Origin of the sequence: Streptomyces sp. NPDC051921, from assembly GCF_040680975.1 — a bacterium.
GTDB lineage: Bacteria > Actinomycetota > Actinomycetes > Streptomycetales > Streptomycetaceae > Streptomyces.
This window is the reverse complement of sequence record NZ_JBFAXU010000027.1, coordinates 1-55,874: the sequence shown is the minus strand read 5'-3', so window position 1 is coordinate 55,874 and position 55,874 is coordinate 1. Positions and strand designations below refer to the sequence as shown.

Annotated in this window: 56 protein-coding genes and 1 pseudogene (1 of these 57 running past the window's edge); 24 read left to right on the top strand and 33 right to left on the bottom strand. The window is 72.1% G+C overall.

From position 1 onward, the window contains the following. From AB0M16_RS30340 to AB0M16_RS30325, 4 genes are all read left to right on the top strand, one after another. A protein-coding gene (locus AB0M16_RS30340) for a nucleoside deaminase (protein ID WP_365348579.1) crosses the window boundary here: on the top strand, positions 1-102 show its end. Its footprint begins 351 nt before the window's first position; the window shows 102 of its 453 coding nt (coding positions 352-453); the start codon falls outside the window, past its left edge; its stop codon occupies positions 100-102. Continuing rightward, a complete protein-coding gene (locus tag AB0M16_RS30335; protein ID WP_365348577.1) occupies positions 95-1,003 on the top strand; it encodes a 2-oxoglutarate and iron-dependent oxygenase domain-containing protein in 909 nt (302 codons plus the stop codon). The genes AB0M16_RS30340 and AB0M16_RS30335 overlap by 8 nt, the downstream gene beginning before the upstream one ends. 109 nt (positions 1,004-1,112) lie before the next feature. After that, complete coding sequence (locus AB0M16_RS30330; protein ID WP_365348575.1) at positions 1,113-3,179, top strand: hypothetical protein; 2,067 nt, start codon at positions 1,113-1,115, stop codon at positions 3,177-3,179. Positions 3,180-3,183: 4 nt separating this feature from the next. Next, complete coding sequence (locus AB0M16_RS30325) at positions 3,184-4,725, top strand: hypothetical protein (protein WP_365348573.1); 1,542 nt, start codon at positions 3,184-3,186, stop codon at positions 4,723-4,725. Positions 4,726-4,806: 81 nt separating this feature from the next. On the opposite strand, the gene AB0M16_RS30320 is transcribed toward AB0M16_RS30325, so the two are convergent. The 8 genes from AB0M16_RS30320 to hemL form a co-directional block, all read right to left on the bottom strand. Beyond that, positions 4,807-5,337 (bottom strand): SRPBCC domain-containing protein, encoded by a 531-nt coding sequence (locus tag AB0M16_RS30320; protein ID WP_365348571.1) that lies wholly within the window; start codon positions 5,335-5,337, stop codon positions 4,807-4,809. Between the two features lie 58 nt (positions 5,338-5,395). After that, on the bottom strand, positions 5,396-6,475 hold the full coding sequence (ccsB, locus tag AB0M16_RS30315; RefSeq protein WP_365348569.1) for a c-type cytochrome biogenesis protein CcsB: 1,080 nt from the start codon (positions 6,473-6,475) through the stop codon (positions 5,396-5,398). Beyond that, positions 6,472-8,181, bottom strand: coding sequence for a cytochrome c biogenesis protein ResB (locus AB0M16_RS30310; RefSeq protein ID WP_365348567.1), 1,710 nt, complete (start codon positions 8,179-8,181; stop codon positions 6,472-6,474). The genes ccsB and AB0M16_RS30310 overlap by 4 nt, the downstream gene beginning before the upstream one ends. Before the next feature lie 3 nt (positions 8,182-8,184). Next, positions 8,185-8,922 carry a cytochrome c biogenesis protein CcdA gene (locus AB0M16_RS30305; protein WP_365348565.1) on the bottom strand — a complete coding sequence of 246 codons (738 nt, stop codon included), beginning with the start codon at positions 8,920-8,922 and terminating at the stop codon, positions 8,185-8,187. A 1-nt stretch (position 8,923) separates the two neighbouring features. Beyond that, positions 8,924-9,532 (bottom strand): TlpA disulfide reductase family protein, encoded by a 609-nt coding sequence (locus tag AB0M16_RS30300; RefSeq protein WP_365348563.1) that lies wholly within the window; start codon positions 9,530-9,532, stop codon positions 8,924-8,926. Positions 9,533-9,610: 78 nt separating this feature from the next. Continuing rightward, the gene (locus AB0M16_RS30295) at positions 9,611-10,879 is read right to left on the bottom strand and encodes a hypothetical protein (protein ID WP_365348561.1); all 1,269 of its coding nucleotides are present in this window, start codon (positions 10,877-10,879) and stop codon (positions 9,611-9,613) included. A 164-nt stretch (positions 10,880-11,043) separates the two neighbouring features. After that, positions 11,044-11,730, bottom strand: a complete 687-nt coding sequence (locus AB0M16_RS30290; RefSeq protein WP_365348559.1) for a histidine phosphatase family protein — start codon at positions 11,728-11,730, stop codon at positions 11,044-11,046. Further along, positions 11,727-13,034 (bottom strand): glutamate-1-semialdehyde 2,1-aminomutase, encoded by a 1,308-nt coding sequence (hemL, locus tag AB0M16_RS30285; RefSeq protein ID WP_365348557.1) that lies wholly within the window; start codon positions 13,032-13,034, stop codon positions 11,727-11,729. The genes AB0M16_RS30290 and hemL overlap by 4 nt, the downstream gene beginning before the upstream one ends. An 864-nt stretch (positions 13,035-13,898) precedes the next feature. On the opposite strand from hemL, the gene AB0M16_RS30280 reads away from it, so the two are divergent. From AB0M16_RS30280 to AB0M16_RS30260, 5 genes are all read left to right on the top strand, one after another. Further along, positions 13,899-14,402 (top strand): hypothetical protein, encoded by a 504-nt coding sequence (locus tag AB0M16_RS30280; protein ID WP_365348707.1) that lies wholly within the window; start codon positions 13,899-13,901, stop codon positions 14,400-14,402. Between the two features lie 203 nt (positions 14,403-14,605). After that, the gene (locus AB0M16_RS30275; RefSeq protein ID WP_365348555.1) at positions 14,606-14,734 is read left to right on the top strand and encodes a hypothetical protein; all 129 of its coding nucleotides are present in this window, start codon (positions 14,606-14,608) and stop codon (positions 14,732-14,734) included. Further along, entirely contained in the window at positions 14,731-15,048 is a 318-nt protein-coding gene (locus AB0M16_RS30270; protein WP_365348553.1) for a hypothetical protein, read from the top strand. Before AB0M16_RS30275 ends, AB0M16_RS30270 begins: the two co-directional genes overlap by 4 nt. Then, complete coding sequence (locus tag AB0M16_RS30265; protein ID WP_365348551.1) at positions 15,045-15,728, top strand: hypothetical protein; 684 nt, start codon at positions 15,045-15,047, stop codon at positions 15,726-15,728. Before AB0M16_RS30270 ends, AB0M16_RS30265 begins: the two co-directional genes overlap by 4 nt. A 314-nt stretch (positions 15,729-16,042) precedes the next feature. Continuing rightward, positions 16,043-16,432, top strand: a complete 390-nt coding sequence (locus AB0M16_RS30260) for a MerR family transcriptional regulator (protein ID WP_365348705.1) — start codon at positions 16,043-16,045, stop codon at positions 16,430-16,432. 347 nt (positions 16,433-16,779) lie between these two features. Here AB0M16_RS30260 and AB0M16_RS30255 read toward each other — a convergent pair whose 3' ends face one another. Further along, positions 16,780-17,670: an ABC transporter substrate-binding protein gene (locus tag AB0M16_RS30255; RefSeq protein ID WP_365348703.1), complete on the bottom strand. Its 891-nt coding sequence runs from the start codon at positions 17,668-17,670 to the stop codon at positions 16,780-16,782. A 394-nt stretch (positions 17,671-18,064) separates the two neighbouring features. On the opposite strand from AB0M16_RS30255, the gene AB0M16_RS30250 reads away from it, so the two are divergent. Beyond that, complete coding sequence (locus AB0M16_RS30250; protein WP_365348549.1) at positions 18,065-18,307, top strand: hypothetical protein; 243 nt, start codon at positions 18,065-18,067, stop codon at positions 18,305-18,307. Between the two features lie 175 nt (positions 18,308-18,482). On the opposite strand, the gene AB0M16_RS30245 is transcribed toward AB0M16_RS30250, so the two are convergent. Continuing rightward, positions 18,483-19,058 (bottom strand): TIGR03086 family metal-binding protein, encoded by a 576-nt coding sequence (locus AB0M16_RS30245; protein ID WP_365348547.1) that lies wholly within the window; start codon positions 19,056-19,058, stop codon positions 18,483-18,485. A gap of 71 nt (positions 19,059-19,129) precedes the next feature. Here AB0M16_RS30245 and AB0M16_RS30240 point away from each other — a divergent pair, with 71 nt between their 5' ends. Together AB0M16_RS30240 and AB0M16_RS30235 are read left to right on the top strand one after the other, a co-directional pair. Beyond that, positions 19,130-20,116 carry a helix-turn-helix domain-containing protein gene (locus AB0M16_RS30240; RefSeq protein ID WP_365348545.1) on the top strand — a complete coding sequence of 329 codons (987 nt, stop codon included), beginning with the start codon at positions 19,130-19,132 and terminating at the stop codon, positions 20,114-20,116. Between the two features lie 36 nt (positions 20,117-20,152). After that, entirely contained in the window at positions 20,153-20,701 is a 549-nt protein-coding gene (locus AB0M16_RS30235) for a GNAT family N-acetyltransferase (RefSeq protein ID WP_365348543.1), read from the top strand. 102 nt (positions 20,702-20,803) lie between these two features. On the opposite strand, the gene AB0M16_RS30230 is transcribed toward AB0M16_RS30235, so the two are convergent. Further along, positions 20,804-21,307, bottom strand: coding sequence for a GNAT family N-acetyltransferase (locus AB0M16_RS30230; protein WP_365348541.1), 504 nt, complete (start codon positions 21,305-21,307; stop codon positions 20,804-20,806). 95 nt (positions 21,308-21,402) lie between these two features. Between AB0M16_RS30230 and AB0M16_RS30225 the strand changes: the two genes are divergently transcribed. After that, the gene (locus AB0M16_RS30225; RefSeq protein WP_365348539.1) at positions 21,403-22,140 is read left to right on the top strand and encodes a Mut7-C RNAse domain-containing protein; all 738 of its coding nucleotides are present in this window, start codon (positions 21,403-21,405) and stop codon (positions 22,138-22,140) included. Positions 22,141-22,270: 130 nt separating this feature from the next. Here AB0M16_RS30225 and AB0M16_RS30220 read toward each other — a convergent pair whose 3' ends face one another. After that, positions 22,271-22,831: a TetR family transcriptional regulator gene (locus AB0M16_RS30220; protein ID WP_365348537.1), complete on the bottom strand. Its 561-nt coding sequence runs from the start codon at positions 22,829-22,831 to the stop codon at positions 22,271-22,273. Positions 22,832-22,948: 117 nt separating this feature from the next. On the opposite strand from AB0M16_RS30220, the gene AB0M16_RS30215 reads away from it, so the two are divergent. Continuing rightward, positions 22,949-24,463, top strand: coding sequence for an FAD-dependent oxidoreductase (locus tag AB0M16_RS30215; protein ID WP_365348535.1), 1,515 nt, complete (start codon positions 22,949-22,951; stop codon positions 24,461-24,463). Positions 24,464-24,465: 2 nt separating this feature from the next. On the opposite strand, the pseudogene AB0M16_RS30210 reads toward AB0M16_RS30215, so the two are convergent. Further along, positions 24,466-24,606, bottom strand: a pseudogene (locus AB0M16_RS30210) (ABC transporter); the annotation flags it as partial. Between the two features lie 33 nt (positions 24,607-24,639). Further along, entirely contained in the window at positions 24,640-25,113 is a 474-nt protein-coding gene (locus AB0M16_RS30205; RefSeq protein WP_365348533.1) for a hypothetical protein, read from the bottom strand. Positions 25,114-25,226: 113 nt separating this feature from the next. Here AB0M16_RS30205 and AB0M16_RS30200 point away from each other — a divergent pair, with 113 nt between their 5' ends. Both AB0M16_RS30200 and AB0M16_RS30195 read left to right on the top strand, forming a co-directional pair. Continuing rightward, positions 25,227-25,562, top strand: coding sequence for a YnfA family protein (locus AB0M16_RS30200; RefSeq protein ID WP_365348531.1), 336 nt, complete (start codon positions 25,227-25,229; stop codon positions 25,560-25,562). 70 nt (positions 25,563-25,632) lie between these two features. Beyond that, positions 25,633-26,397 carry an SDR family NAD(P)-dependent oxidoreductase gene (locus tag AB0M16_RS30195; protein ID WP_365348529.1) on the top strand — a complete coding sequence of 255 codons (765 nt, stop codon included), beginning with the start codon at positions 25,633-25,635 and terminating at the stop codon, positions 26,395-26,397. Positions 26,398-26,585: 188 nt separating this feature from the next. Here AB0M16_RS30195 and AB0M16_RS30190 read toward each other — a convergent pair whose 3' ends face one another. Further along, complete coding sequence (locus AB0M16_RS30190) at positions 26,586-27,779, bottom strand: RtcB family protein (protein ID WP_365348527.1); 1,194 nt, start codon at positions 27,777-27,779, stop codon at positions 26,586-26,588. 175 nt (positions 27,780-27,954) lie between these two features. Between AB0M16_RS30190 and AB0M16_RS30185 the strand changes: the two genes are divergently transcribed. From AB0M16_RS30185 to AB0M16_RS30175, 3 genes are all read left to right on the top strand, one after another. After that, complete coding sequence (locus AB0M16_RS30185) at positions 27,955-28,929, top strand: DUF3558 domain-containing protein (RefSeq protein ID WP_365348525.1); 975 nt, start codon at positions 27,955-27,957, stop codon at positions 28,927-28,929. A gap of 120 nt (positions 28,930-29,049) precedes the next feature. Then, positions 29,050-29,784 (top strand): DUF3558 family protein, encoded by a 735-nt coding sequence (locus tag AB0M16_RS30180; RefSeq protein ID WP_365348523.1) that lies wholly within the window; start codon positions 29,050-29,052, stop codon positions 29,782-29,784. A gap of 108 nt (positions 29,785-29,892) precedes the next feature. Continuing rightward, positions 29,893-31,239: a DUF2637 domain-containing protein gene (locus AB0M16_RS30175; RefSeq protein ID WP_365348521.1), complete on the top strand. Its 1,347-nt coding sequence runs from the start codon at positions 29,893-29,895 to the stop codon at positions 31,237-31,239. Between the two features lie 54 nt (positions 31,240-31,293). On the opposite strand, the gene AB0M16_RS30170 is transcribed toward AB0M16_RS30175, so the two are convergent. Together AB0M16_RS30170 and lysS are read right to left on the bottom strand one after the other, a co-directional pair. Then, a complete protein-coding gene (locus AB0M16_RS30170; protein WP_365348519.1) occupies positions 31,294-31,500 on the bottom strand; it encodes a hypothetical protein in 207 nt (68 codons plus the stop codon). A 167-nt stretch (positions 31,501-31,667) separates the two neighbouring features. Continuing rightward, positions 31,668-33,389 (bottom strand): lysine--tRNA ligase, encoded by a 1,722-nt coding sequence (gene lysS / locus AB0M16_RS30165; RefSeq protein WP_365348517.1) that lies wholly within the window; start codon positions 33,387-33,389, stop codon positions 31,668-31,670. 254 nt (positions 33,390-33,643) lie between these two features. Between lysS and argS the strand changes: the two genes are divergently transcribed. Beyond that, positions 33,644-35,413: an arginine--tRNA ligase gene (gene argS, locus AB0M16_RS30160; RefSeq protein ID WP_365348515.1), complete on the top strand. Its 1,770-nt coding sequence runs from the start codon at positions 33,644-33,646 to the stop codon at positions 35,411-35,413. 27 nt (positions 35,414-35,440) lie between these two features. Here argS and AB0M16_RS30155 read toward each other — a convergent pair whose 3' ends face one another. Beyond that, positions 35,441-36,610 (bottom strand): helix-turn-helix transcriptional regulator, encoded by a 1,170-nt coding sequence (locus AB0M16_RS30155; protein WP_365348513.1) that lies wholly within the window; start codon positions 36,608-36,610, stop codon positions 35,441-35,443. Positions 36,611-36,958: 348 nt separating this feature from the next. Here AB0M16_RS30155 and AB0M16_RS30150 point away from each other — a divergent pair, with 348 nt between their 5' ends. Continuing rightward, a complete protein-coding gene (locus AB0M16_RS30150; protein ID WP_365348511.1) occupies positions 36,959-37,657 on the top strand; it encodes a DUF4232 domain-containing protein in 699 nt (232 codons plus the stop codon). Between the two features lie 81 nt (positions 37,658-37,738). On the opposite strand, the gene AB0M16_RS30145 is transcribed toward AB0M16_RS30150, so the two are convergent. From AB0M16_RS30145 to AB0M16_RS30115, 7 genes are all read right to left on the bottom strand, one after another. After that, complete coding sequence (locus tag AB0M16_RS30145) at positions 37,739-38,011, bottom strand: DUF1876 domain-containing protein (RefSeq protein WP_365348701.1); 273 nt, start codon at positions 38,009-38,011, stop codon at positions 37,739-37,741. Between the two features lie 176 nt (positions 38,012-38,187). Then, on the bottom strand, positions 38,188-39,189 hold the full coding sequence (gene hemB, locus AB0M16_RS30140; protein WP_365348509.1) for a porphobilinogen synthase: 1,002 nt from the start codon (positions 39,187-39,189) through the stop codon (positions 38,188-38,190). Positions 39,190-39,365: 176 nt separating this feature from the next. Further along, positions 39,366-41,036 carry a uroporphyrinogen-III synthase gene (locus tag AB0M16_RS30135; protein ID WP_365348507.1) on the bottom strand — a complete coding sequence of 557 codons (1,671 nt, stop codon included), beginning with the start codon at positions 41,034-41,036 and terminating at the stop codon, positions 39,366-39,368. Next, positions 41,033-42,019, bottom strand: coding sequence for a hydroxymethylbilane synthase (hemC, locus tag AB0M16_RS30130; protein ID WP_365348505.1), 987 nt, complete (start codon positions 42,017-42,019; stop codon positions 41,033-41,035). The genes AB0M16_RS30135 and hemC overlap by 4 nt, the downstream gene beginning before the upstream one ends. Beyond that, a complete protein-coding gene (locus AB0M16_RS30125) occupies positions 42,016-43,371 on the bottom strand; it encodes a glutamyl-tRNA reductase (protein WP_365348503.1) in 1,356 nt (451 codons plus the stop codon). Before AB0M16_RS30125 ends, hemC begins: the two co-directional genes overlap by 4 nt. After that, the gene (locus AB0M16_RS30120) at positions 43,368-44,147 is read right to left on the bottom strand and encodes a redox-sensing transcriptional repressor Rex (RefSeq protein WP_365348501.1); all 780 of its coding nucleotides are present in this window, start codon (positions 44,145-44,147) and stop codon (positions 43,368-43,370) included. The genes AB0M16_RS30125 and AB0M16_RS30120 overlap by 4 nt, the downstream gene beginning before the upstream one ends. 272 nt (positions 44,148-44,419) lie before the next feature. Further along, positions 44,420-44,695 (bottom strand): glutaredoxin family protein, encoded by a 276-nt coding sequence (locus tag AB0M16_RS30115; protein WP_365348499.1) that lies wholly within the window; start codon positions 44,693-44,695, stop codon positions 44,420-44,422. A gap of 94 nt (positions 44,696-44,789) precedes the next feature. On the opposite strand from AB0M16_RS30115, the gene AB0M16_RS30110 reads away from it, so the two are divergent. The 3 genes from AB0M16_RS30110 (at position 44,790) to AB0M16_RS30100 (ending at position 48,544) form a co-directional block, all read left to right on the top strand. Then, positions 44,790-45,740, top strand: coding sequence for an HAD-IB family hydrolase (locus AB0M16_RS30110; protein ID WP_365348497.1), 951 nt, complete (start codon positions 44,790-44,792; stop codon positions 45,738-45,740). A gap of 496 nt (positions 45,741-46,236) precedes the next feature. Beyond that, the gene (locus tag AB0M16_RS30105) at positions 46,237-47,037 is read left to right on the top strand and encodes an ECF subfamily RNA polymerase sigma factor, BldN family (protein WP_365348495.1); all 801 of its coding nucleotides are present in this window, start codon (positions 46,237-46,239) and stop codon (positions 47,035-47,037) included. A 307-nt stretch (positions 47,038-47,344) separates the two neighbouring features. Further along, a complete protein-coding gene (locus AB0M16_RS30100) occupies positions 47,345-48,544 on the top strand; it encodes a DUF5667 domain-containing protein (protein WP_365348493.1) in 1,200 nt (399 codons plus the stop codon). A 136-nt stretch (positions 48,545-48,680) separates the two neighbouring features. Here AB0M16_RS30100 and AB0M16_RS30095 read toward each other — a convergent pair whose 3' ends face one another. The 8 genes from AB0M16_RS30095 to AB0M16_RS30060 form a co-directional block, all read right to left on the bottom strand. After that, on the bottom strand, positions 48,681-49,670 hold the full coding sequence (locus AB0M16_RS30095; RefSeq protein WP_365348491.1) for a lysophospholipid acyltransferase family protein: 990 nt from the start codon (positions 49,668-49,670) through the stop codon (positions 48,681-48,683). A gap of 26 nt (positions 49,671-49,696) precedes the next feature. Beyond that, entirely contained in the window at positions 49,697-50,776 is a 1,080-nt protein-coding gene (locus tag AB0M16_RS30090) for an NAD-dependent epimerase/dehydratase family protein (RefSeq protein ID WP_365348489.1), read from the bottom strand. A 146-nt stretch (positions 50,777-50,922) separates the two neighbouring features. Further along, a complete protein-coding gene (locus AB0M16_RS30085) occupies positions 50,923-51,021 on the bottom strand; it encodes an AURKAIP1/COX24 domain-containing protein (RefSeq protein WP_003948845.1) in 99 nt (32 codons plus the stop codon). 153 nt (positions 51,022-51,174) lie between these two features. Then, complete coding sequence (locus tag AB0M16_RS30080; protein WP_365348487.1) at positions 51,175-51,384, bottom strand: helix-turn-helix domain-containing protein; 210 nt, start codon at positions 51,382-51,384, stop codon at positions 51,175-51,177. A gap of 127 nt (positions 51,385-51,511) precedes the next feature. After that, a complete protein-coding gene (locus AB0M16_RS30075) occupies positions 51,512-52,327 on the bottom strand; it encodes a phosphatase (protein ID WP_365348485.1) in 816 nt (271 codons plus the stop codon). A 339-nt stretch (positions 52,328-52,666) separates the two neighbouring features. Next, positions 52,667-53,845 (bottom strand): acetoin utilization protein AcuC, encoded by a 1,179-nt coding sequence (locus AB0M16_RS30070; RefSeq protein ID WP_365348483.1) that lies wholly within the window; start codon positions 53,843-53,845, stop codon positions 52,667-52,669. Further along, positions 53,814-55,013 carry an MFS transporter gene (locus AB0M16_RS30065; RefSeq protein WP_365348481.1) on the bottom strand — a complete coding sequence of 400 codons (1,200 nt, stop codon included), beginning with the start codon at positions 55,011-55,013 and terminating at the stop codon, positions 53,814-53,816. The genes AB0M16_RS30070 and AB0M16_RS30065 overlap by 32 nt, the downstream gene beginning before the upstream one ends. Positions 55,014-55,080: 67 nt before the next feature. Next, a complete protein-coding gene (locus AB0M16_RS30060; protein WP_365348479.1) occupies positions 55,081-55,728 on the bottom strand; it encodes an HAD family hydrolase in 648 nt (215 codons plus the stop codon). Positions 55,729-55,874 lie beyond the last annotated feature (146 nt).

Sequence of the window (55,874 nt, the reverse complement as noted above, 5' to 3'; positions counted from 1 at the left end):
GTCGAGGTGCTGGTGCTCGACGACCCCGAATGCGCCGCCCTGATGCGTGGGTTCATCGAGGAGCACCCCGCCCTGTGGAACGAGGACATCGGCGATGACTGAGGCGAGCCTTCCGACGATCGACCTGCGCCGGGACCCGGCCGGGCAGCTGCCCGCCGTGGACCGCGCCCTGCGGCAGGCCGGCTTCCTGCTCGTCAGCGGGCACGGCGTCGAGCGGGAGCTGCGCGCGGCCATCCGGGAGAGCGCCCGGACCTTCTTCCGGCTTCCCGCGGCCGTGAAGGAGCGGTACGCGGTGAAGGTCGGCGGCCGCGGCTGGCTGGGGCCGGGAGCGGAGGCCAACGGGTACGCGGAGGGCACGGCCACCCCGCCCGACCTGAAGGAGTCGCTGTCCTTCGCGGCCGAGGAGCCGACGGGGAACGCGGCCGTGGACGCCGAGTGGTTCCTGCCGAACACCTGGCCCGCCGAGGTGCCCGAGCTCAAGGCCCTGGTGGCGGAGTACCTGCGGCTGATGCGGGAGCTGTCCGACCGGGTCCTGGACCTGCTCGGGCTCGCGCTCGGCGAGCAGGCGGACTTCTTCACGCGGCACACCGGCCACCCCACCTTCGGCTTCAACGTGAACTGGTACCCGGGCCGGGAGCTCGTCGGCGAGCCCGAGCCGGGGCAGTTCCGCATCGGCCCGCACACGGACTTCGGCACGGTCACGATCCTCGACCGGCAGGCCGGGAAGGGCGGGCTGCAGGTGTACACGGAGGCGGCCGGCTGGCAGGACGCGCCCTGGGACCCGGAGGCGTTCACGGTGAACATCGGCGACCTGATGGCCGGGTGGACCGGCGGGCGCTGGCGCTCGGGACGCCACCGGGTGCTGCCGCCGCCGGCGGACGCGCCGGCCGAGGAGCTGATGTCGCTCGTCTACTTCTACGAGTGCGATCCCGGCACCACCATCAACGGCATCGAGTCCCACGCGTACCTGCGCGCACAGCTCGACGCGATCACCGCCGGGTGACGACTCCGCACCACCTGCCGAAAAGCCTGGCCGAAGCACAACTCCCCGTCGATAATTCGGACTTGAGGATGTGACGGGGCACGTCTGGTGGGGATCCAGGGGGTGGCGGGTGGACAGAGTCCTTTACGGCCGCGAGGCGGTGTTCCATCGCACGGGGCTCGCCGCGCGCCTGATCGGGCTCGACGGGGAGTCGCTCGCCCGCGTCCCGTACGAGCACGGCGACGACCCGCCCGTGGTGGTCTTCACCGGCGGGCGCGGCATGGGCAAGACGGCGCTGCTCAAACAGCTGCGCAACGCGTACAAGGGGGCCACTCCGCTCGCGTACCTCGACTGCGCGCACATCGAGCCGCCCGCCGACCACGGGCCCGGCTGGACCGAGCGCACCGGGGCGCTCGCCGAGCTCGCCGTGCAGCTGTCGCCGCGGGTCACCGGGGCGAAGCCGGTCCAGTTCCCCCGGCTCTCGCTGGGGCTGGTCGCCGTCGCCTCGCTCGGCTGGACGCAGGAGGACGAGGAGCGGGCCCAACGCGACCTGCAGCGGCTCGGGCCGGTGCTCTCCACCGTCGACGCCACCAAGGGCGCGGCGACCAACTGGGTCACCAAGGTCCTCACGAAACTCGCCGCCACCTTCGCCGATGCCGCCGCCCCGCTCGCCGGGCTGCTCGCCGAGGCGACGGTCGAGACGGTCCTGGAGGAGGTCTTCGGCCGGGTCCAGCAGAAGTCCGAGAACTGGTACGGGAGTTACCGCAACGCCGGCGGGCGCGGCAAGGCCGGTCTGCAGCAGCTCGCCATCGACTTCGCGCAGGGCGACCGGCGCCGCCAGGAGGCCGAGGACTTCCTGGTCGGCGCGCTCGTCGAGGACCTGGGCCAGGCCTACAAGGGCCTCACCCGGGTCGGCACCCGGCGCGGACGGCCCGTCCTGCTGCTGGACAACGCGCACGGCGAACTGGGCCGCCGGCTGGTCGAACCGATCCTGCGTGCCCGCCACGACGGCCGCCGCGACAAGATCGTCGTCCTCGCCGGCTCCCGGGTCCACGAGCACGAGGGCATGCGCCACGCCCACCGGCTGAGGCTCCCCGAGACCGCCCACCGGGCGCCCGCCCCGCGCGGCGGCGACGTCACCTCCGGCATCCTCGCCGTCGAGCTCACCCCGCTCTCCCCCACCCAGACCCAGTCCGCCTTCGACCGCCTCGACCCCTCCGGGCTCACCCCCGCCGAACTGGCCCGCGGCGTCCACCGGCTCACCGGCGGCCGGCCGCTCGGCGTGATGCTGCTCGGGCAGGCCGCCGCCGAGGCCCCGCGCGCCGAGCGGGCCCGGCTCACCCCCGCCGCCCTGCTCGACCTGACCGTGGAACTGCGCGAGGACGCCCGGCCCGTGCCCGTCGCGCCCGCGCTGCTCGGCGCGCTCCTGCCGCACCCCCGCCTGGAGCCGTTCACCGTGCTCGCCGCCGCCCACGACGAGGAGTCGGCCCGGCTGCTCGCCCGCACCCGGCTGCACACCGAGTCCCGCGACGGCGACATGGCACTGCGGGTCCGCGACCAGCTGCGCGCCGAGGACTGGCCCGAGGGCCCCGAACACTTCGTCGCCGACCCGCTGCTGCGCGCCCTGCTGCTGCACCGGCTGCGCTTCGAGGACGCCGACCACCCGCGCCACGCGGCCTGGCGCGCGGTCCACGAGACGCTGCACCGGCACTACCGGCGCGACGCGGACCTGCCGTACCGGCTGCACCACGAACTCGCCCTGGGCCGCGCCGAGGACGCCGTGGCCCATCTGCGGAGCACGTTCACCGACCCGGACGTGGTGGGCTGGCTGGGCCGGCTCCGCTTCATCGCCTCCGCCCCGTACCCGCGCGACCCGCACGCCGCCGGGCCCGACCCGCGCCGTGCCGCGGCGCTCGGCCGGGACGTGCCCGACCGGCTGCCGGACGGGCTCGACGCCGAGGCGACCGCGCTCCACCTGTCCGTACGGCGCCTGCTGCACGCCGTATGGCTGCTGACCGATCCGCTCGCCCTGCCCGACGGCGAGGTCGCCGAGAAGCTGGCGCACGAGCTGCGCCAGCTGTCCGGCCGCCATCTGACGGGCAACAGCCCCCTGTGGGACGCGGCCACCCACTGGCCGAGGGACATCCACGCCTGGCGTCGGCTCTCGCTGCCGCCCGGCCGCGAGGACGGAGTCTGAGCCGATGCCCGACCGGCTGCGCAACCGCTACCTCTACACCCCACGGCAGAAGTTCTTCGCCGCCCTGCTGGCCCTGATCGTCGTCGGGCTGCCGCTCGGCTGGGCCGTCAAGCGGGCGACGACTCCGGAGGACCGTTCCTGCGCGCCGGGCGTCGCCCGCCCGCAGGGCTCCGACGAATGCGTCGGCGTCAACGGCCAGGACGGCTACGCCTTCGGCGTGCCCGAACTCGCCGAGGTGGCCGGGCTCATCAGCCGCGAGAACGCCACGCTCACGGCCGACGAGTACGCCACCGTCGCCGTCCTGCTGCCACTGACCTCCCCCGACCCCGGCATGCGCGTCAAGGTCCTGCACGAGGTGCAGGGCGCGTACGCCCGCCAGTTCCGGGCCAACCACGAGTCCAACAGCGAGACGCCGAAGATCCGGCTCGTGCTCGCCAACACGGGCCGCAACAACGCCCACTGGCAGACCACCGTCGAGCAGCTGAAGACCATGACCGCCGCCCCGCACCGGCTGCGCGCGGTCACCGGCGTCGCCACCTCCTCCGCCGAGATACGCCAGGCGGTGGCCGCGCTCACCGGCGCGGGCATCGCCGTGGTCGGCACCACCATCACGGCCGACGACATCGCCAACGGCCCCGGACCGGGCCACAACCGCTTCCCGGGCCTCGCCCGCGTCTCCCCCACCAACGGCGACGAGGCCAAGGCCCTCGCCCACTTCGGCAAGGTGGACGCGGCCAAGGCGCTGCTCGTCCAGGACACCCGCACCGGCGACCACTACACCGACACCCTCAAGTCGGCCTTCGCCGGCTCCCTCAAGGGCGCTCCCTACGAACCGCAGCTCTTCACCTCGCCCGCCGACCCCACCGACGAGGGCACCACCGCCAACACCTTCCGGCAGATCACCCACCTCATCTGCGACACCCGCGCCGAGACGGTCTTCTTCGCCGGCCGGCACACCCAGTTGCGCCAGTTCATCAACGCCCTGGGCGCCCGGGGCTGCGCCGAGCGCGCCTTCACCGTCCTCACCGGCGACGAGGGCTCCTACCTGGGCGCCGACAGCAAGCTCAACCGCCAGGCCCTCAGGTCCAGGCTGACCGTCCGCTACGCCTCCCTCGCCCACCCGGACGCCTGGCTCCCGGCGCCCGGCCGGACGGTCCCGGCGACGGGCGGTTCGACGGTCGCGTACAAGACCTTCGTGACGGACATCGCCCGCGCCGCGCAGAAGCCGGTCGCGCTCGCCGACGGACAGGCCATCGTCGCGTACGACGCGATGGCGGCCGCGGTCCACGCGATCCGCCAGGCCACCCCGGACGGTGCCGCCTACCCCGAGCTCGCCGACGTCGCCACCCAGTGGCCGCAGGTCAAGGGTTCGCTGCGGGTGCAGGGCGCGAGCGGCTGGATCTGCCTGGACAACTTCGGCAACCCGTACAACAAGGCCGTCCCCGTCGTGGAGCTGGCCCAGGACGGCTCCCAGCGCTTCGTCGCCATCGCCTGGCCGGAGGGCGGACCGCCCGCGGCGAGCTGCCTGCCGCCGCGGAGGGGCTGAGCCGACGGGCGGGCCGCCGGGGGGTGCCCCGTCGATCAGCCGGGACCGGCCACGAGTCCGGCACGTTCGGCGGACCGCCCCCTACGGTTCCCACTTGGGCCAGGGCGCGTCGTCCCGCTCGTACAGCTCCCGCAGCTCGCGCCAGCGGTCCGGCGTCCAGTCGCGCCAGTCCGTGGGGTGCCCGTCCAGCGCCCGGGCGAGCCGCTCCAGGTGCTCGTGCCACCCGGCCAGCATGTCCAGCTTCGCCCCGCGCGTGCCGCTGAACTCCGCCGTGAAACGCAGCACGGTCGACGCGCCGTGGTCCGGGCCCGGCTCCAGATGGAAACGGATCCGGCCGTGCGGCGGGTCGACCGTGTACTCGGCGACGTACTCGGGGTCCCACGCGGTCACCCGGCCCGAGACGACCGTTTCGCTGTTCAGCCAGCGCAGGGTGACCTGCCCTCCCAGCCGCGGCTCCAGCGGGTCCGCCGCGCAGAGCCAGGCGGGCAGCCCCTCGGGGGTGGCGACGGCGGCCCACACCACGATCGCCGGGTGCGGGAGCTCGACCGTGTACCTCAGCAGGTGCTCGTCGCCGTCGCGGGTCTCGCTCCTGCCCCGGGGTATCTCGCTCATACCTCCAGCGTGGCCCCGGGGCCGTCCGGCCGCGAGCTCAGCTCGCCGGCCCGTCCGGTCACACGCCCGCGTAGGAGTGCTTGCTGCTGACGAAGATGTTGACGCCGTAGTAGTTGAAGAGGAAGCAGCCGAAGGCGATGAGCGCGATGTACGCGGCCTTGCGGCCCTTCCAGCCGGCGGTGGCGCGGGCGTGCAGGTACGCGGCGTAGCCGACCCACGTGATGAAGGACCAGACCTCCTTGGCGTCCCAGCCCCAGTAGCGGCCCCACGCGTCGCCGGCCCAGATGGCGCCCGCGATGATCGTGAAGGTCCACAGCGGGAACACGGCCGCGTTGACCCGGTAGGCGAACTTGTCGAGGCTGGCCGCGGCGGGCAGCCGCTCCAGGACGGAGCGGGCGAAGGACCCCGGGTTGCCGCCGGTCGCCAGCTTGTTCTCGTACGAGTCGCGGAAGAGGTAGAGCAGGGTGGCGACCGCGCCCAGGTAGAACACGGCGCCGCAGAAGATCGCGGTGGAGACGTGGATCCACAGCCAGTACGAGTCGAGCGCCGGGACCAGCTGGTCGCTGGGGGTCTTCAGCCAGGTGACGGCCATGCCCAGGTCGAGCAGGACGGTGGTGACCAGCGGCAGACCGATCCAGCGGACGTTCTTCTTGGCGACCAGGAAGCCGAGGTACGCGCCGACCGCCACCGTGGAGAAGGTGGTGGAGAACTCGTACATGTTGCCCCAGGGGGCCCGCTGCACGGAGAGCGCGCGGCTGACCACGCCGGCCGCCTCGACGAGGAAGGCGAGCGTCGTCAGCGACACCGCGATCCGGCCGTACAGGTCGCCCTTGACCGTGCCTCCGGCGGCGCCGGGACCGTCCGGGACGTCCCGGGCGCCGACCGCGGCGCGGGTGACCACCTTCGGCTTGTCGAGCACGGCGGTGCCGCCGGCGGCCGTCGTGACCTGCACGGTCACGGCCGGAGCGGCGGCAGCCTGCGTGAGGGCGGCGGCGGTGCGGCCGACCTTGCTGCGGCTGCCGAACACCCACTCGGCGATGTGGGCGAAAAAGGCCAGCGTGTAGACGGCCATCGACGAGTAGACGAGCAGGTCGCTCAGCTGCGCCAGGCTCTCGTTGGTCTCGGCGGCGAGGATCACTTCTCAGCCCCTTCGGACTTTGCGGCAGGTGTGTCAGCGGGTTCTTCCGCCGGTTCTTCCGGAGCCGGCGGCGCGGTCGGCGCCTCGGCGTGGAGGGTGACCGCGAGCTCGGCCAGCTCCTCGGGCAGCTTGGCGGACTCGCTCCGGCCGAGGCCCGCCATCTCGACGACGGTCACGCCGTCCTCACCCCGTACGGCCCGGACCCAGACCCGGCGGCGCTGGATGAACAGCGAGCCGGCGAGTCCGGCGATGGCGGCGACCGCGCCGGCGAGGGCGAGGCCGTTGCCCGGCTGCTGGGAGATCTGGAAGCTCGCCCACTCCTTGATCTCCTTCTCGAAGGTGATCGAGCCCGCGCCGTCCGGCAGCGTCATGGTCTCGCCCGGCAGGAGGCGGTTGGCCTTCCCCGTGCCGCCGGTGACGGCGAACTGCTTCATCTTGGAGGTGTCGAGCTGGTACACGTTCTGCGGCAGTCCGGAGTTGACCCGCAGGTCGCCGTGGAAGCCCGTGAGCGCGATGACCGGGAAGTCGAGCGCCGGGAACTGCGAGAGCATCGTGCCCTTGCCGGCGCCCGCGAAGGTCGGCACGAAGAAGGCCTGGAAGCCCAGCTGCTCCTTCTTGCCGTTCTTGTCGCGGTAGCCGTCCATCACCTTGAGCGCGCCCGTCGAGGTGATGTTGTTGTCGATGGGCAGCAGCGGCACGGGGCCCCTGCTGACGACCTTGCCGCGTCCGTCGCGCACGGTGAGGACGGGCGCGTAGCCGTGGGCGATCAGATAGACCTTCGAGCCGCCGACCTTCAGGGGCTCGTTGACGCGGATGACCGTCTTCTTGTCCGGGCCGCCGCCCTCGGAGTACGACACGGCCGCCTCGAAGGTGCGCGGGGTGCCGCGCTGGGGGCCGTTCTTCTCGTACGTGCCGGTGAAACCGTCCAGCCGGAAGCTGAACGGCACCAGGTCGTCGGTGGAGAACTGGGAGCCGGACTTGAAGTCGTCGTACTGCGTGAGGGTGTTGGAGAACCCGTCGCCCTCGATGACCAGCTTGCCGCCCTCGGACTTGAACAGCTGGCCGACGGCGAAGGCGACGAGGATGACGATGAGCGCGACGTGGAAGAGCAGGTTTCCCGCCTCGCGCAGATAACCCTTCTCGGCGGCGACGGCGTCGCCCGCGGTCTCGGCCCGGAAGCGGCGCCGCTCGAGCATCGCGAGCGCGGCCCCCCGGACCTGCTCCGGCTGGGCCTCGGTGCGCCAGGTCGTGTACGCGGGCAGCCGGGTGAGCCGCTTGGGGGCGCCCGGCGGGCGCCCGCGCAGCTGGCCGACGAACTGCCAGGTCCGGGGCACGATGCAGCCGATGAGCGAGACGAACAGCAGGATGTAGATCGCGGAGAACCACACCGAGCTGTACACGTCGAAGAGCTGGAGCTTCTCGTAGACCGGCGTGAGGGTCTCGTGCGCGGCCTTGAACTGCTCCACCTTCAGCTCGTCCGCGCTGGCCTGCGGGATGAGCGAGCCCGGGATCGCGCCGAGGGAGAGCAGGAAGAGCAGGATCAGGGCGACCCGCATGGAGGTCAGCTGCCGCCAGAACCAGCGGATCCAGCCGATCACCCCGAGGGTGGGGCCGCCGATCACCGTCTCCTCGACGGGGGCGGTGGACAGCTGGGCCCCGGCCTCGCCGAGGCCGTCCCGCTGCTCCGTCGTTTCGGTCTTGCTCATGGATCAGATCCCCGGAGTGAAGTCGGCCGCCCAGGACTGCATCGCGGACACGATTCCGTCCCAGGCCCCGGTGACGAGCAGGAGTCCGGTGACGATCAGCATGATGCCGCCGGTGCGCATGACCCACACATAGTGCCGCTTCACCCAGCCGAAGGTGCCGAGCGCCCTCCGGAAGGCGACCGCCGTGAGGATGAAGGGCAGGCCGAGGCCCACGCAGTAGGCGACCGTGAGCAGCGCGCCCCTGCCCGCGCTGGCCTCGTTGGAGGCGAGCGCCAGTACGGCGGCGAGGGTCGGGCCGATGCAGGGCACCCAGCCCAGGCCGAAGAGCACCCCCAGCATGGGGGCGCCGAGCAGGCCGGTCACCGGGCGCTTGTGGAAGCGGAACTCGCGGCGGGTGAGCCAGGGCATCGCGCCCATGAAGAAGGCGCCCAGCAGGATGGTCAGTGCGCCCAGCACCTTGGAGATGATCTCGCGGTGCGTCTGCAGGGCGCTGCCGAAGCCGCCGAACAGGGCGCCGCCGGAGACGAACACGACGGTGAAGCCGAGCACGAACAGCGCGGCCCCGCCCGCCATGCGGCCGCGTCGGGCCTCGGCGAGGTCGGTGCCGGTGACCCCGGTCACGTAACTGAGGTAGCCGGGGACGAGGGGCAGGACGCAGGGGGAGAAGAAGGAGACGAGGCCTCCGAGCACGGCGATGGGCACCGCCAGGAGGAGCGCTCCGTTGAAGACCGTCTCGTTCACGTCACTTCTCCGCGACCAGCGGGTCGATCATGGACTTGAGCTTGGTCTCGTCGAGCGCCATGAGGGAGCGGGCGGCGATCTTGCCGTCCTTGTCGAGGACGATGGTCGAGGGGATGGCCTGCGGGATGAGGGACCCCTGGGGGAAGCCGTTGAGGATGATCTTCCCGGCGGGGTCGTACAGGCTCGGGTACTCGATCCCGAAGTCCTCCTCGAAGTTGACCGCCTCGTCCTTGCCGTCGTTCTCGCGGGTGTTGATCCCGACGAACTCGACGCCCTTGGCCTTGTACTCCTTGGAGACCTTCGCGAAGTGCGGGGCCTCGGCGCGGCACGGGCTGCACCAGGAGCCCCAGACGTTGAGCACCACGACCTTGCCCTTGAGGTCGGCGACGTCGAGCTGCTTGCCGTCGAGGGTCTCCCCGGCGATCGTCTTCGCCGCCTGGCGCTCGCCCTTGGCCACCGTGGCGATGCCGCCCGTGTTGGTCACGAAGTTGGTGCCACCGCCACCCCCCGACTTGCCCTTGGAGTCGGAGCTGCATGCGGTCAGCGCGAGCGCGGCCGCCACGATGGCGACTGCCGACAGGGCGCGACGGGGGGCACGGCTAACGGTCATGTGAAAAGTTTCGCATGGGCGATTCGCCGATCTTGGGCACCCCCACTACGTGCCCGTAACGCCCGTTGTCAAGATCGTCTAAGCCGGTCGGAGGAACGCGTTCCAGCCGCCCGCCGGGGACTGTCCGACCTCCAGCGTACGCAGCTTGGCGAGGATCTTCGGGTCCTGGACGTCCAGCCAGTCGCAGAACTGCCTGAAGGAGACGAGCCGGACGTCCTTCTTGCCGGCCATCCCCTTGAGCGCCTCCTCGACGGCGTCCATGTAGATGCCGCCGTTCCACTGCTCGAAGTGGTTGCCGACGTAGAAGGGGGCGCGGTTGGACTCGTAGGCGCGGGTGAAGCCGGCGAGGTACGCCTCGGTGGCCTGCTTGCGCCAGCCGGGGTAGCGCGAGGGCATGCCCTTGGTCGAGTTCCTCGACTGGTTGGCGAGCATGTTGTAGTCCATCGACAGGACCTCGAAGGAGTGCCCGGGGAACGGCACGGCCTGCAGCGGCAGGTCCCAGAGGCCACCGCGCTTGACCGGCCACATCTGGCGGCCGCCGGGCGAGCTGGCGTCGTAGCGCCAGCCGAGCCGCTTGGCGGTGGGCAGCAGGTTGTCCTGGCCGAGCAGGCAGGGAGTACGGCCGCCGACGAGCTCCTTGGTGTAGTCGAAGGGCAGCGGGTCGAGGTCGGTCCAGCCGCTGTGGGTCTTCCACTTCGTGACGAAGCCGATGGCCTGGTCGATCTCGTTCTGCCAGTCGGCGGGGGTCCAGTTGCCGACGGAGCCGGAGCCGCCGCAGAAGTGCCCGTTGAAGTGGGTGCCGATCTCGTGGCCCTCCAGCCAGGCCTGGCGCACGTACTTCAGGGTCTGCTTGACGTGGTCGTCGGTCAGGTAGCCGATGTCGGAGGCGCCGACGCGGTTGTTCGGCGGGCGGTAGAGGTCCTTCTTCGACTCGGGCAGGAGATAGATCCCGGAGAGGAAGAAGGTCATGGCCGCGTCGTGGTTCTTGGCGAGCTCCAGGAAGCGCGGGAAGAGGCCGTTGCCGACCTCGCCGGCGCCGTCCCAGGAGAAGATCACGAACTGCGGCGGGGTCTGACCGGGTTCGAGCGGCACGGGGGTGTCGGGCTGGTTGGGCTGCTTTCCGGTGTCGGCGGTGGAACCGTCACCGAGGGGACGCCCGTCGTCCTTGGTGGGCGTGGCGGTGACGTCCGCACCACCGGCGTCGCCCCCCCGCCCCGGACCGGAACGCCCCTTCTTGTCCTCTCCGTTGGTGCTGCAGCCCGTGACGCCGGCCACTCCCAGCGCCGCGGCCGCACCAACTCCCGCCCCGAGAAGCCTCCTCCTGCTGATCCGACTGATCTCGCGCATGACATCCCCATTCGCGCTTGACGTATGACCTCAACGTCATCCAAACCGACAATGAGTGAGATGACGGGAGGAACACGGAGGTTCCGGGAAATAGCACAAAAATTTCAGGGCGACCGGATGTTCATCCGATCGCCCTGATGATGGAGCGGGAAGTACGGCGCCCGCTACGCCCCGAACGCCTTCGCCTTGCCCTTGACCGGCTTGGCACCGGCGCGCAGGTGCACCGGCACCAGATCGAGGGCCGGCTCGCTGTACCCGACCGACACGATCCTGTCGCCCTGGTACGTGAACGAGGTCAGCGAGGCCAGCGTGCACTGCCGGCGCCGCGGGTCGTGCCACAGCCGGCGCTTCTCCACGAAGCTGCGCACGATCCAGATCGGCAGCTGGTGGCTCACGCAGACCGCCTCGTGGCCGCGTGCCGCGTCCTTCGCCGCGTCCAGCGCGCCCATCATGCGCACGACCTGCTCGACGTACGGCTCGCCCCAGGACGGCTTGAACGGGTTGGTGAGGTGCTTCCAGTTCCCCGGCTTGCGCAGCGCTCCGTCGCCCACGCCGAAGGTCTTGCCCTCGAAGACGTTCCCGGCCTCGATCAGCCGTCCGTCCGTGGCCAGGTCCAGCCCGTGCGCCTTGGCGATCGGGGTCGCCGTCTCCTGCGCGCGCTCCAGCGGCGAGGCGACGACATGGGTGACGTCCCGGCCGGCCAGGTGCTCGGCGACGCGGTCGGCCATCTGCCGCCCCAGCTCGGACAGGTGGTAGCCGGCCCGGCGCCCGTAGAGCACGCCGTCCGGGTTGTGCACCTCGCCGTGCCGCATCAGGTGGACGACGGTGATGTCGCCGTTGGACCCGCTCATGCCGTGGCCTCCGCGGCGGCGCGGGCGGCGGCCGGCAGGGCGGCGGCGATGCGCTCGACCGCCCGCTCGTCATGGGCCGTGGACACGAACCAGGACTCGAAGGCCGACGGCGGCAGGTAGACGCCGTCCGCGAGCATCGAGTGGAAGAAGGCGTTGAAGCGGAAGGCTTCCTGCTTCTTCGCGTCGTCGTAGTTGCGCACCTCGTCGGCGGTGAAGAAGACGGAGAACATGTTGGACGCGGTCTGCAGCCGGTGCGCCACGCCCTCCTTGGTGAGCGCGTCGGAGACGAGCCCCTGGATCTCCCGGGAGACGCTGTCGACCTTCTCGTACGCGGCGGCGTCGAGCAGCCGCAGCTGCGCGAGCCCGGCCGCGGTGGCGATCGGGTTGCCGGAGAGGGTGCCGGCCTGGTAGACGGGCCCGGCCGGGGCGAGGTGCCCCATGACGTCGGCGCGCCCGCCGAACGCGGCCGCCGGGAAGCCGCCGCCCATGACCTTGCCGAAGGTCATCAGGTCGGGCTTCACGCCGTCGACGCCGTACCAGCCGGCCCGGGAGGTCCGGAACCCGGTCATGACCTCGTCGGAGATGTAGAGCGCCCCGTTCTTCGCACAGGCGTCCTTGAGCCCCTGGTTGAAGCCGGGGAGCGGCGGGACGACGCCCATGTTGCCCGGCGAGGCCTCGGTGATCACACAGGCGATCTCGCCCGGGTAGCGGTGGAAGGCCTCGTGCACGGCCTCCAGGTCGTTGTACGGCAGCACGATCGTGTCCCCGGCCTGCGCGCCGGTCACTCCGGGCGTGTCGGGCAGTCCGAAGGTGGCCACACCGGAGCCGGCGGCGGCGAGCAGCGCGTCCACGTGCCCGTGGTAGCAGCCGGCGAACTTGACGACCTTGGCCCGCCCGGTGAACCCACGGGCCAGCCGGATCGCCGACATGGTCGCCTCGGTACCGCTGGAAACCAGCCGAACCTGCTCGACGGGCTCGATCCGCGAGACGATCTCCTCGGCGAGCGCGACCTCGCCCTCGCCCGGGGTGCCGAACGACGTCCCGCGCGCCACGGCCGCCTGCACGGCCGCGGTCACCTCCGGGTGCGCGTGGCCGAGGATCATCGGCCCCCACGAGCAGACCAGGTCGACGTACTCACGACCGTCCGCGTCGGTGAGGTACGGACCGGTACCGGACACCATGAACCGGGGCGTACCGCCCACGGCTCGAAAGGCTCGCACCGGAGAGTTCACGCCGCCGGGCGTCACGAGGGAGGCGCGGTCGAAAAGCGTCTGTGAGACTGGGGCTTCGTATGAATACGGCACTGTGATCCTGACCTGCGAGAACGACGTCGTGTACGAAGGGGCGGAGGGAGAACGGACGGGGGGACGGTGTGGGCACCCTGTGGATTACGCCGGGGCGTCTGTCCTCCGCGTCTGCGAAACTGGGGCGTCATAGGGATGGCTCACGGAATCCATGGTGTCAGAGGCCACGGCGATCTTGCGGACAGGTGTTTCACCGCACGACCGCGGGGGAGGTCACTGTCACGATGATCGGGCCGCGCGGCGGAGACGCGCGGCCTGGAACAGCAGTCGGGTGGAGATATGCATCGCGGTGGCGGACCGGGCGAGGGGACTGACGACCTGGGTCCCGACCCTGTCCGGCGGGGGCGGCACCGGCGCCGGAGGACGGAAGAGCCGAGGGCCAACGAACCGCGGACGGGCGGGGACGGCCCCAGGGGCGGCGACGCGCCGAGGGGCGCGGAGGCGCCGAGAGGCGGAGACATGTTCCGGCCGGGCGAGTCGCGAGGCGAGCCACGGGGCCCCGAGACACGGCCCGGCGACCCGCGGGGCGAGCAGCGGCCGCACCCGCGGTCCGACGCACGCGGCGACACGCGGCCCGACGCCCGCTTCGAGAGCAGGTCCGACGCACGGCCCGAGCCGCGAGGCGACGTCCGTCCCGAGCCGAGGAGCGACGTGCGTCCCGAGTCGAGAGCCGATGGTCGGCCCGATGCGCGGGCCGAGGCGAAGCCCGCAAACGCGGCCTCCGACGAGCCCGCGCGCCCCGGGGACCAGCCGGGCAACCAGCCGGCGGACGAGTCCCGCCTCGGCCGCGCCCGTGCCCGGCGGGCACGCGCGGCCCGCGAGGCCGGACCGACGGAGGACTCGACAGCGGGCGGGGGGAGCGGGCTGAATGGCCTGAACAGCCTCCGCAGGCTGAGTGGTCCGAGTGGCGGGAGTGGCGGGAGTGGCCGGTTGGGGGTGACGTACAAGTACTTCGGCGCGCCCGACGGCGCGACGGCGGCCCGCGTCCCGATCTCGATGCGCCCCGAGGAACTGGGCGGCGACGAGCTCGGCATGGGCGGCATGTTCACCAAGATCAAGCCGGAGACCATAGCCGCGATGGTCCTCACCGGCATCCAGGGCATGCCCCTGCACAAGGTCCCGCCGCTGGAACTGGTCGTCCTGCACCCCGACTACGCCGTGGTGAAGCTCCCCATGACCGTCGTCGACCCGCTCCGCGGCATCGGCGAGGAGTCGGTCGGCGCCGCCGCCTTCATCTGGTCCACGGTCCCGGACCGCGGCGGCCCCCAGGACGCCTTCAACGTCTACCAGCTGCTGCACGAGTGGCAGGACTTCAGCCACCGGCTGCACGAGGCCGGGCACCAGCCGTACTGCCTGGTGTGGCCGTGACCCCAGCCATGATGCCGCTCTGCTGAAGACGGACCGGGAGACCGGGGCCACGGGACCAGGGGGACTGCTCCACGATGGGGCGCGTTACGGGCACGACTGATGCCTGCCCGGATCCCCAGGACGACGACCACGCGCCCGACCGGCAGGACGTGATCGTCCTCAGCCGGTATCCGACCGGCCGGGAACCGGCAGTCTCGGGACGGGTGACCGAGGACCACATCCACCTGTGCGCGGAGGAGGTCGAACTGACCGCCCCGCAGGTACGGGAACGCCTCGCCCACTGCGGCCCGTTGTTCCACCTGACCTTGCCGCCCCACGAGGAGTCCGTATGAGGTTCAACTCCGGCAACCGGCCGTACCAGGAACAGCGGGTCGACCCGCCGGGCGACCTCGACTGGCGGCAGGAGGGCGACGACTGGGTCGCCACGGCGACCTGCCCCGCCTGCGGCCACCCCACCGAAAAGGAGCTGGTCGACCTCGTACCCGGCACCGTCACCAAGGGCCTGCCCTGGGGGCGGAAGAAGCCCGAGGTGCGCCTGGACCGGACGATGGACTGCCGTTGCAGCATCACCCACCGGGGCGCCGAGGAGCGCCACGGCTGCGGGGCCAACTGGAAGGTGCGGATCCCCGGCGAGGCCACGACGTGACCACGCCTCCGCCGCCGCCCCCTCGTCTGACCCGCCGTGCCGCCAGGGACGCCGCCGAGCAGCGCCTCTTCGACATGCGTCAGTCGCAGCTCGACATCGCCCGGCGCCAGGCCGAGGGCTGGCGGAACTTCCTCGCCACCGCCACCGCCCTGCTCGCCGCCGTCCTCGTCCTCAAGGGCCGGGAGAACGTCGCCGAGCTGCCCACCCTGTACCGGATCGTCGTCGTCTCGTTGATGGCGCTCGGGCTGTCGGCCCTGCTGACCTCCGCGTTCACGGCCGCCTCGGCGGCCCACGGACGGCCCGGTGACTCGCTCAGGCTCGCCGACGGCGAGGAGCTGCTGCACTGGGAGAAGGCGGAGAGCACCCGCGTGGCCGCCGGGGTCGACCGGGCCCGCTGGCTCGCCGTCCTCGGTGTCGTCCTCACCGCCGCCGGCGTGCTGACGACCTGGATGGCGCCCGCCGGCGAGAAGGACGGCGGCGCGTCCGTGTCCGTGCACACCCGCGACGGGGTCATCTGCGGGGAGCTGGTCGAGCTCGACGGCAAGGGCGTCACGGTGAAGGTCAAGGCCGCCGGCGGGAAGGGCGGGGACGGCGGTAAGGATGCGAAGGGCAAGGACGCCTTGCGGCGGCTCGACTGGGGCACGCAGGCCGTGAGCGCCACCCCCACCCGCTCCTGCTGACCCCGTCGGCGCCGTCCCCCGTACGTCACGTCGACCGTGAGGCCGCGGCCTCCGCCTTCGCCCGTTCGCGGGCCGAGACGTTTCGGCACCAGGGTCTCGCCGAGCCGCGTGCTGTCCAACGGACGTCCTACCAGCAGGCGTTTCGCCGCACTTCCCGCTCTCATAAGTGCTGAAGTTAGGACGAATCGGATGTAATGGGCGGATGCCGCGCCCGTCGGCACCCCGGCCGGCCCGGCAGGCCTGGGCGCCGACGGACCGACGGGCCGCACGAGGAAGGACCCGAAGTGCTGAGCACTGTGCACACAGCGCGCCCCATGAAGATCGGCGAGGTCGCGGAACGGACGGAACTGTCCCTGCGCACCATCCGCCAGTACGAGGACAGCGGCCTCGTCGTCCCGTCCGCCGCCTCCGAGGGCGGCTTCCCGCTCTATACGGACGCCGATGTGGCCCGCCTGATGGTGATCCGGCGGATGAAGCCGCTCGGCTTCACCCTCGACGAGACCCGCGAGCTGCTCACCGCCGTGGACCGCCTCGCGGCCGACGCCCCGGACACCCCCGGCGAACTCGACCCCGCCGTCCGCGCCCTCCTCGTCGCGCGCGTCCGCGGCTACGAACAGGCCGCGGCCGAGCGCGTCGCGGAACTCCGCGCCCAACTGGCCCGGGCGGAGGAGTTCGCGAACTCACTGCGGGCACGACTGACGTAGCCGCGGGTGCGGCAGCGGGTCCGCTTCCGCTGCGGCGGCGGCAGCGGCTGCGGCACCGGCCACGGCTGCGGCTGCGGCTGCGCTGTCACCAGGGCTGCGGCTCGGCTGCGGGTGCGGCGCGGCCACGGGTGCGGCAGTCGGCTGCGGCAGCGGCGCCGCTGGCACCACGGCTGCGCTTACGGCTGCGGCACCGCTGACACCTCGGCTACGGCTCGACTGCGGCGCGGCACCGCCGGCACGACCGGTGCGGCTCGGGTGGCGGCCCGGCTGTGACCCGACTGCGGCCGGGGCCGCGGTCGCGGTCACCGTCGGGGCTTCCGCTTCCGCTGCGGCTGCGGCTGCGGGCCTCAGCCCTCCCGGTCCTCCAGGGCCGTCGCCAGGTCCCGGAAGAAGCGGGCGTACGCGGAAGGGCTCGGCGGCGTTTCCGGGTTCCAGGGCGCGAGACGCGCGCCCGGCGGGACCCGGTGCGGCGGCACCGCGTTCGCACGGCTGTCGAAGAGCACCAGGTCGGGACCGAGCCCCACCGTGTACTCCCAGTCCGTCGTCAGCCAGCTCGCCCCGGGACCCGGACCCGGCTCGACGAACCGGATGCCCAGCTCGGCCAGGCGCGCCAGCTCCGGCCAGGCGTGCGGCCGGGCCAGGTGCACCTGCTCCGGCCCCGCACCGGACAACGCGAGCACGGTCAGCTCCGTACGCCCGGCCACGGCCCGCAGCGCGGCCTCGGCATCACCCAACTCCTCCAGCCCCCGCTCCCGCTCCCGCCCCTCGGGGACGTCCGCCGGCCCCAGCGCGTCCGCCAGCTCCACGAAGCGGTCGACGATCGCCGCCAGGGGCAGCTCGCTCCCTACGGACAGGGCGACGACCGGCACCCCGGACTCCTCGCGCGCTCCGCGCAGCTCACTCGCCTGAGGTGCGCCGGCGGCTCCCCGTGCCGCGCCGAGCCGCTCCGTCGACGCCTCGTCCAGCGCGTACGGGCTCTTGCCGTCGTACGTCAGGTCCACGACCAGGTCGACGCCGCCCCGGTCCGCCAGCTCCCGCACCCGGGCCTCGTCCAGGGCCCGCCCTGGCCCCAGGTACGGCACACCGGCCGCCGCGAGGCCGCCCGCCTTGACCGGATCGAGCACGTCGCCGTCGTGCCCGGAACCGTAGACCGCGACCGGCCGAACCCCCAGGTCCAGCAGGGCGGCCCCGGCCCGTACGTACGCCACGACTCGTTCCGGCCGCCGCGCGGCCGTCAGGCCCGTGCCCCGGTCGTCCGTGAACCCCCACGCGTCGGTGGATCCCCCCGTGCCTCCACCGCCCGCACCGCCCGCACCGCCCGTACTCGCTGCGTCCGCGGCCGATCTACCCGTCGTGTCCGAGCCCGTTGCGTCCGACATGGCGGCTGCTCCCTCCCCGGCCGGAAATCTCCGTCCCCGCCACCTTGAAGCGGTTCCCCGGCCCGCACAAGAGGGCCTGTCCCCGGCACGCGCCCCGGGGACTTTGGTCCCGGTCCCCCCTGCCGAAAGGCCCCCAGGGTGGTGTTAACTGAACGGGTCGGGAGGAAGCAGTAGGAATCGTCAGCGCCGTACGCGCGTGCCGCCGTCTGCAGGGCGCGCACCGGTCGTACGCGCCCGCGCCCTGGAGTCAGCCATGACCTTGCCCGGCCAGTTCTCCGACCCCCGCGTCATCACCCTGTTCGGCCTGCTCGCCGTCTCCGCGGCGGTGTGGGTCGCCCTGGGCCTGCGCGCCCGCGCCCGCCGTGAACGGGCGAGCGCGCCGCTGGAGCGCGTCTGGCACCCACAGGAGACGGTCTCGCTCACCCCCGCCGAGGAACGCGCCTTCGGTCAGGTCGTCTCCCGCCTCTCCCTCAGCTCGGCGGGCCGCCTGCGCTGACCCGGCATCGGGTGCGGCGGAAAGGCCCCAGCGGGTCGCAGCGGACAGCGGCGGCGGACAGCGGACCGTCAGCGCCGTGCGCGCCGTCCACGTGCTCTCGTCCGCGCGCGGGCCGTCCGCGCCGTGCGCGCCGCCCCACGCCGCGGGCACGGAGCCGGTCCGCGCCGCCCGCACGTCACGCGGTCGCCCACGCCCGTGGATCGCGCCCCGTCATCGCCAGCAGCCGCTCGAAGGCCGGGGCGTCCACCGGCAGCTCCACCGCCTCACCGAAGACGCCCATCGTCCGGGCCGTGGGCGCCATCCGCTCCACCTCCCCCGTCAGTTCCGCCACGACCACCGGGTCCGGCTCGAAGGGCCGACCGGTGGCCCGGGCCAGGTCCCAGGCGTGCACGGTCAGGTCGAGCAGCACCATCGCGGCGACCGTGCGCGCCGGCAGGTCCATCGCGCCGGTCGTCCCCTCCTCGGCGCCGGGCTCGGCCCATGCGGCGACCAGCTTCGCGGTCTCGTCCTCGAAGCGGGCGCGCCAGTCGGGACCCGCGAGGTAGTCGGGCTCCCCGGTGAAGTCGGAGGGCTGCTTGGCGGCGAGCAGCTGGAAGTTCACGATCACGTGCGTGAGGTGGTTGAGCAGCCCGCGCACGTCGTACGCGGCACAGGGGGTGGGCGCGCCCAGGCCGTCGTCGGGCGTGTCGCGCACCAGGGGGACGGCTCGGGCGGCGGCGGTGTCGAGGAGGTCGGCGATGCGGTGGGTCATGGGGGCGACGCTACGGACGGGCGCCCCGTCCCGTCTTGAAGAAACGCGCCGGAGCGGAAACCATTCGGTGCATGACCGCCCCAGGCCCGCGCCGTGACACCCGGGGCATCGTGGACGCCGCCGAGCTTCTCGCCCGTGTCCGCTTCCGCCGCCGTTCCCCGGCGCCCGAGCTCCGCCCGTATCTGGAGCACTACTGGCTGATCGACTGGGACCTGACCGAGCCGTACGCGTCCCACGTCGTCCCGCACCCGTCCGTGAACCTCGTCTTCGAGCGCTCGGAAGGCGCGCCGGGGGGCGCGGGGGAAGAAGCACGGGAGGGACGGGGTGCGGGGACGGGCGCAGGGGAGGGGACGGGGGACATCGCCGTCGTCTCCGGGATCGGACTCGAACTCTTCACCAAGAAGCTCACGGGGCGTGGCCGGGTCTGCGGTGTGCAGTTCCGCCCGGGCGGCTTCCGCCCCTTCGCGCCGGCGTGGCCGGCCTCGCACTGGACGGGCCGGATCGCGCCGCTCACCGAGGCCTTTCCGGACATGGACCCGAAAGCCCCGGACCGCGTCCTGTCGCCCGACGACGACCACGCGCGCGTGGCGGCCCTCGACGCCTTCCTCCTGGCCCACGGCCCCACCCCTGACCGCGCAGAGGTCGCCGACCCGACCGTCCCGGTCACCCTCTCCGACCCGGCCGTCCCCGCCGTCCCGGCCACACGCGGCGACCCCGCCGTCCTCGCGGCCGCCGAGCAGGCGATGGCCCTGGTCGACCTCGTCCGTACGGACCGGACGATGCGGCGGGTCTCGGCCCTCGCCCGTACCGCCGGGCTGTCGCCGCGTTCGCTGCAGCGCCTGTTCGCCGCCCACGTCGGGGTCGGTCCCAAGTGGGTCATCCTCCGCTACCGCATCCACGAGGCCCTGGAGCGCGCCGAGTCCGGCTCCGCCGCCTCTCCCCCGGACTGGGCCCGGCTCGCCGCCGAGCTGGGCTACAGCGATCAGGCCCATCTCGTACGGGACTTCACGGCCACCGTCGGCGTGCCGCCGACCACGTACGCCCGGTACGCCCAGTAGGCGGGCGTTGTCAGACCGGCGGCCTAGGGTGCGGACATGGACTCCACCAGCATGCCCGTACGGCTCGAACCGTGGGCGGACGAGGACTTCGCACTGCTCCACGCCGTCAACGCACCGGAGTTGATGGACCACCTGGGCGGCCCGGAGACGGAGCAGCAGCTGGTCGCACGCCACCGGCGGTACGTGGAGCTGAGCGCCGACGCCGCCCGCCCGGGCGCCATGTTCCGGATCGTGCTGCTGCCCGAGGAGGCGGCGGCCGGGTCGATCGGCTTCTGGGAGACGTCCTGGGACGGGGAGCCGGTGTACGAGACCGGGTGGACGGTGCTGCCCGGCTTCCAGGGCCGCGGCGTGGCGACGGCCGCCACGCGCGCGGTGGTGGAACGGGCCCTCTCCGAGGGCCGGTTCCGGCACCTGTACGCCTATCCGTCGACGGACAACGGGCCCTCGAACGCGGTGTGCCGCAAAGCCGGCTTCACGCTCCTCGGGGAGCGGGACTTCGAGTACCCGCCGGGCAATCCGATCCGGTGCAACGCCTGGCGGTTCGACCTCAGGGGCGAAGGGACCGCGCCTCCGCGCCCGGCCTGATCAGCCCGATCGGCTGCTCGGCCTGCCCGGCCTGCCCGGCCTGCCCGGCCTGCCCAGCCGGCGCGGCCGGCTCGGGCGGCTCGGGCGCTCGCCCCACTCGCTCTACTCCGCCTGCTCGTCCAGCTTCCTGAGCTCGCGGGTGAAGTGGAAAGCGACGATGTCGAAGCGCTCGCGCAGGTAGAAGCGGTGGGCTCCGGTGCGGTGAGTGCCGGAGTCCAGGTTGAGCTCGTAGCAGCCGGCCTCGCGGGCGTGGCCTTCCAGGTGGGCGATGAGGGCGTGACCGACGCCGGTGGAACGGGCGGTCCCCTTCGTCACCAGGTCGTCCACGTACAGCTTCTTCACCGAGCTGGTGTTGACGACGATCCGCCAACCGGCCACCCCGACACAGCCGCCACGGTCCCCGTCGGTCCCGTCGGGCCGACCGGCCCCGTCGGCTCCGTCGGTCCCTTCCTCGTACGCGGCACTGAAGCGCAGTCCCTGCGCGTGGCCCTGTGCGTAGACGTCGGCGAACAGCTCCGGCGTGAGGTGGGGGCGCAACTCACGCAGGACCGGCAGGAGCTCGCTCTCCAGGCGGGGATCGCCGGGCTCGAGGTCAATGATCTTCATACCGGGACCGTACCGCGCTCGGCTCACCGGGCGGCCGGGGCCGGAGGCCCGAATTTCCCTGGCAGCACTCCCGCGCCCGGTGCCATCCTGTCTGCGTGAACGGACCGGAGATCCAGATCAGCTTCGCCCCCGGCCTGGGACTCTTCGTCTCGGCGGAACGGCGCTCGGGGCACACCGCCGTGGCGACCGACGGCTCGTCCTCGCTCGGCCATGTCGTCGAGTCGCTGGGCGTGCCGCTGACCGAGGCGGGGCGGCTGCTCGTGGACGGGCGCCCGGTGGCACCCTCCCACGTGCCCACGGCAGGCGAGACGGTCGACGTGGAGGGCGTGGTACGCCCCCAACCGGTACCCGGCGCCCCGCTGCGCTTCCTGCTCGACGTGCACCTCGGCACCCTGGCCCGGCGGCTGCGGCTGCTCGGCGTCGACGCCGCGTACGAGAGCGAGGACATCGGCGACCCGGCCCTGGCCGCGCTCTCCGCGAAGGAGCGGCGCGTGATGCTGTCCCGGGACCGCGGGCTGCTGCGCCGCCGCGAGCTGTGGGCGGGCGCCTACGTCTACAGCGACCGGCCCGACGACCAGCTCCGTGACGTACTGGGCCGCTTCGCGCCCCCGCTCGCGCCCTGGACCCGCTGCACCGCCTGCAACGGGCCGCTCACCGAGGCCGACAAGGACGCGGTGCGCGACCAGCTGGAGCAGGGCACGGAGAACACGTACGACGTCTTCGCGCGGTGCACGGAGTGCGACCGCGTGTACTGGCGGGGCGCCCACCACGCCCGGCTGGAGGCGATCGTCATGGACGCGGTGCGCGAGTTCGGCGGCGCTGCCGCCCACTGACCGCGCCCGGCACACCGCCGACACGCGGCTCATCGGGCCTCCAGAGGCCTCGGCCACCCTCGGCCGCCCTCTGGCCCGTCCTCACGTGCACTCCGGCCCGCCCGCCGAGTGCCGCTCAGCTCCGACCTCCTTACGGAACCTCGGCGGTCAGATAGCGCTGCACGGTCGGCCCCAGCCAGGCGACCACGTCCTCCCTGGACATCTCCACGGCGGGCGGCAGCCGCAGCACGTAGCGCGCGAGCGCCATGCCGAGGATCTGCGAGGCGGCGAGGGCCGCCCGGCGCGGCGCCTCGGCGGGAACGGGGCAGACGCCGAGCGCGACCGGGCCCAGCTGCTGGGCGAAGATCGCCTGCATGCGCTCGGCCCCGGCGGCGTTCGTGACGCCGACCCGCAGCAGCCCGGTCAGGACGTCGTCGCGCTCCCAGCGGTCGAGGAAATGGCCGACGAGCGTGGCGCCGACATGCCGGGCGGGCAGCCCCCCGAGCTCCGGAAGCTCCAGCTCGATCGCGGAGGCCGCGGCGAACAGCCCCTCCTTGTTGCCGTAGTAGCGCATGACCATCGACGGGTCGATGCCGGCATCGCGGGCGATGGCGCGGATCGTCGCGCGCTCGTACCCGTCGGCGGCGAAGCGCTCGCGGGCCGCCTCCAGGATCGCGGTCCGGGTGGCGTCGGAGCGGCGTGCTGTCGTCATGCCAACAACTGTAGGCCCACAGGCGTTGACACACCATCACGAGCGGGTCTACATTTGCCAACAAGCGTTGACCAACGGGCGTTGGCCAACGGGCGTAGGCACCCCCTGGAGGCAGCGATGAGCACCCTGGGCACCACGAACAGCACCCCCGACAACACCCCGGCGGACAAGACCCCGGCCGACGGCACCCTGGCCGACGGCACCCTCACCGACAGCACTCCGGCCGACGGCACCGCGGCCGCCGCGCCCCCGGCCGTCGACACCGACGTCCTCGTCGTCGGCGCCGGGCCGACCGGTCTCCTGCTCGCCGGCGACCTCGCCGCCGCGGGCCACCGCGTCACCTTGGTCGAGCGCAGGCCCGCCGGGATCAGCAATCTGACGCGCGCCTTCAGCGTCCACGCCCGCACCCTGGAGCAGCTCGACGCCCGCGGCCTCGCCGACGAGCTCGTCGCGACCGGCACCCGGCTCACCTCCCTCCGCCTCTTCGGGCGCCTCTCCCTGGACCTTTCCCGGCTGGCGTCCCGCTTCCCCTTCCTGCTCATCACCCCCCAGTACGAGGTGGAGCGCCTCCTGGAGCGCCGGGCACTGTCCACAGGTGTGGAATTCCGGTACGGGACGGAGCTGCGCGGCCTGCGCCAGGACGCCGACGGCGTCACCGCGGAGCTGACGGCTCCCGAAGGACCGGTGACCCTGCGCGCCCGCTACACGGTCGGTACCGACGGCCTGCGCAGCGCGGTGCGCGGCGCGCTGGGACTGCCGTTCCCCGGCGTCTCGGTGATCAAGTCCATCGTGCTGGCCGACGTCCGCCTCGAAGAGGAGCCCGGGAAGCTGCTGACCGTCGCCGCCTCAGGGGACGCCTTCGCCTTCATCGCGCCGTTCGGCGACGGCTGGTACCGGGTGATGGGCTGGGACCGCACCCGCCAGGTCCCCGACACCGAGCCGGTGGAGCTCGACGAGCTCCGCACCATCGCTCGCCAGGCCCTGGGCAGCGACTACGGCATGCACGACGCCCGCTGGGTCTCCCGCTTCCACAGCGACGAGCGCCAGGCCCCCGCCTACCGCTCCGGGCGGGTCTTCCTCGCCGGCGACGCCGCCCACGTCCACTCCCCCGCCGGCGGCCAGGGGATGAACACGGGGCTCCAGGACGCCGCCAACCTCTCCTGGAAGCTCTCGGCGGTACTGCGCGGTGAGGCCCCCGACCCCGAGGCCCTGCTCGACAGCTACCAGGCCGAGCGCCACCCGGTCGGCGCCCTGGTGCTGCGCAGCAGCGGCACGCTGGTCCGGCTCGCCATGGCCCGCACCCCGCTCCAGCGAGCCGCCCGGGGCCTGGCCGCCCGACTGCTGGGCACCGTCCGGCCGGCCGCCGCGCGGGCCATGGGCCAGATCAGCGGCATCGGCATCTCCTACGCCGGCGGGGCACACCGCGCCCCCGACCTGGCGCTGCGCGAGGGTCGGCTCTACGAGCTGCTGCGCGCGGGCGAATTCGTCCTGATCGCCCCCGAGGACACCACCCCGGCCGTGCCCCGCTCGGCACCGACCGCCGCCGGCCGGACGATACGGGCCACCTGGGCCGACCCGTCCCGTCGCGACACCCTTCTGGTCCGCCCCGACGGCTACACGGCCGCGCTCTAGAGGCCGTTCTCGCCGACCAGGAAGGTGACGGGCGCGGTGAAGCACAGCCCCTCGGGCATGAGCTGCCGGCCGCGCGGCACCGAGCAGGGCCACGCGCGCTCGTCGCACGAGGCGATACGGGCGTACGCGCGTTCGGCGATCACGGTTCGAGTGTCACAGGACGGACCCGGCAGCCCTCAGAACACGTACGGGTCACCGGTCGCCAGGACGAGGACATGGTGCCGGTCGTTCCGCGGGTTCACGTCGGCGACGCCGTCCCGCCAGACGGTGCGAACGTCCACGGTCAACTCGTCCGGACGCCCCGCCGTCCGCAGGTCCAGGGCCAGCTCGTCGGCCGCGCCCGCCGCCCGCAGGGCACCCGTACGACACGAGACCACCCGGTCGCTGCTCCACAGACAGGCCGGCGGGAGGTCCTGCCCGCCCGCCATGGGCTCCGAGAAGGCGAGCCGGACGGTCGCCTGGGAGACGTCCGACGGCCCGTGGTTCTCGCTCACCAGCCAGACCCCGAGCCGCCCGTCCCACAGGGACAGGTGCCCGTGGTGGGCCAGATCCGCCTCGGGCGGCGCGGCAGCGGCCGGGACCGCGGCCGTGCCGGTCACCAGGGCAGCGGCCAGAGCCGCTCCGAGCAGCGCCTTGCGCATCGCAGTCATGCCCCGAAGATACCGACTGATCCCCATATGTTCTGATCATCCGTCAGCCGCGTGTCCCATGCACCGCCGCCCGCCCGACCACCTCCGGGGACCAGCCGTGACACCCTTCCCCCATGCTCGTCGCCCGGTCCGCCGCCCTGTTCGTCGTCGCCGCCCTCTTCGAGATCGGCGGCGCATGGCTCGTCTGGCAAGGCGTGCGCGAACACCGCGGCTGGATCTGGATCGGCGCGGGCGTCCTCGCCCTCGGCCTCTACGGCTTCGTCGCCACGCTCCAGCCCGACGCCGAGTTCGGCCGCATCCTCGCCGCCTACGGCGGCGTGTTCGTCGCGGGCTCCCTCGCCTGGGGCATGGCCGCCGACGGCTACCGCCCGGACCGCTGGGACGTCACCGGGGCGCTGATCTGCCTCGCCGGCATGGCCGTGATCATGTACGCCCCCCGCGGCCGCTGATCGACACCCCACCGCCGCCTATCCTGACCAGGCCACCGACACGATCGACCACACGCGCGAGGAGCACGTCATGACTGCCGCCGGTACCCCCATCGCCGTCGTCACCGGAGCGAGCAGCGGCATCGGCGCGGCCACCGCCAGGCAGCTCGCCGCGGCGGGCTACCGCGTCGTGCTCACCGCCCGCCGCAAGGACCGCATCGAAACCCTCGCCGCCGAGATCAACGAGGCCGGCCACCAGGCCACCGCCTACGCCCTCGACGTCACCGACCGCGCCGCGGTCGACGAGTTCGCCACCGCCTTCCGCACGCTCGCCGTCCTGGTCAACAACGCCGGCGGCGCGCTCGGCGCCGACCCCGTCGCCACCGCCGACCCGGAGGACTGGCGACGCATGTACGAGGTCAACGTCATCGGCACCCTCAACCTCACCCAGGCCCTGCTGCCCGCCCTCACCGCGAGCGGCGACGGCACGGTCGTCGTCCTCTCCTCGACCGCCGGCCACGCCACGTACGAGGGCGGCGCCGGCTACGTCGCCGCCAAGAACGGCGCCCGCGTCCTCGCCGAGACCCTCCGCCTGGAGATCGTCGGCACCCCGGTCCGCGTCATCGAGATCGCCCCCGGCATGGTCAAGACCGAGGAGTTCGCCACCACCCGCTTCCGCGGCGACACCGACAAGGCCGCCAAGGTCTACGCGGGCGTGGCCGAACCGCTGAGCGCCGACGACGTCGCCGACACCATCACCTGGGCCTGCACCCGCCCCTCCCACGTCAACATCGACCTCCTGGTCGTCCGCCCCCGCGCCCAGGCCTCCAACACCAAGGTCCACCGCGAGCTCTGACCGGCCCGGGCGCCCCGTCCGGGCGGCCCATCGCCACCGAGCACCATCTCTCCCCGGACACGACATCGTCGACCGACCCGCGCCCCACGGTCGTGACGGCTCCATGCAGAACGGCCCTCGGCGGGGACGACCATCCCCACCGAGGGCCTCACCACAGGAGACGTCGGCCCCCTCCGGCGGCACTCACGTCACCCCTTCACGCAGATGACCTGCTTCAGCTTCGCGACCACCTCGACCAGGTCCCGCTGCTGCTCCATGACCTGCTCGATCGGCTTGTAGGCGCCGGGGATCTCGTCCACGACCCCCGCGTCCTTCCGGCACTCCACGCCCCGGGTCTGCTCCTCCAGGTCCCGGGTCGAGAAGCGCCGCTTCGCCGCACTTCGGCTCATGCGGCGGCCGGCGCCGTGCGAGGCCGAGTTGAAGGAGGCCTCGTTGCCGAGCCCCTTCACGATGTACGAGCCGGTGCCCATGGAACCCGGGATGATCCCGTACTCGCCCGAGCCCGCCCGGATCGCGCCCTTGCGGGTGACGAGCATGTCCATCCCCTCGTACCGCTCCTCCGCCACGTAGTTGTGGTGGCAGGAGATCACCGGCTCGAAGGCCACCTTCGCCTTGCGGAACTCCCGGCGCACGACCTCCTGGAACAGCGCCATCATGATCGCGCGGTTGTACTTCGCGTACTCCTGCGCCCAGAAGAGGTCGTTGCGATACGCCGCCATCGGCGGGGTGTCCGCGACGAAGACCGCGAGGTCCCGGTCGACCAGGCCCTGGTTGTGGGGCAGCTTCTGTGCCTCGCCGATGTGGTACTCGGCGAGCTCCTTGCCGATGTTCCGGGAGCCCGAGTGCAGCATCAGCCACACCGACCCCTGGTCATCGATGCAGAGTTCGCAGAAGTGATTTCCGCCTCCGAGCGTCCCCATCTGCTTCTCGGCTCGACCACGAACGAACTTGACCGGTTCCGCCACGTAGTCGAACCGCGACCACAGGTCCCCGAACCCCGACGTCGGGAACTGGAACAGCCGCCCAGGATCCACCATGTCCCGGTGCATCCCCCGCCCCACCGGAATCGCCTGCTCGATCTTGGAGCGCAGTCGCGAGAGGTCACCCGGAAGGTCGTTCGCCGTCAGCGAGGTCTTGACGGCGGACATGCCGCAGCCGATGTCCACGCCGACCGCGGCCGGACAGACGGCCCCGTGCATCGCGATCACCGAGCCGACCGTCGCGCCCTTGCCGTAGTGCACGTCCGGCATCACGGCCAGGCCCTTGATCCACGGCAGCGTCGCCACGTTCTGCAGCTGCTGCATGGCGCCGCCCTCGACGGACGACGGATCCGCCCACATCCGGATGGGCACCTTCGCACCCGGTACCTCTACGTACGACATACTTCCTCGATTCCCCCAAAAAGTCTGATAACGCAAAAACCGGAGCCAAAGCCCGTACAGGTGACTGCGGACCGGCATCAACGGCTGCGCGTGCGATAGACATTGTGTTCACCGCGTCATGCGGAGCAGCAAACAGTTTTCGGGGGATGCCGCCCGAAGAAGGGAGCCTGGGATCGTGCAGCGCAAGGCGTACGCACCCGGTCGATCCGGGCCCGCGGTGCTCTCCGCGGTCGCCCTCGCCCTCGGTCTCGGGATCGGTCTGACCGGCTGTTCCTCAGGCGTCACCGCGGACGCCGAGTCCGTCGACTCCAAGGCGGGTCCCGCCTCTCCCGTCGCGCCCCCGGGCCGTTACCGCACCCTCTTCGAGCCGTGCGGCGCGGTGCCCCCGGCGGCTCTCAGGGACCTGTTGCCAGGGGCTGCCGGGCTGCCCGACGCCGAGCGTGACCGGATCTATCGGGGGACCTCGGCCCCCACCTTCGACACCGACCGCCGGGTCGGCTGCAGCTGGAAGTCCGACGCTCCTTACGCGGCGCACCGGCTGACCCTGGACATCGAGCGGGTCGTCTCCTACGACCCCACGATCAGCGACGACGACCGGGCACAGGAGGTGTACGGCCGGAAGCAGACCGCGGCGGGCATCGTGCCGCCGCCCACCACGCCCCCGGTGACGACCCCGTCCACGGCTCCGCACACGACGCCGCCGGCCACCCATCCCGGGAAGCCGCCGACGTCCGCCGGTGCCGGGGGCGCCGGCGGTGCCGCCCCGCTGGCCGGCCATCTGCCGTCCCTTCCTCCGCACGCGCCTTTCGCTGCGGTCGGGACGGTGGCGCCCGGCGCCACCGGCGGGCAGCACCCGACGGGTGCGACGACGCCGGCGGCGCCGACGGGTCCGGCCTCCCCGACGACCGGTCTGGAGCCGCGCACGCTCACCGATCTCGGTGACGTCGCCTTCCTCGACGACGCCCTCGTCACCACCGGTCCGGCGGGCGCGAAGCGCCTCGTGAGCGTGGTGTTCCGCACATCGAACGTGATCGTGACGGTCGAGTACGAGGAGCAGGCGGCCTCCTCGGCCGAGGTCCCGGACAGCAAGGAACTGCAGGAAAAGGCCCGGAATCTGGCTCGCCTGCTGGCCGAGCGGCTGGAGGAGTAGGGGTCCGGCTCCGTTCCGTGAGCACCACCGGGCCGCGCGTCGGACCACGTAACGTGTCGGCGTACCGCGGCCGCCCGGCCGCCGGCCGCCCAAGCGACTGACCGAGCGACTGAAGGAACCATGCAGCGATCAGCCACGCGACTCTCCCGCATACTCGCCTGCGCCGCCGTCCCGGTGATGCTCGTCGCCGCCGGCTGCTCCTCCGGGTCGGACTCCGGTGACAAGGGTTCCGGTGCCCCGGACAAGGCCTCGTCCCCGGCCTCGTCCGCCCCGCAGACGACGGCGCCGACGAAGAAGGTCGAGCCCGCGAAGTTCGCGAAGCTGCCGGAGGTCTGCAAGGCGATCCCGGCGAAGACGATCGACGCGCTCGTGCCGAAGGCGAAGAACAAGAACGGCACCGCGGCCAATTCCAGCGACGTGTCCAGCCGTGGCGGTTGCTCGTGGAACGGTCTGGAGGACAAGGGCGTCAAGGGCTCGCAGTACCGCTGGCTCGACGTGTCGTTCTACCGTTACGAGTCGGACGCCACGCTGGGCAGCGGCCAGGAGCGTGCCGCGGAGAACCTCACGAAGGAGCTGGGCAAGGTCCAGGCCACGGAGGGTGCCAAGAACCTGCGGACCGCGGTCGCCGGCGGCGTCGGTGAGCAGGCGAACCTCGTGACGTACCAGCTGCGCAAGACCGATGAGGACTTCACGTACGCCACGGTCGTCTCGCGTACGGGCAACGTCCTGGTCGTCCTGTCGTTCAACGGGGCCGGGTACGCGGGTGCGGCCGGTCCGTCCGACGCGTGGATCCGAAATGGCGCGATCAATGCGTCGAAGCAGGCGGTCGCGGCGGTCGCGGCGGCCAACAAGTAGGCATTTGCACGTGTTCGCACGGAGCCCGTCCCTCCCCCGAGGGTCGGGCTCCGCGTTCATGTGCCAATCTGTGCCCGCGAGATGTCGATTGACGGGAGGGGATCGCGGGTGGCCGCGATGCAGCTGACACGCACACACCGGATACTCATCGGCATGGTCGTCGCCGGTGCGGTGATCATCGCCGGGATCGGTTTCGCCGGCTCGTACGCCGCTGTGCGCGCGCTCGCCGTCGCCAAGGGCTTCGGCACCTTCTCGTACTTCTTCCCGATCGGCATCGACGCGGGCATCTGTGTGCTCCTCGCGCTCGACCTGTTGCTGACGTGGATCCGCATACCGTTCCCGCTGCTGCGTCAGACGGCGTGGCTGCTGACCGCGGCGACGATCGCCTTCAACGGTGCCGCGGCCTGGCCCGACCCCCTGGGCGTGGGCATGCACGCGGTCATCCCGGTGCTGTTCGTGGTGGCGGTCGAGGCGGCGCGGCACGCGGTGGGCCGGATCGCGGACATCACGGCCGACAAGCACATGGAGGGCGTGCGGCTCACGCGTTGGCTGCTGTCCCCGATTCCCACGTTCCGGCTGTGGCGGCGGATGAAGCTGTGGGAGCTGCGCTCGTACGAGCAGGTGATCAAGCTGGAGCAGGACCGGCTGATCTACCAGGCGCGTCTTCAGGCTCGCTTCGGTCGTGCCTGGCGGCGGAAGGCGCCTGTGGAGGCGCTGATGCCGTTGCGTCTGGCGAAGTACGGGGTGCCGTTGGCCGAGACGGCCGCGGCGGGCCTGGCGGCTGCGGGTGTCGAGCCGGTGCTGTTGCCGCCGGCTCCGGCGGTGGAGCAGCCTCAGCTGCCGCAGGCGGTGGCCCAGGCTCAGCCGGTCCCGCAGCAGATGGCCGTGCCCCAGCCGATGCAGGGGCCGGGGCAGGGGCCGATGCAGGGGCAGGGGCAGCAGCCGGTGCCGGTGCCGGGCGGGCCGGTCCAGCTGCCGGTGCAGCAGGTCCACCCGGGCCAGGCGGGCGGGCCGGGTCCGCTGCCGGGCCCGCCGGGCCAGGCGCAGGCGGAGGTTTCGCAGGACGGCAATCCGTGGTTCGTGACCCAGCAGGTCTCGCCGGAGGGCTACCACGGCACCTACGAGCCGCAGATCGTCGAGGGTCTCGAGCCCATCCCGGTGCCGATCCCGCAGGGACCGGAGGACGTTCCGCCGCCGGGTCCGGAGCAGTTCGAGGAATACCAGGAGTTCGTGGACGAGGAGCCGTCCCTCGACGGCTTCGCGGACTCCGCGTACAAGGCGATGTGGGACTACTACGAGGAGCGGCGGGACCTTCCCACCTCGGAGCAGCTCGACATATGGCTGAGCGACAAGTACGGGATCACGCATCCGCGTAGCGCGTCGATCCTGCGTGAGCTGACGCCGCGGCTGCGCCAGCAGGTCGAGCAGGAGCTGGCCGAGAGCCAGACGCCGTAAGGGGCGGGCGCCCGGGCCTGTCCAGCGGCTCCGGCCACGGGACGGGGCTGGGCCTTAGGCCTTGGCGCGCTGTTTCGCGGTCTCGCCCCAGGCGGCGAGGGCGACGCCGATGGCGAAGAGGGCGATGTAGCCGGCGGTGGGGATTTCCCACCATTTCTGGAGCAGTCCCCAGGGGCCGTCCCCGAAGAGGCGCCCGCCGGCGCCGAGGCCGCCCTGGACGAGCGCGATCCAACCGATGATGGCGATGGCTTCGTTCTTCATGCCTCCACGGTCTCCCGCGCGGTGCCCCGTTTCGTCGTGCGCACGGCGGAACCGGGCCTCGTCCGAAGGATGCAGAGGACGCCGCGGAGAGCACCGCGCAGGACCGTGCCGAGACGGCGGAGGGCCGTCACCCGTGTTGCGGGTGACGGCCCTCCGCCGTGTCGTGCTTAGGCGCCGAGCAGCTTGCGCACCCGGTCCGCGCCGACCGCCAGCAGCAGCGTCGGCAGACGCGGGCCGGTCTCCCGGCTCACGAGGAGCTTGTAGAGCAGGGCGAAGAAGGAGCGCTGGGCGAGCTTGAGCTCCGGGGTCGGCTTGGCCTCGGGGGTGAGGCCGGCCATGACCTTCGGGACGCCGTAGACCAGGGTGGTCAGGCCGTCCAGGGACCAGTGGCTGTCCAGGCCTTCCAGGAGCAGCCGCAGCGACTCGCGGCCCTCGTCGTCGAGGGACCCGAGCAGCTCGGTGTCGGGCTCGTCGCGGACGATGGTGCGCTGGTCGGCGGGGACCTGGGTGGTGATCCAGTTCTCGGCGCGGTCCAGGCGCGGCCGGACCTCGTCGAGGTCGGTGACCGGGCTCTCCGGGTCGAGGTCGGCGAGGATGCGCAGGGTCTGCTCGTCGTGGCCGGCGGTGATGTCCATGACCGAGGCGAGCGTGCGGTACGGCAGCGGGCGCGGCGTGCGGGGGAGCTCGCCGGCGGCCGTGCGTGCGGCGCGGGCGTACGCGGCGGCGTCGGCCGGGAGGACCGAGCCGTCGGCGACCTTGGCCTCCAGCTTGTCCCACTCGTCGTAGAGCCGCTGGATCTCCTGGTCGAAGGCGATCTTGAAGGACTGGTTGGGCTTCCGGCGCGCGTACAGCCAGCGCAGGATCTGCGGCTCCATGATCTGCAGGGCGTCGGACGGGGTGGGCACGCCACCGCGCGAGGAGGACATCTTGGCCATGCCGCTGATGCCGACGAACGCGTACATGGGGCCGATCGGCTGGACGCCGTCGAAGATGCCGACGATCTGCCCGCCGACCTGGAAGGAGGAGCCGGGCGAGGAGTGGTCGACGCCGGAGGGCTCGAAGATGACGCCTTCGTAGGCCCAGCGCATGGGCCAGTCGACCTTCCACACCAGCTTGCCGCGGTTGAACTCGCTGAGCTTGACGGTCTCGGCGAAGCCGCAGGACGAGCAGGTGTAGGCGAGCTCGGTGCTGTCGTCGTCGTACGAGGTGACCGTGGTGAGGTCCTTCTCGCACTGCCCGCAGTAGGGCTTGTACGGGAAGTAGCCCGCGCCGGAGCCGGAGCCGTCGTCCTCGCTGGCGGCGCCGGAGCCCTCGGCGGCCTCCAGCTCGGCCTCGTCGACGGGCTTCTGCGACTGCTTCTTCGGCGCCTTCTTCGTCCGGTACTGGTCGAGGATGGCGTCGATGTCGCCGCGGTGGCGCATCGCGTGCAGGACCTGCTCGCGGTAGACGCCGGAGGTGTACTGCTCGGTCTGGCTGATCGGGTCGTACTCGACGCCGAGCTCGGCGAGCGCCTCGACCATGGCGGCCTTGAAGTGCTCGGCCCAGTTCGGGTGCGGCGAGCCGGCGGGGGCCGGGACGGAGGTCAGCGGCTTGCCGATGTGCTCGGCCCACGTCTCGTCGATGCCCGCGACGCCGTTCGGCACCTTGCGGTAGCGGTCGTAGTCGTCCCAGGAGATGAGGTGCCGGACCTCGTACCCGCGGCGGCGGACCTCGTCGGCGACCAGGTGCGGGGTCATGACCTCCCGCAGGTTGCCCAGGTGGATCGGGCCGGACGGGGAGAGGCCGGACGCGACGACGACCGGTTTGCCAGGCGCACGTCGCTCCGACTCGGCGATGACCTCGTCCGCGAAACGGGAGACCCAGTCGGTCTCGGTGCTGCTCTGAGCCACGGTCGGTTCGTCCTTCTTCCTTGTTTCCCTCGGCGCCTTACAGCCTTGCCTCAGCCATTGTCCCAGACGGAACCATGCGCTCCGAGGTTGTCCACAGGCAGAGATTCGTCCGGGGGTTCTTCCCGGTGATCCGCCCGGGGGTCGTCCACAGAAGTCCCCGGGTGGAGAAATCACGTTGCTCTCCCATGGGACACTTGACAAGCGAAATAGACCACCGGTGACACCCGGACACGACACAACAGGAACGGAAGCTCATGGCCTCGGTCCCTTCCCTCGCTTCGACCGTGCAGCAGCGCCTCGCGGAAGGCCTCTCGGCAGCCCTGCCGGAGGCCGGTTCCGCCGACCCGCTGCTCCGACGAAGCGACCGGGCCGACTTCCAGGCCAATGGCATCCTGGCGCTCGCCAAGCAGCTCAAGGGCAACCCGCGTGAGCTGGCGACGCAGGTCGTCGCCGCCATTCCGGCGAACGACGTCCTGAAGGAGATCGAGGTCTCCGGCCCCGGCTTCCTCAACATCACGGTCACCGACGAGGCGATCGTGAAGACCCTGGCCGCGCGTGCGGCGGACGCCCGGCTGGGTGTGCCGTTCAACCCGTCGGCGGGCACCACGGTGATCGACTACGCGCAGCCGAACGTGGCCAAGGAGATGCACGTCGGCCACCTCCGGTCGGCCGTCATCGGCGCCGCGATGGTCGAGATCCTGGAGTTCACCGGCGAGCAGGTGGTCCGGCGCCACCACATCGGCGACTGGGGCACCCAGTTCGGCATGCTCATCCAGTACCTGATCGAGCACCCGCACGAGCTGGACCACAAGGCCGAGGGCGCGGACGTGGAGGTCTCCGGCGAGGAGGCCATGTCCAACCTCAACCGGCTCTACAAGGCCTCCCGCGCGCTCTTCGACTCCGACGAGGAGTTCAAGACGCGGGCCCGTGCCCGGGTCGTCGACCTGCAGGCGGGGGACGAGCAGACGCTGGCGCTGTGGCAGCGGTTCGTCGACGAGTCGAAGATCTACTTCTACTCGGTCTTCGAGAAGCTCGACATGGACATCCGTGACCCCGACATCGTCGGCGAGTCCGGCTACAACGACATGCTGCAGGAGACCTGCCGCCTGCTGGAGGAGTCGGGCGTCGCGGTTCGCTCCGAGGGTGCGCTGTGCGTGTTCTTCGACGACGTCAAGGGCCCGGACGGCAACCCGACGCCGCTGATCGTGCAGAAGTCCGACGGCGGTTTCGGCTACGCCGCGACGGACCTGTCGGCCATCCGCGACCGCGTGCAGAACCTGAAGGCGACCACGCTGCTTTACGTGGTGGACGCCCGCCAGTCGCTGCACTTCAAGATGGTCTTCGAGACGGCCCGCCGGGCCGGCTGGCTGAACGACGAGGTCAAGGCCGTCCAGCTGGCCTTCGGCACGGTCCTCGGCAAGGACGGCAAGCCGTTCAAGACCCGTGAGGGCGAGACGGTGCGGCTGGTGGATCTGCTGGACGAGGCGGTCGAGCGCGCTTCGGCGGTCGTCCGTGAGAAGGCCCAGGACCTGTCGGAGGACGAGATCGCCGAGCGGGGTGCCCAGGTGGGCATCGGCGCGGTGAAGTACGCGGACCTGTCGACGTCGGCGGCGCGGGACTACAAGTTCGACCTGGACCAGATGGTCTCGCTCAACGGTGACACGTCGGTGTACCTGCAGTATGCGTACGCCCGTATCCAGTCGATCCTGCGCAAGGCCGGCGACGCCAAGCCCGCGGCGCACCCGGAGCTGGCGCTCGCGGGTTCGGAGCGGGCGCTCGGCCTGCACCTGGACTCGTTCGGCGATCTCGTCCAGGAGACCGCCGAGGAGTTCGCCCCGCACAAGCTGGCCGCGTACCTGTACCAGCTGGCTTCGCTCTACACGACGTTCTACTCGGAGTGCCCGGTCCTCAAGGCCGACACCCCGGAGCAGGTCGAGAACCGCCTCTTCCTCTGCGACCTGACCGCCCGCACCCTCCACCAGGGCATGGCCCTGCTGGGCATCCGGACGCCCGAGCGGCTCTGACGCTCGCCGGAGCTCGTGGCGAGTGGGTCACTGCCTGACCCACTCGCCCTTGTCGGGCCAGTAGCCGTACGTCGGCCGGCCCTCGATCGCGCTGGTGCGGAACGGCTGCCCGCCGTCGTCGACGCGCACCGTGCCGCGTTCCGCGCCGCTGCTCCAGTCGAGCTCCAGGTACCAGGACGCGACGTGCTCCTCGGTGTGCACGTCCAGGTTGAGGACCTGAGGGTCGCCGGTGGCGACCTTGTACGGGAAGTTTTTCGCGGGCACCACGCGGTCCCCGTCCTGCCCGGCGACCGGCTTCACGTAGGGCCTGGGCGCGTCCAGGTCGACGTCGAAGGTCTGCGGCGTGACCCCGCTGCCGCAGCCGTCGCCCATGGAGTAGGCCTCCCGGTCCAGCGGCTTGTCCCGCTCCACGACGCGTACATGCAGGGCGGTGAGGACGACCGGTGCCTGCGTCCGCCCGGTGACGGTCAGCTGGAGCTGCATGTGGCCGCCGTCGATGCCGCCGAGCGCCCTGGCCCAGCCGCGGGCGTCCTGGGGTGTGGGCGGGGGCGGCACGTTGCCGGGCGGCTGGTCGAGCACGTAGTACTGCCCGCAGGGGGCGGCCCAGTTGTACGAGCTGACGCCGGCGTTCAGGGGCGCGGGCGAGGCGGCGGTCGGCTCGCGGTTTCCGGCGTCCTCGCGGGTGCTGTCCCCTGCGCGCCCCACGAGGTACGCGGTGGGCACGGCGAGGACGACGACCGCGGCGGCGGTGGCGAGGGCACCCGTGAACCGCTTGCGGGCGGGCGCGGCGGACGCACCGGCGGCGAGCACGACCGTCGGCGCGGCGGGCACCGGCTCGGCTGCCGCCTGCTCGGCACCGACCCGCTCAGGCGCCACCGGCTCGGCAACGCCCCGCTCGGCCGCCCACCCCCGCTCGGCCCCGACGACCGGCCCGTCAGCCTCCGCCCTCCCCCGCTTGCGGGCATCGTCGGCGACGATCCAGGCGCGGTGCAGCTCGACGAGTTCCTCGCGGGAGGCCCCGCACAGGCGTCCCAGCCGTTCCACGGGGGCGAACTCGGCGGGAACGGCGTCGCCGTTGCAGTAGCGGTGAAGGGTGGACGTGCTGACGTGGAGGCGTTTCGCGAGCGCTCCGTAACTGAGCCCGGAGCGGTCCTTCAACTCCCTGAGCAACCCGGCGAGGCCGTTCGCCGCATCCATCGGTGTCCCCCCGTTCGGCATTTCGGGAACGCGTTCCAGGGGACGGTCGTTTCCCCAGGTCACGGTGGGTGAGAGCGTTCCACCGTTCCTCATTGTCCCGTGCCGATTGCGGGCGGGTCACGCCGACCCGCAGGGTGTGAGCCATGCCGAACAGCCGCGTCACCGACGCCTTGGCCGTCGCGGTGCTGATCGTCTGCGTGGCGGTCGTGATCGCGCTCCTCAACCACCGCTGACGCCACTGGCTCGCGCTGACGCCACGCCACCACCGACGCGGAAACCACCGCCGACGCGGAGACCGCCACCGGCGCTGACACCACTGACAACACAACACACCACGGGGAATCCACCATGCGCACGCTCGCCCGCCGTCTCGCCCTGCCCGCCGCCGCCCTCACGGCAACGCTCGCCCTCACCGCCTGCCAGTCGGGCAAGAGCGACGCTGCGGCACCGACCACGGCCCCCTCGTCGGCGCCCACGCCCTCGCAGACGTCCGGGGCGTCCGAGACCCCGGCCGACCCGGCCGCCCCGCCCACCCGGCCCACGCCGCAGCCCACGAAGCCGGTGGCGCCCACGAAGGCGAACAAGCCGGGCGGGCAGCAGCCGAGCGGTCGGCAGCCGGCCGAGGAGGCACCGGGCGGCCCCTCCCGCAGCACCTGCACGGCGGAGAACACGAAGATCGTGGCGAGCAAGGTGAGCCGCCCGATCAACCACCTCCTCCTCACCGTCACCAACACGGGCAGCCGCCCCTGCGACGCGCTGAACGCGCCCTTCGTCGGCTTCGAGGGCAGCCAGGCGCCCGTCAGGATCGTGGAGGACAGCAAGCCGCAGGCCGTGGTGACCCTGGCTCCCGGCGAGTCGGGCTACGCGTCGCTGCTCCTGACGGGCGAGCCGGGCCCGGACACCCACGGCGCCACGGTCCGGAAGATCAGCGTGTATCTCACCCGCGACAGCGGCACGACGGTGACGGCGCCGGCCGGCACGTTCGCCGACGACGGCGCCGCCGTGTCGTACTGGCAGCAGCGCCTGGAAGACGCCCTCGTCCACTGAGGTCCTGAGGACGGTCCGAGGGTCCGAGGGTCCAGGGTCCGAGGTCCGAGGCTCCGGGGTCCAGGGTCCGAGGACGTCTGGTCAACGGCTGATGGGGTGGGAGGTCCGCCCCGACACCTCGTCGATCTCGAGATGCGCCTTCTGCAGCATCTGCGAGGCGATGTCCATCAGCGCGCGGGCACCGGCGATCTCCTCGCCGACCCGCAACTGCTCCGGGTCGGAGGGGTGACGATTGGCGTTGCCGTGGCCGCGCATCTCGGTGCCGTCGCTGAGCCGCACCATGGCCGCGGCCCGCGTCCGGTCACCCTCCTCCTTGAACTCCATTTCGACGTGCCAGCCGACGAGCGTGTTCATCATGAGGACCACCTCCAGAGAGGTACCTGTCGGGTACCTCTCCAGAGTGCATCTCGGGGCGGCCGGTCCGCGCGCTCAGAAGCCACCCGGAGCGCGGCCATCCCCGGCCGCCGCCACGGCCCGCCGCAGCCGCCGGCACGGCCTGCCCCGGCCCGGAGCCCGACCAGGAGCCCGGTTCAGAGCCCGCGGGCGAGCTTCTGGGCGACCTCGGTCGCCCAGTAGGTGAGGATCATCTGCGCGCCGGCCCGGCGGATGCCGGTCAGCGACTCGAAGATCGCCTTGTCGCGGTCGATCCAGCCCTTCTCGGCGGCGGCCTCGACCATCGCGTACTCACCGCTGATCTGGTACGCGGCGACGGGCACGTCGACCGACTCGGCGACCTTGGCGAGGACGTCCAGGTAGGGGCCGGCGGGCTTCACCATGACCATGTCCGCGCCCTCCTCCAGGTCGAGGGCGAGCTCCCGCATGGACTCGCGCACGTTGGCGGGGTCCTGCTGGTAGGTCTTGCGGTCGCCGGTGAGGGAGGAGCCGACGGCCTCGCGGAAGGGGCCGTAGAAGGCGGAGGAGTACTTCACGGTGTAGGCGAGGATCGACACGTCCTCCTTGCCGATGGTGTCCAGGGCGTCGCGGATCACGCCGACCTGGCCGTCCATCATCCCGGAGGGTCCGACGACGTGGACGCCGGCGTCCGCCTGGACCTGGGCCATCTCGGCGTACCGCTCCAGGGTGGCGTCGTTGTCGACGCGCCCGTGGGCGTCCAGGACACCGCAGTGGCCGTGATCGGTGAACTCGTCGAGACACAGGTCCGACATGATGATCAGCTCGTCGCCCACCTCGGCCTTCACGTCCCGGATGGCGACCTGCAGGATCCCGTCCGGGTCGGTGCCCGCCGTGCCCGCGGCGTCCTTCTTCGCGTCCTCCGGCACGCCGAAGAGCATGATCCCGGAGACCCCGGCCTCCACGGCCTCCACGGCGGCCTTGCGCAGGGTGTCCCGGGAGTGCTGCACGACGCCGGGCATGGCGGAGATCGGCACGGGCTCGCCGACGCCCTCGCGCACGAACGCGGGCAGGATCAGATCGGCCGGATGCAGCCGCGTCTCGGCCACCATCCGCCGCATGGCAGGCGTCGTCCGCAGCCGCCTCGGCCGCGCCCCGGGAAAGGATCCGTACGAGTTCATGCTCCCGAGGCTACGCCCGCCCGCGACCGCCACTTACCGACACCTTGTTGCCGACCGCCCGCACGGAGGCGGGACGGCCCGCACCCCGCATCGCACCGAGGCGCAGGCCCGAAACGCACCCGGGGCGCGGGTTCCGTGAGGAACCCGCGCCCCGGAAGAGCCGTCGGCTCGGCCGACTACGTCGTGCGCCGCCGCCTGGCACCCGGCCGGCGCTCGCTCGGCCGTGTCACCGGGTCCCCGGCCTCCAGCGCGGCGGCCCGCCGCCGCAGGCCGAACTCGGCCAGGGCCTCGGCCAGCTTGTGGACGGACGGCTCGGGCGACAGGACGTCGACCCGCAGGCCGTGCTCCTCCGCCGTCTTGGCCGTCGCCGGGCCGATACAGGCGATGACCGTCACGTTGTGCGGCTTGCCGGCGATGCCGACCAGGTTCCGGACGGTCGACGAGGACGTGAAGAGAACGGCGTCGAAGCCGCCGCCCTTGATCGCCTCACGCGTGTCCGCCGGAGGCGGCGACGCGCGCACGGTCCGGTAGGCGGTGACGTCGTCGACCTCCCAGCCGAGCTCGATCAGACCCGCGACCAGCGTCTCGGTCGCGATGTCGGCGCGCGGCAGGAACACGCGGTCGATCGGGTCGAAGACCGGGTCGTAGGGCGGCCAGTCCTCCAGGAGACCGGCGGCCGACTGCTCGCCGCTGGGCACGAGGTCCGGCTTCACGCCGAAGTCGACCAGCGCGGCGGCGGTCTGCTCGCCGACCGCCGCGACCTTGATGCCGGCGAAGGCGCGGGCGTCGAGGCCGTACTCCTCGAACTTCTCGCGGACGGCCTTGACGGCGTTGACCGAGGTGAAGGCGATCCACTCGTAGCGGCCGGTGACGAGGCCCTTGACCGCCCGCTCCATCTGCTGCGGGGTGCGCGGCGGCTCGACGGCGATGGTCGGCACCTCGTGCGGCACCGCGCCGTACGAACGCAGCTGGTCGGAGAGCGACGCGGCCTGCTCCTTCGTACGCGGTACGAGCACCCGCCAGCCGAACAGCGGCTTGGACTCGAACCACGACAGCTGGTCCCGCTGCGCCGGGGCGCTGCGCTCGCCGACCACGGCTATCACCGGGCGGTGGCCCTCGGGCGAGGGGAGCACCTTGCCCTGCTTGAAGACCTGGGCGATGGTGCCGAGGGTCGCGGTCCAGGTGCGCTGGCGCGTCGTCGTACCGGCGATGGTCACGGTGAGCGGGGTGTCCGGCTTACGGCCAGCCGCCACCAGCTCTCCGGCCGCCGCGGCGACGGAGTCCAAGGACGTGGACACGACGACGGTGCCGTCGGAGGCGCCGACCTCGGCCCAGCAGCGGTCGTCGGCGGTACGCGCGTCGACGAAGCGGACGTCGGTGCCCTGCGCGTCGCGCAGCGGCACGCCGGCGTACGCGGGCACGCCGACGGCGGTGGCGACGCCGGGCACGACCTCGAACGGGATGCCGGCGGAGGCGCACGCGAGCATCTCCTGGCCCGCGTTGCCGTCGAGGCCGGGGTCGCCGGTCACCGCACGGACGACCCGCTTGCCGCCCCGCGCTGCCTCCATGACAAGATTGGTCGCATCCCTCAACACGGGGACACCGACGGTTGTTGACGCCTCGTCGACAACCGTCAGCTCAGGCGTGCTCACGCCCGCGCGCGCATGGCCGCGAACGACTTCGAGCACCTCCGGCTCGGCGATCAGGACGTCCGCGCCGGCCAGGGCTTCGACGGCCCGGAGGGTCAGCAGTCCGGGGTCGCCGGGTCCGGCGCCGAGGAAGGTGACGTGACCGTGGCCGGGGAAGGCGGCGGACGCGGGGCTGGTGGTCGGGCTGGTGGGGCTCAAAGTGCTCGCTCCCCCATAAGACCGGCCGCACCCTTGGCGAGCATCTCGTCCGCGAGATCGCGTCCGAGTGCCACCGCCTCGTCGTAGGAGGTGGGTACGGGACCGGTGGTGGACAGCTGCACGAGCGTGGAGCCGTCGGTGGTGCCGACGACGCCGCGCAGGCGCATTTCGGTGACAACCTGCCCGTGACCGGGGCCGTCGGCCAGCAGGTCGGCCAGCGCACCCACGGGTGCGGAGCAGCCGGCCTCCAGGGCGGCGAGCAGGGATCGCTCGGCGGTCACGGCGGCCCGGGTGTGCGGGTCGTCGAGCTCGGCGAGCGTGGCGACGAGTGCGGCGTCGGACGCCAGGCACTCGACGGCCAGGGCCCCCTGGCCGGGGGCGGGCAGGACGGAGTCGACCGAGAGGTGGTCGACCGACAGGGAGCCGGTGAGCTCCTCGGTCCCGCCGATGCGGTTGAGCCCGGCCGCGGCGAGTACCACCGCGTCCAGCTCTCCCTTGCGTACGTAGCCGACCCGGGTGTCGATGTTGCCGCGGATCGGTACGGTCTCGATGGTCAGGCCGTGGCTGCGCGCGTAGGCGTTGAGCTGGGCCATGCGGCGCGGCGAGCCGGTGCCGACGCGGGCGCCGTCCGGCAGCGTGTCGAGCGTGACGCCCTCGCGGGCGACGAGCACGTCGCGGGGGTCCTCGCGCCGCGGGATGGCCGCCAGCACCAGTTCGGGGTGCTGGGCGGTCGGCAGGTCCTTGAGGGAGTGCACGGCGAAGTCGACCTCACCGGCGAGCAGCGCGTCGCGCAGCGCGGCGACGAACACGCCGGTGCCGCCGATCTGCGCGAGGTGCTCGCGGGAGGTGTCCCCGTACGTCGTGATCTCCACGAGCTCGACGGGCCGGCCGGTCACCTGCCGGACGGCTTCGGCCACATGTCCGGACTGGGCCATGGCGAGCTTGCTGCGCCTGGTCCCGAGCCTCAGTGCCCTCTCGGTCATACTCGCCCTCGGTTCTTGACGTCGCCGTCGTTCAGGTCGGCCCGGCTGACAGAGGCAACCGTCCCCGGGTCGAGGTCGAAGAGTGTCCGCAGTGCGTCCGCGTACCCGGCGCCGCCGGGCTCGCTGGCGAGCTGCTTGACGCGCACGGTGGGCGCGTGCAGGAGCTTGTCGACCACGCGGCGCACGGTCTGGGTGATCTCGGCGCGCTGCTTGTCGTCGAGTCCGGGCAGCCTGCCTTCGAGGCGGGCGACCTCGCCGGCCACCACGTCGGCGGCCATGGCGCGCAGGGCGACGACGGTCGGCGTGATGTGGGCGGCGCGCTGGGCGGCGCCGAAGGCGGCGACCTCGTCGGAGACGATGCCGCGCACCTGGTCGACGTCGGCGGCCATGGGCGCGTCGGCGGAGGCCTCGGCCAGCGACTCGATGTCGACGAGGCGGACGCCCGGCATGCGGTGGGCGGCGGCGTCGATGTCGCGGGGCATGGCGAGGTCGAGCAGGTGGAGGGGCTCGGTGCGGGCGTGCGTGGCGGTCTCGACGGCCTCGCCGGTGAGGACGAGTCCGGTGGCCCCGGTGCAGGAGACGACGATGTCGGCACGTGTCAGTTCGTCGCCGACGGCAACCATCTCGACCGCGCGTGCGGCCACGCCCGTGGAACCGGGCTCGGTGAGGATCTCCACGAGCCGGTCGGCGCGGGCGGCGGTGCGGTTGGCGACGACGATCTCGGCGACGCCGGACCGCGCGAGGGTGGCGGCGGCGAGCGAGGACATCGAGCCGGCCCCGATGACCAGGGCGCGCTTGCCCCGGGCCCAGTCGGTGACGTCCGTGCCGTCGGCCAGCTGCTCGAGCCCGAAGGTGACGAGCGACTGGCCGGCCCGGTCGATGCCGGTTTCGCTGTGGGCGCGCTTGCCGACCCGCAGGGCCTGCTGGAACAGGTCGTTCAGGAGGCGTCCTGCGGTGTGCAGCTCCTGGCCGACCGCGAGGGCGTCCTTGATCTGGCCGAGGATCTGGCCCTCGCCGACGACCATCGAGTCCAGGCCGCAGGCCACCGAGAAGAGGTGGTGGACGGCCCGGTCCTCGTAGTGCACGTAGAGATAAGGGGTGAGCTCTTCGAGGCCGACGCCGCTGTGCTGGGCGAGCAGCGTGGACAGCTCGGCGACACCGGCGTGGAACTTGTCCACGTCGGCGTAGAGCTCGATGCGGTTGCAGGTGGCCAGGACGGCGCCCTCGGCGGCCGGTTCGGCGGCGAGGGTGTCGTGCAGCAGCTTGGACCGGGCGTCCGCGGAGAGGGAGGCCCGCTCCAGGACGCTGACGGGGGCGCTGCGGTGGCTGAGACCGACGACGAGGAGGCTCATGCGGGCATCACCGAGGGCATGTCCCCGTCAGGTCCCTTGCGGCTGCCGTTCTCCGTGCCACGGGTGGCCGGCGGTACGGCGGCGGTCTCGGCGCCCGGCTCGGCGCCGGGTTCCTCGCCGGCCTTGCGCTGCTCGTGGAAGGCGAGGATCTGCAGCTCGATGGAGAGGTCCACCTTGCGCACGTCCACGCCGTCCGGCACGGACAGCACGGTCGGGGCGAAGTTCAGGATGGAGGTGACGCCGGCGGCCACGAGCCGGTCGCAGACCTGCTGGGCGACACCGGCCGGGGTCGCGATGACGCCGATGGAGACGCCGTCCTCGTTGATGATCTTCTCGAGGTCGTCACTGTGTTGGACGGGGATCCCGGCGACCGGCTTGCCGGTCATGGCGGGGTCGGCGTCGATCAGCGCGGCGACCCGGAAGCCACGGGAGGCGAAGCCGCCGTAGCCGGCGAGCGCGGCGCCGAGGTTACCGATACCGACGATCACGACCGGCCAGTCCTGGGTCAGGCCGAGCTCGCGGGAGATCTGGTACACGAGGTACTCGACGTCGTACCCGACGCCGCGCGTGCCGTACGAGCCGAGGTAGCTGAAGTCCTTGCGCAGCTTCGCGGAGTTGACCCCCGCGGCGGCCGCGAGCTCCTCGGAGGAGACCGTGGGTACGGAGCGCTCCGACAGTGCCGTGAGGGCACGCAGATACAGCGGAAGGCGGGCGACGGTGGCCTCGGGAATTCCTCGGCTACGGGTCGCCGGTCGGTGAGTTCGGCCAGTTGCCACGGTGCTCCTGCGGGATGAGCGGGGCTGCAGGCGGCCATGCGTCCCAGGACCGCCCCGTCGAATGCAGGCTATGTCTTTGTGAACGCGTGCACAAAGATGGTGTCCGTTTTGTCCGGCCAAAGTGACCGGGGTCACGCGGCCGGTTCCCGATGTCGTGGAACCGCGGAGCGCACCGGAGCGTTGAGATCCCGAAGGGGGCAAAACCGCACACTCTCCTCGCCACGCCGCCCCCGGAACCCAACAAAACGTCCACGATGGTAGCCGTCTTTCGGTCAGGCACCCAGTTCGCGCCGGAGCCGCCCGGCGTCCACACGCCAGAAGGTGTGCTGTTCACCGTCGACCAGCACCACCGGAATCTGCTCCCAGTACGCGCGGTACAGCTCCTCGTCCTGGGTGATGTCCTTCTCCTCCCAGAGTGCTCCCGTCTCGGCGCAAACGGCCTCGATCACCTCCCGGGCGTCGTCGCAGAGATGACACCCCGGCCTGCCGATCAGCGTCACCGTGCGCGGGCCGCTCTTCTTCTTCGTACGTCCGAACATGGCGTCCATTCTGCGCGCCGGGTAACAGGGGAGTCCCCGACTGTTCACACCACGGCATCCTCACAAGTCGGGAACCACCGAACAGACTGGCTATGCTCACGGCATGGCCGCTCAGGGATGGCTCACCCCCCGTAGGCGCTCCGCCACCGCGCGCAGCGTCCTGGCAGGCGAGGCCGCCGCAGAGGCGGCGCGCAAGACCTCGCAACAGCTCGAACAGGAGCGTGAGGAAGAGGCCGCCGCCGCCCAGGCCGAGCCCGCGGAACCCGAGTTCCCGGTCGCCGGCGACACCCGGGCCGCCGCCTTCTTCGACCTCGACAACACCGTCATGCAGGGCGCCGCGATCTTCCACTTCGGCCGCGGCCTGTACAAGCGGAAGTTCTTCCAGCGCCGCGAACTCGCCCGCTTCGCCTGGGCCCAGGTCTGGTTCCGGCTCGCCGGGGTCGAGGATCCCGAGCACATGCAGGAGGCCCGCGACAGCGCCCTGTCCATCGTCAAGGGCCACCGCGTCTCCGAGCTGATGTCGATCGGCGAGGAGATCTACGACGAGTACATGGCCGACCGGATCTGGCCCGGCACCCGTGCCCTCGCCCAGGCGCACCTGGACGCCGGCCAGAAGGTCTGGCTGGTCACCGCCGCCCCCGTCGAGACCGCCACGATCATCGCCCGCCGCCTCGGGCTGACCGGCGCGCTCGGCACGGTCGCCGAGTCGGTCGACGGCGTCTACACCGGCAAGCTGGTCGGCGAGCTGCTGCACGGCCCCGCCAAGGCCGAGGCCGTACGCGCCCTGGCCACCGCGGAGGGCCTGGACCTCACGCGCTGCGCCGCCTACAGCGACTCGCACAACGACATCCCGATGCTCTCGCTGGTCGGCCACCCCTACGCCGTGAACCCGGACACCAAGCTGCGCAGGCACGCCAGGGAGCGGGACTGGCGACTGCGCGACTACCGGACCGGCCGCAAGGCGGCCAAGGTCGGCATCCCGGCCGCCGCGGGCGTCGGCGCCCTCGCGGGCGGCACGGCCGCCGCGCTCGCCCTGCACCGCCGCCGACGCTGAACCCCCGGCCCCGCCCGGCACGGAGACCGGCGGGCAGCGGGTAGCAGGCGGCAGGCGGCAGGCGGCAGGCGGCAGGCGGCAGGCGGCAGGCGGCAGATCATGCCGATACGTTTCGTCCGCGATCACCTGCGACAACCCCGGACCACGGGCCCTCACCCGTACGTGGTCGAACAGCCCCGCACACATCGCCCGCCAGGCATTCCCCGCTCCCTACCCGACAGCGGCTCCGCTCATTCCCACGCCCCGCACTTGAGCACAAGCGACCTCTCCGCTGGTCACACTCGGAAGCAATCCGATCAACAACCAGTCACCAAGTGCGACTCGTTTCGCCTTCAAGCGGTAACAGAAGCGACCGAATCGATGATTTGAGCAACTGGGTGTAGCGCTGCCTGTACGAAGCGTTATTCTCCTCAGACGCACAACGGACCCACACTTCGCCACCATGAGTGAACGGTCCCGCACTGCTCGTGATGGAAGCTCTGCCTCTGGGAGTCCCGTGTACCCACACGTCGGGGTTGACGCCTCGGGCCTGGCTACGCTGCGCGCAACGGTCCTCGACCACTTGCGCGGCTTCGTCCCCACCGCGTACGCCGTCCCCGCATCCGCCTTCGCCGGACCCGCCTTCGCCGGACCGGCACTCGCCGGGCCCTGCTACGCCCTGGCCGAGAGCGGCGCCGCCGTCGGCAGACGCGGCACGCGCGGGGGCGCCGGCACCTCGACCGCCGCCCGCAGGCCCACCGCCGACAGCGACAGCGCCCGCATGATGGACCTGGTCGAACGGGCCCAGGCCGGCGAGGCCGAGGCCTTCGGCCGGCTCTACGACCAGTACAGCGACACGGTCTACCGCTACATCTACTACCGCGTCGGCGGCAAGGCGACGGCGGAGGACCTCACCAGCGAGACCTTCCTGCGCGCCCTGCGCCGGATCTCCACCTTCACCTGGCAGGGCCGCGACTTCGGCGCCTGGCTCGTCACCATCGCCCGCAACCTGGTCGCCGACCACTTCAAGTCGAGCCGCTTCCGCCTCGAAGTGACCACCGGCGAGATGCTCGACGCCAACGAGGTGGAGCGCAGCCCCGAGGACTCCGTCCTCGAGTCCCTCTCCAACGCCGCCCTCCTCGACGCCGTGCGCCGCCTCAACCCCCAGCAGCAGGAGTGCGTGACCCTGCGCTTCCTGCAGGGCCTGTCGGTCGCCGAGACCGCCCGGGTCATGGGCAAGAACGAGGGTGCGATCAAGACCCTGCAGTACCGGGCCGTCCGCACCCTGGCCCGCCTCCTCCCGGACGACGCCCGCTGAGTGCTCCACGCCCCCCACACGCGCCGCACCCCGCACCGCCGTCCGCAGTGAAGCCCCCGTCCCCCTCCTCCCCCCACGTCCCCACGACCCCCGTCCAACTCACAGTCGGTGACGCCTCGATGACGCACTGGTCCGATCATCTTTCGCGCGTAACCCAAGTGCCGCGCCGCTCGTTGTGCGAAATGCAGGCTCCCTGTGGTCACGCCATGTCCACTTCCACTCACTCTTTCGTGTGGATGCGTTCAAGGTGTGCAACCTTCCGAACCCCCCGGGGAGTCGACCGTCATGACGAGAGGAGGTGCCGCCAGTGATCGCGAACGTTTCGGCGCACCGGCGGGCGCACGCCTTCGCCCAGGCCCTGGAGGATCGGACGTCCGAGGGCGCGGCGGCCGAGCAGCCCGAAGCATCGGCCGAACCGGCCGATCATGGACGGCTGTTGGCCCTGGCGAACGGTCTCGGCGAGCTGCCGAAACCGGAGATGGACCCCGAGGTCAAGGTGGTGCAGCGAGCCCAGCTCGTCGCCGCCATGGAGGCGATGTTCGCGGAGGGGAGCGCGGGCGCGGGCCCTACCGTCCCGGAGCAACGGACCTCCGGAGGCAAGGGAGCCCACCGGGCCTCCCCACTCCGGAAGTTGCGGCCACGCTCCCGCTGGTCCAAGGGCCTCGCCGCGGGCGGCCTCACCGTGGGTGTGGCGGCGGGAGCGTTCAGCGGCGTAGCCGCTGCCAGCTCCGACGCCCTCCCCGGTGACTCGCTCTACGGGCTCAAGCGCGGCATGGAAGACATCAAGCTCGGGATGGCCGACGACGACGCCGACCGGGGCGGGATCTATCTCGACCAGGCGTCCACGCGCCTGAGCGAGGCCCGCAGGCTGATGGAGCGCGGCCGGGCCGGCGATCTGGACCACGAGTCCCTCGGCGAGATCCGCCGCGTCCTCGACGGGATGCGGCACGACGCCTCCGAGGGCCACCGCCTGCTCCGCCAGGCCTACGAGCGGGACGGCGAGATCGGCCCCATGGCCCGGCTCAACTCCTTCGCCCAGGCCCACCGGGCCACCTGGGACGGCCTGCGCGACCGGCTCCCCGTCCAGCTCACGGACGTGGGCGAAGAGGTGAGCGACGTCTTCGACGCCATAGACGAAGAGGTCGAGCCGCTGCAGTCCGTCCTTCCGCGCACCCCCGAGCGCGGCTCCATCGGCTCCGGCGGCCCGAGCACGCCGGGGCACACCCCACCGGCCGACACCCAGCGCCCGCACACCTCGTCGGCGCCCCCGTCGGTCGGCGACCCCTCGCAGCCCCACCCCTCGGGCTCCGGCCCCGGCACGGGAGCACCCGAGGACGACGGCCTCCTCGGCGGCAGCACGGGCGGACTGCTCAACCCGCCGCGTACGGGCCCGAGCTCGTCCTCGTCCGGCGAGGAGTCCGGCCAGCCGGTCCCGGACGTGACGATCCCGCCCATCCTCCCGGGCCTGCTGCCGGGCCTCGGCATCGACAGCACGGACGCGGAGTAGGACACGAGAGGGGCGCCCCGGTGGGGCGCCCCTCTCGCCTGCCCGAAAGCCCTCAGCAGGGCACCGGGTTCAGCAGCAGCCGCTCAACAGCGCCCGCTCCACTCTGCCGCGCCCGCCCCGCTCAGCAGCTCGTGACTCAGAAGAACACCGACCTCCGCTGCACCAGCAGCTTGTAGAGGGTGTGCTGGATCTGCTCGCGGACCTGGTCGGTCAGGTTGAACATGAGCATCGGGTCCTCCGCCGCCTCCAGCGGATAGCCGTCCGTCGGGATCGGCTCGCCGAACTGGATCGTCCACTTCGTCGGCAGCGGCAGCGCACCCACCGGCCCCAGCCACGGGAAGGTCGGGGTGAGCGGGAAGTACGGCAGCCCGAGCACCCGCGCCAGCGTCTTCGCGTTGCCCAGCATCGGATAGATCTCCTCCGCGCCCACGATCGAGCACGGCACGATCGGCACCCCGGCCCGCAGCGCCGTCGACACGAAGCCGCCCCGCCCGAAGCGCTGCAGCTTGTACCGCTCGGCGAACGGCTTCCCGATGCCCTTGAAGCCCTCCGGCATCACACCGACGACCTCCCCGGCCCGCAGCAGCCGCTCCGCGTCCTCCGCGCAGGCCAGCGTGTGCCCGGCCTTGCGGGCCAGCTCGTTCACCACCGGCAGCATGAAGACCAGGTCGGCGGCGAGCAGCCGCAGATGGCGGCCGGCCGGGTGGTGGTCGTGGACGGCGACCTGCATCATCAGCCCGTCCAGCGGCAGCGTCCCCGAGTGGTTCGCCACCACCAGGGCCCCGCCCTCCTTCGGGATGTTCTCGACGCCCTTCACCTCCACCCGGAAGTACTTCTCGTACACCGGACGGAGCAGCGACATCAGCACCTGGTCGGTGAGCTCCTCGTCGTAGCCGAACTCGTCGACCTCGTAGTCTCCCGTGACCCGCCGCCGCAGGAACGCGAGCCCGCCCGCGAGGCGCCGCTCCCAGCCGCCCGCCGACGGGGGCGCGGGGGCGGACGACGGATCCTCGGGTGCCTGCTGGGCCGGCAGGGCACGTACGGCGGCCTCACCGGCGCCCCTGGTGGGCCTGCGGCGGGCCCGCGAGCGGTCGTCGTCGAAGGGAATGACCTTGGCGTCCGCCATCGCGATCTGGCTCCTGTTCAGCGGGTTCAGCGGGCTGAGAAGTCGGAGGGCTGGGAAGGGGAGGGCTGGGAGGGGGAGTCGGGCGTGAGCCGCCCGGCGAGCCGGTCCACGGCGCCCGCGAGCAGCTCCGGCGGCAGCAGGCCGGGCCCCCTGCTGCGGGCGAAGTCCGCGAAGGCCTCCGCGGTCGTGTACTGCGGCGTGAAGCCGAGCGTCTCGCGCATCTGCACCGTGGACACCACCCGGCCGTGGGTGAGCAGCCGGATCTGCTCCGGCGAGAAGTCGGTGACGCCGACCGTGCGCAGCGCCTGCCCGACCCAGGTGACCGCGGGCAGCAGCACCGGCACCGTGGGCCGGCCGAGCCGCCGCGCGCACTGGGAGAGCAACAGCACCCCGTCGCCGGCCACGTTGAACGTGCCGCTGTTGAGGGTGGCCCGGCGCGGCTCCTTCGAGGCGAGCTCCAGGACGTCCATGACGTCGTCCTCGTGGACGAACTGCAGCCGCGGGTCGTAGCCGAAGACGGTCGGCAGGACCGGCAGGTCCAGGTACTCGGCGAGCGGGGAGTCCACCCGCGGCCCGAGGATGTTGGCGAAGCGCAGCACGCACACCGCCACGTCCGGGCGGCGCCGGGCGAAGCCCCGTACGTACCCCTCGACCTCGACCGCGTCCTTGGCGAATCCCCCGCTCGGCAGCGACTTCGCCGGGGTCGTCTCGGTGAAGACGGCCGGGTCGCGCGGCGCGGAGCCGTACACGCTGGTGCTGGACTTCACCACGAGGCGTTTGATCCGCGGCGACTTCTGGCACGCGCCGAGCAGCTGCATGGTGCCGATGACGTTGGTCTCCTTGACCGACGTACGGCCGCCGGAGCCGAGCGCGGTCCCGGTGACGTCCATGTGGACGACCGTGTCCACGTCGTACTGGGCCAGGACCTTGGCGACGGCCGGCTGCCGGATGTCCGCCCGCACGAACACCGCCGCGCCGAGCGGGTGCGGGGACTCGACCGCGTCCACGGCGACGACCCGTTCGACCTCCGGATCCCGCTGGACGCGGCGCACGAAACGCGCACCGAGGTGCCGGGCCGCACCGGTGACGAGCACGACCTTGCCCAAGAGAGCGCCTTCCGTCGGTCTTCCATCGGTGTTCCGCTGACGGCCACCGTAGCGCCTCCACATTTCGGCGCAATAAAAGCGTGGCCCCCCACCGAAGAACGGTGGAGGGCCACGCCGTACGCAATACGCCGTCGCAGCGACGTCGCTTACTTCTTGTTGCGACGCTGCACGCGGGTGCGCTTGAGCAGCTTGCGGTGCTTCTTCTTCGCCATCCGCTTACGCCGCTTCTTGATAACAGAGCCCACGACTACCCTCGCTCACTTCTCGGAACATCCCCGCGCCAGCGGGGATCGGTGCGGGGCGTCTGGGCCCACACGACCTACGAGGGGCTAGCCTACCGCCCCGAGCGACCGGCTTGTAATCCGAGGACAGATCCGGGCTTTTCGGCCGCGCGCTCGCTACGCGGTCGCCACCCCCACGAAGGACTCCTTGAGGTACTCGTGAACCGCCTGTTCCGGCACCCGGAAGGACCTGCCCACCCGGATCGCCGGCAGATGACCGCTGTGCACCAAGCGGTACACGGTCATCTTCGAGACGCGCATCACCGAGGCGACCTCCGCCACGGTCAGAAACTTCACCTCGTTGAGAGGCCTGTCGCCAGCAGCCATGACCCACCTGTACCTTCCGCACGCGACGCCCACCGGCTTCCCCTCCGGTGACTCTTCGTCGCTGCGCGCTCACGCCCAGAGTAGGGGCGGGTGGTACGAGTGGGGAAGAGGAGCTGCCATCGACCGTTTACCGTGACAGACACGCTCGATTGAGTACATAGCGAGTGAGTGGACGGTAGTAGTCGGAGCGCACCCCGTCATCAAGCGGAACGGTCACGGACACCTGCCCCTCCGCCTCCCCGACGAACAGCGCGGGATCGTCCGTGTCGGCGAGCCCGATGGCCTCGATACCCAGCTGACCTGCCCCGCAGACCCAGCCGTGGTCACCGACCACCAGCTCCGGCAGGGGCCCCCCGGCCACGACGGCGCTTTCGAGCGCCGCCCGAACCGGCAGCGGCGAGTGCGTGTGCGCCCCGTGTTCACGCCCCGCACCCGGCAGGTCCGGCTCTCGCACCAGAGCGACCCCGCGCACGTAGTCGAGGAGGTACGTGCGTACGCCGAACCGGGTCGTTATGTCGACACATCTCCCCTGCGCCGGGGTGAGAACAAGACATCCCGCCGCCGACAAAGCGTCTGCGAGCGTGGCGTAGAAACCGAGCAGTCGGTGCGGGTGCCCCGTCCCGAAGAGCACCGGGGCCCTCCGCCCCGCCGCCTCCCCCAGGCGTTCCGCGAACGCCTCCAAGGCGCTCAGCGTCCGCTCCGGATCGATCACGTCCGGCCCCGAACGGTGCGTCGGATCGCCCGACACCCCGCACCGGTCCGCCATCAGTCGCAGCAGCTCTGCCTCGTCCCACTCCCACAGGGGATCGAGCCCGAGGGTCACCCGGGGATCGCGCGCGGCGAACAGCCGATAGCTCCGCAGACTCACCTCACGCGAGGTCGCCACCGTCCCGGCCAGCCCCGCCGCCAACAGATGCGCCCGCAGCGCCCCGGTACTCAGCACGCTCCGATGCTGCCGGACCCACCCTCCCGCAGGGTCGAAACCCCGGGGACACCGCACAGTCGGCGTAACGGCCGCACGCCACGTGCGAACGGTTCAGGCCAGGCCCGGACCCGGCCCTGCCACACCCGCGCGCACAGGCCCCGCCGCCCCGCTCAGGCCCCAGGGCCCCGCCGGCCCGCTCAGGCCCTGCCACACCCCCGCGCACAGGCTCCACCGCCCCGCCCAGGCCCCAGGCCCCCCGCTCGGACAGGCCGCCGCTCAAGGGCAGGCCCCCGGCCGCCCGCTCAGCCAGGCCGGCCGGCCGGCCGGCCGCTCAAAGCCAAGGCCCCGGCCGCCCGCTCAGGCCAGCAGACCGCGCAGCGGGAACACCGCCCGGCGCGTCGCCAGGATCGCCTGGTCGAGCCGATCGGCGGGGTCGTACCCCTCCGACCAGTCCCGCCAGTCGACCGGCCACCGCCCGTCCGTCATCCGCCCCGGACCCAACTGCCGCGTCCGCGCGTACACCTCGTCCCGCCACGAGGACGGGATCACCGACTCCGGATCCACCGGAGCGTGCGCCGCGATCCCCACCAGATGCGTCCACGACCGCGGTACGACGTCGACCACCGCGTACCCGCCGCCGCCGAGGGCCACCCACCTGCCGCCCTCGACGTGTGCGTGCGCCAGCTCGTGACAGGCCTCCTGCACGGCCCGCTGCGCGTCCAGCGACACCGCCAGGTGCGCCAGCGGATCCTCGAAGTGCGTGTCCGCCCCGTGCTGCGTCACCAGCACCTGCGGCCGGAAGTCGGCCAGCAGCTCGGGCACCACGGCGTGGAAGGCCCGCAGCCACCCCGCGTCCCCGGTCCCCGCCGGCAGGGCCACGTTCACCGCGCCGCCCTCGCCCGGGCCGGCCGCGCCCGTCTCCTCGGGCCAGCCCGTCTGCGGGAACAACGTCCGCGGATGCTCGTGCAACGAGATCGTCAGGACCCGCGGATCGTCCCAGAACGCCGCCTGCACCCCGTCCCCGTGATGCACGTCCACGTCCACGTACGCGACCCGCTCCGCGCCCAGTTCGAGCAGCCGGGCGATCGCCAGCGAGGCGTCGTTGTAGATGCAGAAGCCGGAGGCCGCCCCCGGCATCGCGTGATGCAGCCCGCCCGCGAAGTTCACCGCGTGCGCCGCGTCCCCGCGCCACACCGCCTCCGCCGCGCCCACCGACTGCCCGGCGATCAGCGCCGACACCTCGTGCATCCCCGCGAAGGCCGGATCGTCCATCGTCCCGAGCCCGTACGCCTGGTCCGCCGCCCTCGGATCCGCCGAGGCCGCCCGCACCGCCGCCACGTAGTCCTCGCGGTGCACGAGCCGCAACGTCGACTCCCCCGCCGGCTTCGCCGCCGCCACGTCCACCGCCCGGTCGAGCCCGTACGCCCGCACCAGACCCATGGTCAGCGCGAGCCGCACCGGGTCCATCGGGTGCTCGGACCCGAAGTCGTAACCCGTGACAGCTTCATCCCACATCAACAGTGCGCGGCCGCTCATGCCCGCCACCGTATCGGGCCCTCTGCGAACCGAACGACGTGGCATACACCACCGTGACGAGCACGAGCACCATCGGCACCAGCATCGCCCCGCGGTAGCTCCACGCGTCCCCGAGCGCCCCCACCAGCGGCGACCCGATCAGGAAGCCCACGTAATTGAAGACGTTGAGCCGCGCCACCGCCGCGTCGCTCGCCCCCGGGAACAGGCGCCCCGCCGCGGCGAAGGTCTGCGGCACGATCACACTCAGCCCGAGCCCGAGCACCGTGAACCCGGCCATCCCCACCCAGGCCCCCGACGCGACCGCCACCACCGCGAAGCCCAGCGCAGCGAGCACCGCCCCACTCCGCACCACCAGGACCGCCCCGAACCCCCGCACCCCGAAGTCCCCCACGGCCCGCCCGAGCAGCGTCGTCACCATGTACGCGTTGTACGGCACGGTCGCCAGCTCCTCCGAGCTGTGCAGCACGTCCTGCAGGTACTTCGCCGACCAGTTGGAGACCGTCGAGTCCCCGATGTACGCGAAGGTCATCACCAGGCACAGCGGGAGCAGCAGCCGGAACACCACCCCGTGGGATCCGGCCTGCTCGGCGTCGGCGGCGGCCTCCGGCTCCCCGTTCACGTACCAGCGGCTCCCGACGAACGCCACCGGCAGCAGCACCGCCACCACCGGCAGGTACGACGCGAACAGCGACAGGTGCCAATGCGCCCCCACCCAGGCGAGCGAGGCCCCCGCGATCCCGCCCAGACTGTACGAGGCGTGGAAGCCGAGCATGATGCTCCGCCCGTACGCCCGCTGGAGGCTCACGCCCAGCATGTTCATCGACGCGTCGAGCGCACCGACGGACAGCCCGAACACGCCGAGCGCCACGGCTGCCGTCCACAGCTCCGTGCCGGCCCCCACGCCCAGCAGCGCGAGCAGCACGACGGGCTGCGCCCAGCGCAGCACCGCCGCCGGCCCCACCCGCACGACGACCTTCTCGGTCAGGACACTGGACACGCCCGCGAGCACCGGCACGGCGGCCAGGAAGACGGGCAGCAGCCCGTCGGATATCCCGTACCGGTCCTGGATCGCCGGTATTCGGGTCACGAGCAGGGCGAAGGTGACCCCCTGCACGAAGAAACTGACCGCCAGGGATCCCCGCCCACGCCGCAACCGCGCATCCGTCATGGCGGCACAGCGTAGGGCCGCGCCCTACCGATGGGTAGATGGATCACGGACCCGATACGGATACGGATCAGAGACCCAGCACCGCGGGAAGTCCCTCCATCCGCCCGAAGAAACCGTTCGCCCCCGCCAGCTTCGCCTCGGGCGTCATCGCGGTGAACCCGTACACGTCCATCCCCGCCGCCACGGCCGCCTGGACCCCGAGCCGGCTGTCCTCGACCACGACACAGCGCTCGGGCGCCACCCCCATGCGCTCGGCGGCGTGGAGGAAGAGGTCGGGCGCCGGCTTGCCCCGGCCCACGTCCTCGGCACTGAACACGACCCCCTCCCGGAAGTGCGCGTCGAGCCCGGTCTTCCGGTGCCCGACCCTGATCCGCTCATGGCTCCCGGAGGACGCCACGCAGTACGGGATCCCCTCCGCTGCCAGCCTCTTGAGGACGTCCGCGGCCCCGGCCACGGCCTCCAACTCCCGCTCGAACGCGGCGAAGACCCGGGCGTGGAAGGTGTCGTCGAACTCCGCCGGCAACCGCTGCCCGCTGCGCTCCTCGACCAGCTCGTGAATGCGGTGCATCGCGGACCCCATGTAGTCCCGTACCGACTCCTCGTACGTGGTGGGGTGCCCGAGCTCCGTGAGATAGCCGGCGAGGAGCCGGTTGGAGATCGGCTCACTGTCGACGAGCACGCCGTCGTTGTCGAAGATGATCAGGTCGTAGCGCATGAGGTCACCTTATGAGGGCCCCTCACAGGGCATCCCCTGCTTGCCGCAACTGCCCGTGAACGCAGAAAAGCCCCGCACCATGAGGTGCGGGGCTTTCCCACAATGATTGTTCGGCGGCGTCCTACTCTCCCACAGGGTCCCCCCTG

Bases quoted from the DNA above. Each gene is read 5' to 3' on its own strand.
- AB0M16_RS30310 (WP_365348567.1), bottom strand. From the start codon at position 8,181: ATGAGCAAGACCGAAACGACGGAGCAGCGGGACGGCCTCGGCGAGGCC.
- AB0M16_RS30155 (WP_365348513.1), bottom strand. From the start codon at position 36,610: ATGGATGCGGCGAACGGCCTCGCCGGGTTGCTCAGGGAGTTGAAGGAC.
- AB0M16_RS30095 (WP_365348491.1), bottom strand. From the start codon at position 49,670: ATGGCGGACGCCAAGGTCATTCCCTTCGACGACGACCGCTCGCGGGCC.
- AB0M16_RS30110 (WP_365348497.1), top strand. From the start codon at position 44,790: ATGGCCGCTCAGGGATGGCTCACCCCCCGTAGGCGCTCCGCCACCGCG.
- AB0M16_RS30260 (WP_365348705.1), top strand. From the start codon at position 16,043: ATGAAGATCGGCGAGGTCGCGGAACGGACGGAACTGTCCCTGCGCACC.
- AB0M16_RS30295 (WP_365348561.1), bottom strand. From the start codon at position 10,879: ATGCGCGAGATCAGTCGGATCAGCAGGAGGAGGCTTCTCGGGGCGGGA.
- AB0M16_RS30180 (WP_365348523.1), top strand. From the start codon at position 29,050: ATGCAGCGATCAGCCACGCGACTCTCCCGCATACTCGCCTGCGCCGCC.
- AB0M16_RS30290 (WP_365348559.1), bottom strand. From the start codon at position 11,730: ATGAGCGGGTCCAACGGCGACATCACCGTCGTCCACCTGATGCGGCAC.
- AB0M16_RS30300 (WP_365348563.1), bottom strand. From the start codon at position 9,532: ATGACCGTTAGCCGTGCCCCCCGTCGCGCCCTGTCGGCAGTCGCCATC.
- AB0M16_RS30080 (WP_365348487.1), bottom strand. From the start codon at position 51,384: ATGGCTGCTGGCGACAGGCCTCTCAACGAGGTGAAGTTTCTGACCGTG.
- AB0M16_RS30250 (WP_365348549.1), top strand. From the start codon at position 18,065: ATGACCTTGCCCGGCCAGTTCTCCGACCCCCGCGTCATCACCCTGTTC.
- AB0M16_RS30170 (WP_365348519.1), bottom strand. From the start codon at position 31,500: ATGAAGAACGAAGCCATCGCCATCATCGGTTGGATCGCGCTCGTCCAG.
- AB0M16_RS30320 (WP_365348571.1), bottom strand. From the start codon at position 5,337: ATGAGCGAGATACCCCGGGGCAGGAGCGAGACCCGCGACGGCGACGAG.
- AB0M16_RS30235 (WP_365348543.1), top strand. From the start codon at position 20,153: ATGGACTCCACCAGCATGCCCGTACGGCTCGAACCGTGGGCGGACGAG.
- hemC (WP_365348505.1), bottom strand. From the start codon at position 42,019: ATGACCGAGAGGGCACTGAGGCTCGGGACCAGGCGCAGCAAGCTCGCC.
- AB0M16_RS30200 (WP_365348531.1), top strand. From the start codon at position 25,227: ATGCTCGTCGCCCGGTCCGCCGCCCTGTTCGTCGTCGCCGCCCTCTTC.
- AB0M16_RS30115 (WP_365348499.1), bottom strand. From the start codon at position 44,695: ATGGACGCCATGTTCGGACGTACGAAGAAGAAGAGCGGCCCGCGCACG.
- AB0M16_RS30335 (WP_365348577.1), top strand. From the start codon at position 95: ATGACTGAGGCGAGCCTTCCGACGATCGACCTGCGCCGGGACCCGGCC.
- AB0M16_RS30205 (WP_365348533.1), bottom strand. From the start codon at position 25,113: ATGACTGCGATGCGCAAGGCGCTGCTCGGAGCGGCTCTGGCCGCTGCC.
- AB0M16_RS30220 (WP_365348537.1), bottom strand. From the start codon at position 22,831: ATGACGACAGCACGCCGCTCCGACGCCACCCGGACCGCGATCCTGGAG.
- AB0M16_RS30215 (WP_365348535.1), top strand. From the start codon at position 22,949: ATGAGCACCCTGGGCACCACGAACAGCACCCCCGACAACACCCCGGCG.
- AB0M16_RS30060 (WP_365348479.1), bottom strand. From the start codon at position 55,728: ATGCGCTACGACCTGATCATCTTCGACAACGACGGCGTGCTCGTCGAC.
- AB0M16_RS30245 (WP_365348547.1), bottom strand. From the start codon at position 19,058: ATGACCCACCGCATCGCCGACCTCCTCGACACCGCCGCCGCCCGAGCC.
- AB0M16_RS30230 (WP_365348541.1), bottom strand. From the start codon at position 21,307: ATGAAGATCATTGACCTCGAGCCCGGCGATCCCCGCCTGGAGAGCGAG.
- AB0M16_RS30150 (WP_365348511.1), top strand. From the start codon at position 36,959: ATGCGCACGCTCGCCCGCCGTCTCGCCCTGCCCGCCGCCGCCCTCACG.
- hemB (WP_365348509.1), bottom strand. From the start codon at position 39,189: ATGAACTCGTACGGATCCTTTCCCGGGGCGCGGCCGAGGCGGCTGCGG.
- AB0M16_RS30190 (WP_365348527.1), bottom strand. From the start codon at position 27,779: ATGTCGTACGTAGAGGTACCGGGTGCGAAGGTGCCCATCCGGATGTGG.
- AB0M16_RS30065 (WP_365348481.1), bottom strand. From the start codon at position 55,013: ATGACGGATGCGCGGTTGCGGCGTGGGCGGGGATCCCTGGCGGTCAGT.
- argS (WP_365348515.1), top strand. From the start codon at position 33,644: ATGGCCTCGGTCCCTTCCCTCGCTTCGACCGTGCAGCAGCGCCTCGCG.
- AB0M16_RS30125 (WP_365348503.1), bottom strand. From the start codon at position 43,371: ATGAGCCTCCTCGTCGTCGGTCTCAGCCACCGCAGCGCCCCCGTCAGC.
- AB0M16_RS30195 (WP_365348529.1), top strand. From the start codon at position 25,633: ATGACTGCCGCCGGTACCCCCATCGCCGTCGTCACCGGAGCGAGCAGC.
- AB0M16_RS30325 (WP_365348573.1), top strand. From the start codon at position 3,184: ATGCCCGACCGGCTGCGCAACCGCTACCTCTACACCCCACGGCAGAAG.
- AB0M16_RS30070 (WP_365348483.1), bottom strand. From the start codon at position 53,845: ATGAGCGGCCGCGCACTGTTGATGTGGGATGAAGCTGTCACGGGTTAC.
- AB0M16_RS30145 (WP_365348701.1), bottom strand. From the start codon at position 38,011: ATGAACACGCTCGTCGGCTGGCACGTCGAAATGGAGTTCAAGGAGGAG.
- AB0M16_RS30270 (WP_365348553.1), top strand. From the start codon at position 14,731: ATGAGGTTCAACTCCGGCAACCGGCCGTACCAGGAACAGCGGGTCGAC.
- AB0M16_RS30240 (WP_365348545.1), top strand. From the start codon at position 19,130: ATGACCGCCCCAGGCCCGCGCCGTGACACCCGGGGCATCGTGGACGCC.